The 54,273-nt window shown below is 66.5% G+C and carries 61 protein-coding genes, 1 tRNA gene and 1 riboswitch (2 of these 63 running past the window's edge); of the genes, 45 read left to right on the top strand and 17 right to left on the bottom strand.

Annotated features, from left to right (window positions below; all coding sequences use genetic code 11):
• Positions 1–330, bottom strand: the beginning of a protein-coding gene (locus EZ304_RS17000; RefSeq protein ID WP_142807677.1) for a LysR family transcriptional regulator. 588 nt of this gene lie to the left of the window's left edge; only the first 330 of its 918 coding nucleotides appear in the window; the start codon lies at positions 328–330; its stop codon lies beyond the left edge, outside the window.
• A 103-nt stretch (positions 331–433) separates the two neighbouring features.
• Between EZ304_RS17000 and EZ304_RS17005 the strand changes: the two genes are divergently transcribed.
• Together EZ304_RS17005 and EZ304_RS17010 are read left to right on the top strand one after the other, a co-directional pair.
• A complete protein-coding gene (locus EZ304_RS17005) occupies positions 434–1,453 on the top strand; it encodes an aldo/keto reductase (RefSeq protein ID WP_142807678.1) in 1,020 nt (339 codons plus the stop codon).
• Positions 1,454–1,472: 19 nt separating this feature from the next.
• Positions 1,473–1,883, top strand: coding sequence for an SRPBCC family protein (locus EZ304_RS17010; protein WP_142807679.1), 411 nt, complete (start codon positions 1,473–1,475; stop codon positions 1,881–1,883).
• A 58-nt stretch (positions 1,884–1,941) separates the two neighbouring features.
• On the opposite strand, the gene EZ304_RS17015 is transcribed toward EZ304_RS17010, so the two are convergent.
• A complete protein-coding gene (locus EZ304_RS17015; protein WP_142807680.1) occupies positions 1,942–2,436 on the bottom strand; it encodes a DUF6265 family protein in 495 nt (164 codons plus the stop codon).
• 134 nt (positions 2,437–2,570) lie between these two features.
• On the opposite strand from EZ304_RS17015, the gene EZ304_RS17020 reads away from it, so the two are divergent.
• A complete protein-coding gene (locus EZ304_RS17020) occupies positions 2,571–3,404 on the top strand; it encodes an AraC family transcriptional regulator (protein WP_099552651.1) in 834 nt (277 codons plus the stop codon).
• A gap of 3 nt (positions 3,405–3,407) precedes the next feature.
• Here the strand turns inward: EZ304_RS17020 and crcB are convergent, their stop codons facing one another.
• The gene (gene crcB / locus EZ304_RS17025) at positions 3,408–3,800 is read right to left on the bottom strand and encodes a fluoride efflux transporter CrcB (protein WP_049430634.1); all 393 of its coding nucleotides are present in this window, start codon (positions 3,798–3,800) and stop codon (positions 3,408–3,410) included.
• Between the two features lie 74 nt (positions 3,801–3,874).
• A riboswitch (Fluoride riboswitch) is annotated at positions 3,875–3,938 on the bottom strand.
• A gap of 22 nt (positions 3,939–3,960) precedes the next feature.
• On the bottom strand, positions 3,961–4,362 hold the full coding sequence (locus tag EZ304_RS17030; RefSeq protein WP_005408921.1) for a transcriptional regulator: 402 nt from the start codon (positions 4,360–4,362) through the stop codon (positions 3,961–3,963).
• A gap of 111 nt (positions 4,363–4,473) precedes the next feature.
• On the opposite strand from EZ304_RS17030, the gene EZ304_RS17035 reads away from it, so the two are divergent.
• Both EZ304_RS17035 and EZ304_RS17040 read left to right on the top strand, forming a co-directional pair.
• Positions 4,474–4,683 (top strand): hypothetical protein, encoded by a 210-nt coding sequence (locus EZ304_RS17035; protein ID WP_142807681.1) that lies wholly within the window; start codon positions 4,474–4,476, stop codon positions 4,681–4,683.
• A 353-nt stretch (positions 4,684–5,036) separates the two neighbouring features.
• A complete protein-coding gene (locus EZ304_RS17040; RefSeq protein WP_005408923.1) occupies positions 5,037–5,273 on the top strand; it encodes a hypothetical protein in 237 nt (78 codons plus the stop codon).
• 1 nt (position 5,274) lies between these two features.
• Here the strand turns inward: EZ304_RS17040 and EZ304_RS17045 are convergent, their stop codons facing one another.
• Both EZ304_RS17045 and EZ304_RS17050 read right to left on the bottom strand, forming a co-directional pair.
• A complete protein-coding gene (locus tag EZ304_RS17045) occupies positions 5,275–6,324 on the bottom strand; it encodes a 4Fe-4S dicluster domain-containing protein (protein WP_142807682.1) in 1,050 nt (349 codons plus the stop codon).
• Positions 6,321–6,608, bottom strand: coding sequence for a hypothetical protein (locus EZ304_RS17050; RefSeq protein WP_099552649.1), 288 nt, complete (start codon positions 6,606–6,608; stop codon positions 6,321–6,323). The genes EZ304_RS17045 and EZ304_RS17050 overlap by 4 nt, the downstream gene beginning before the upstream one ends.
• 179 nt (positions 6,609–6,787) lie before the next feature.
• Between EZ304_RS17050 and EZ304_RS17055 the strand changes: the two genes are divergently transcribed.
• Complete coding sequence (locus EZ304_RS17055; protein ID WP_142807683.1) at positions 6,788–7,228, top strand: group III truncated hemoglobin; 441 nt, start codon at positions 6,788–6,790, stop codon at positions 7,226–7,228.
• Positions 7,229–7,272: 44 nt separating this feature from the next.
• Positions 7,273–8,682 (top strand): oxygen-independent coproporphyrinogen III oxidase, encoded by a 1,410-nt coding sequence (gene hemN, locus EZ304_RS17060; RefSeq protein WP_099552716.1) that lies wholly within the window; start codon positions 7,273–7,275, stop codon positions 8,680–8,682.
• A gap of 25 nt (positions 8,683–8,707) precedes the next feature.
• Here the strand turns inward: hemN and EZ304_RS17065 are convergent.
• Positions 8,708–8,794 (bottom strand) — tRNA-Leu (locus tag EZ304_RS17065).
• 130 nt (positions 8,795–8,924) lie between these two features.
• Between EZ304_RS17065 and EZ304_RS17070 the strand changes: the two genes are divergently transcribed.
• From EZ304_RS17070 to EZ304_RS17085, 4 genes are all read left to right on the top strand, one after another.
• Entirely contained in the window at positions 8,925–9,359 is a 435-nt protein-coding gene (locus EZ304_RS17070; RefSeq protein WP_099552647.1) for a BLUF domain-containing protein, read from the top strand.
• A gap of 142 nt (positions 9,360–9,501) precedes the next feature.
• Complete coding sequence (locus EZ304_RS17075; protein WP_142807684.1) at positions 9,502–10,788, top strand: nucleotide sugar dehydrogenase; 1,287 nt, start codon at positions 9,502–9,504, stop codon at positions 10,786–10,788.
• Between the two features lie 55 nt (positions 10,789–10,843).
• Entirely contained in the window at positions 10,844–12,466 is a 1,623-nt protein-coding gene (locus tag EZ304_RS17080) for an FMN-binding glutamate synthase family protein (protein WP_100449783.1), read from the top strand.
• Positions 12,467–12,566: 100 nt separating this feature from the next.
• Positions 12,567–13,028 (top strand): GNAT family N-acetyltransferase, encoded by a 462-nt coding sequence (locus tag EZ304_RS17085; protein WP_099552644.1) that lies wholly within the window; start codon positions 12,567–12,569, stop codon positions 13,026–13,028.
• A gap of 77 nt (positions 13,029–13,105) precedes the next feature.
• Here the strand turns inward: EZ304_RS17085 and EZ304_RS17090 are convergent, their stop codons facing one another.
• Positions 13,106–14,353 (bottom strand): TIGR03862 family flavoprotein, encoded by a 1,248-nt coding sequence (locus tag EZ304_RS17090; protein ID WP_142807685.1) that lies wholly within the window; start codon positions 14,351–14,353, stop codon positions 13,106–13,108.
• Positions 14,340–14,774, bottom strand: a complete 435-nt coding sequence (locus tag EZ304_RS17095) for an FKBP-type peptidyl-prolyl cis-trans isomerase (RefSeq protein ID WP_142807686.1) — start codon at positions 14,772–14,774, stop codon at positions 14,340–14,342. Before EZ304_RS17095 ends, EZ304_RS17090 begins: the two co-directional genes overlap by 14 nt.
• A gap of 70 nt (positions 14,775–14,844) precedes the next feature.
• On the opposite strand from EZ304_RS17095, the gene EZ304_RS17100 reads away from it, so the two are divergent.
• The 4 genes from EZ304_RS17100 to EZ304_RS17115 all read left to right on the top strand — a co-directional run bounded on the left by EZ304_RS17100 (position 14,845) and on the right by EZ304_RS17115 (position 18,101).
• Positions 14,845–15,210: a DUF6164 family protein gene (locus EZ304_RS17100; RefSeq protein WP_099552642.1), complete on the top strand. Its 366-nt coding sequence runs from the start codon at positions 14,845–14,847 to the stop codon at positions 15,208–15,210.
• Positions 15,211–15,580: 370 nt separating this feature from the next.
• Positions 15,581–16,348 (top strand): sulfurtransferase, encoded by a 768-nt coding sequence (locus tag EZ304_RS17105; RefSeq protein ID WP_099552641.1) that lies wholly within the window; start codon positions 15,581–15,583, stop codon positions 16,346–16,348.
• Between the two features lie 191 nt (positions 16,349–16,539).
• Entirely contained in the window at positions 16,540–17,535 is a 996-nt protein-coding gene (locus EZ304_RS17110) for an LLM class flavin-dependent oxidoreductase (RefSeq protein ID WP_099552640.1), read from the top strand.
• A 68-nt stretch (positions 17,536–17,603) separates the two neighbouring features.
• A complete protein-coding gene (locus EZ304_RS17115) occupies positions 17,604–18,101 on the top strand; it encodes a pyridoxamine 5'-phosphate oxidase family protein (RefSeq protein WP_142807687.1) in 498 nt (165 codons plus the stop codon).
• A 92-nt stretch (positions 18,102–18,193) separates the two neighbouring features.
• On the opposite strand, the gene EZ304_RS17120 is transcribed toward EZ304_RS17115, so the two are convergent.
• On the bottom strand, positions 18,194–18,853 hold the full coding sequence (locus EZ304_RS17120) for an exopolysaccharide biosynthesis protein (protein WP_099552638.1): 660 nt from the start codon (positions 18,851–18,853) through the stop codon (positions 18,194–18,196).
• A complete protein-coding gene (locus tag EZ304_RS17125; protein WP_099552637.1) occupies positions 18,837–20,141 on the bottom strand; it encodes a hemolysin family protein in 1,305 nt (434 codons plus the stop codon). Before EZ304_RS17125 ends, EZ304_RS17120 begins: the two co-directional genes overlap by 17 nt.
• A 292-nt stretch (positions 20,142–20,433) precedes the next feature.
• Here EZ304_RS17125 and EZ304_RS17130 point away from each other — a divergent pair, with 292 nt between their 5' ends.
• On the top strand, positions 20,434–21,060 hold the full coding sequence (locus EZ304_RS17130) for a DUF47 domain-containing protein (RefSeq protein WP_004152833.1): 627 nt from the start codon (positions 20,434–20,436) through the stop codon (positions 21,058–21,060).
• Positions 21,061–21,073: 13 nt separating this feature from the next.
• The gene (locus EZ304_RS17135) at positions 21,074–22,195 is read left to right on the top strand and encodes an inorganic phosphate transporter (RefSeq protein WP_099552636.1); all 1,122 of its coding nucleotides are present in this window, start codon (positions 21,074–21,076) and stop codon (positions 22,193–22,195) included.
• Positions 22,196–22,570: 375 nt separating this feature from the next.
• On the opposite strand, the gene EZ304_RS17140 is transcribed toward EZ304_RS17135, so the two are convergent.
• From EZ304_RS17140 to parE, 3 genes are all read right to left on the bottom strand, one after another.
• Entirely contained in the window at positions 22,571–24,067 is a 1,497-nt protein-coding gene (locus tag EZ304_RS17140; RefSeq protein ID WP_142807688.1) for a S10 family peptidase, read from the bottom strand.
• Positions 24,068–24,177: 110 nt separating this feature from the next.
• Positions 24,178–24,756, bottom strand: a complete 579-nt coding sequence (locus EZ304_RS17145) for a GNAT family N-acetyltransferase (RefSeq protein WP_099551460.1) — start codon at positions 24,754–24,756, stop codon at positions 24,178–24,180.
• Between the two features lie 126 nt (positions 24,757–24,882).
• A complete protein-coding gene (parE, locus tag EZ304_RS17150) occupies positions 24,883–26,772 on the bottom strand; it encodes a DNA topoisomerase IV subunit B (protein ID WP_049429545.1) in 1,890 nt (629 codons plus the stop codon).
• Positions 26,773–26,944: 172 nt separating this feature from the next.
• Between parE and EZ304_RS17155 the strand changes: the two genes are divergently transcribed.
• The 10 genes from EZ304_RS17155 to truD all read left to right on the top strand — a co-directional run bounded on the left by EZ304_RS17155 (position 26,945) and on the right by truD (position 34,838).
• Positions 26,945–27,178: a hypothetical protein gene (locus EZ304_RS17155; RefSeq protein WP_049429546.1), complete on the top strand. Its 234-nt coding sequence runs from the start codon at positions 26,945–26,947 to the stop codon at positions 27,176–27,178.
• 400 nt (positions 27,179–27,578) lie between these two features.
• The gene (locus EZ304_RS17160; RefSeq protein WP_099551456.1) at positions 27,579–29,243 is read left to right on the top strand and encodes a CTP synthase; all 1,665 of its coding nucleotides are present in this window, start codon (positions 27,579–27,581) and stop codon (positions 29,241–29,243) included.
• Positions 29,244–29,332: 89 nt separating this feature from the next.
• Entirely contained in the window at positions 29,333–30,163 is an 831-nt protein-coding gene (kdsA, locus tag EZ304_RS17165) for a 3-deoxy-8-phosphooctulonate synthase (protein ID WP_019338187.1), read from the top strand.
• Positions 30,160–30,507, top strand: coding sequence for a hypothetical protein (locus tag EZ304_RS17170; RefSeq protein WP_142807689.1), 348 nt, complete (start codon positions 30,160–30,162; stop codon positions 30,505–30,507). Before kdsA ends, EZ304_RS17170 begins: the two co-directional genes overlap by 4 nt.
• The gene (locus EZ304_RS17175; RefSeq protein WP_142807690.1) at positions 30,507–30,836 is read left to right on the top strand and encodes a hypothetical protein; all 330 of its coding nucleotides are present in this window, start codon (positions 30,507–30,509) and stop codon (positions 30,834–30,836) included. The genes EZ304_RS17170 and EZ304_RS17175 overlap by 1 nt, the downstream gene beginning before the upstream one ends.
• Before the next feature lie 96 nt (positions 30,837–30,932).
• Positions 30,933–32,225, top strand: a complete 1,293-nt coding sequence (gene eno / locus EZ304_RS17180; protein ID WP_099551453.1) for a phosphopyruvate hydratase — start codon at positions 30,933–30,935, stop codon at positions 32,223–32,225.
• Between the two features lie 4 nt (positions 32,226–32,229).
• Positions 32,230–32,583 carry a cell division protein FtsB gene (ftsB, locus tag EZ304_RS17185; protein ID WP_134528797.1) on the top strand — a complete coding sequence of 118 codons (354 nt, stop codon included), beginning with the start codon at positions 32,230–32,232 and terminating at the stop codon, positions 32,581–32,583.
• Positions 32,580–33,278 carry a 2-C-methyl-D-erythritol 4-phosphate cytidylyltransferase gene (gene ispD / locus EZ304_RS17190; RefSeq protein ID WP_099551451.1) on the top strand — a complete coding sequence of 233 codons (699 nt, stop codon included), beginning with the start codon at positions 32,580–32,582 and terminating at the stop codon, positions 33,276–33,278. Before ftsB ends, ispD begins: the two co-directional genes overlap by 4 nt.
• Positions 33,279–33,312: 34 nt before the next feature.
• A complete protein-coding gene (ispF, locus tag EZ304_RS17195; RefSeq protein WP_005409005.1) occupies positions 33,313–33,810 on the top strand; it encodes a 2-C-methyl-D-erythritol 2,4-cyclodiphosphate synthase in 498 nt (165 codons plus the stop codon).
• Positions 33,807–34,838 (top strand): tRNA pseudouridine(13) synthase TruD, encoded by a 1,032-nt coding sequence (truD, locus tag EZ304_RS17200; protein ID WP_142807691.1) that lies wholly within the window; start codon positions 33,807–33,809, stop codon positions 34,836–34,838. The genes ispF and truD overlap by 4 nt, the downstream gene beginning before the upstream one ends.
• Positions 34,839–34,907: 69 nt before the next feature.
• Here the strand turns inward: truD and EZ304_RS17205 are convergent, their stop codons facing one another.
• Entirely contained in the window at positions 34,908–35,447 is a 540-nt protein-coding gene (locus EZ304_RS17205) for a Smr/MutS family protein (protein WP_049462714.1), read from the bottom strand.
• Positions 35,448–35,655: 208 nt separating this feature from the next.
• Here EZ304_RS17205 and surE point away from each other — a divergent pair, with 208 nt between their 5' ends.
• From surE to EZ304_RS17230, 5 genes are all read left to right on the top strand, one after another.
• On the top strand, positions 35,656–36,435 hold the full coding sequence (gene surE, locus EZ304_RS17210) for a 5'/3'-nucleotidase SurE (protein ID WP_010485979.1): 780 nt from the start codon (positions 35,656–35,658) through the stop codon (positions 36,433–36,435).
• The gene (locus tag EZ304_RS17215; protein ID WP_049429575.1) at positions 36,432–37,109 is read left to right on the top strand and encodes a protein-L-isoaspartate(D-aspartate) O-methyltransferase; all 678 of its coding nucleotides are present in this window, start codon (positions 36,432–36,434) and stop codon (positions 37,107–37,109) included. Before surE ends, EZ304_RS17215 begins: the two co-directional genes overlap by 4 nt.
• 18 nt (positions 37,110–37,127) lie before the next feature.
• On the top strand, positions 37,128–37,742 hold the full coding sequence (locus EZ304_RS17220) for a YqaA family protein (RefSeq protein ID WP_014036746.1): 615 nt from the start codon (positions 37,128–37,130) through the stop codon (positions 37,740–37,742).
• Entirely contained in the window at positions 37,739–38,521 is a 783-nt protein-coding gene (locus EZ304_RS17225; RefSeq protein WP_142807692.1) for a peptidoglycan DD-metalloendopeptidase family protein, read from the top strand. Before EZ304_RS17220 ends, EZ304_RS17225 begins: the two co-directional genes overlap by 4 nt.
• 180 nt (positions 38,522–38,701) lie before the next feature.
• Positions 38,702–39,190, top strand: coding sequence for a hypothetical protein (locus tag EZ304_RS17230; protein ID WP_142807693.1), 489 nt, complete (start codon positions 38,702–38,704; stop codon positions 39,188–39,190).
• A 27-nt stretch (positions 39,191–39,217) separates the two neighbouring features.
• Here the strand turns inward: EZ304_RS17230 and EZ304_RS17235 are convergent, their stop codons facing one another.
• Positions 39,218–39,592: an Mth938-like domain-containing protein gene (locus tag EZ304_RS17235; RefSeq protein ID WP_099551446.1), complete on the bottom strand. Its 375-nt coding sequence runs from the start codon at positions 39,590–39,592 to the stop codon at positions 39,218–39,220.
• Between the two features lie 13 nt (positions 39,593–39,605).
• The gene (gene yhbY / locus EZ304_RS17240) at positions 39,606–39,911 is read right to left on the bottom strand and encodes a ribosome assembly RNA-binding protein YhbY (protein WP_004152868.1); all 306 of its coding nucleotides are present in this window, start codon (positions 39,909–39,911) and stop codon (positions 39,606–39,608) included.
• Positions 39,912–39,976: 65 nt separating this feature from the next.
• On the opposite strand from yhbY, the gene rlmE reads away from it, so the two are divergent.
• From rlmE to alaS, 13 genes are all read left to right on the top strand, one after another.
• Positions 39,977–40,609: a 23S rRNA (uridine(2552)-2'-O)-methyltransferase RlmE gene (gene rlmE / locus EZ304_RS17245; protein ID WP_005409014.1), complete on the top strand. Its 633-nt coding sequence runs from the start codon at positions 39,977–39,979 to the stop codon at positions 40,607–40,609.
• A 69-nt stretch (positions 40,610–40,678) separates the two neighbouring features.
• On the top strand, positions 40,679–42,613 hold the full coding sequence (gene ftsH, locus EZ304_RS17250) for an ATP-dependent zinc metalloprotease FtsH (protein ID WP_049427664.1): 1,935 nt from the start codon (positions 40,679–40,681) through the stop codon (positions 42,611–42,613).
• Between the two features lie 102 nt (positions 42,614–42,715).
• Positions 42,716–42,901: a hypothetical protein gene (locus EZ304_RS17255; RefSeq protein WP_043034328.1), complete on the top strand. Its 186-nt coding sequence runs from the start codon at positions 42,716–42,718 to the stop codon at positions 42,899–42,901.
• 466 nt (positions 42,902–43,367) lie between these two features.
• On the top strand, positions 43,368–44,264 hold the full coding sequence (gene folP, locus EZ304_RS17260) for a dihydropteroate synthase (RefSeq protein WP_142807694.1): 897 nt from the start codon (positions 43,368–43,370) through the stop codon (positions 44,262–44,264).
• Positions 44,264–45,217 (top strand): tRNA (adenosine(37)-N6)-dimethylallyltransferase MiaA, encoded by a 954-nt coding sequence (gene miaA / locus EZ304_RS17265; RefSeq protein ID WP_099551443.1) that lies wholly within the window; start codon positions 44,264–44,266, stop codon positions 45,215–45,217. Before folP ends, miaA begins: the two co-directional genes overlap by 1 nt.
• A 96-nt stretch (positions 45,218–45,313) precedes the next feature.
• Positions 45,314–45,589, top strand: coding sequence for an RNA chaperone Hfq (hfq, locus tag EZ304_RS17270; RefSeq protein WP_004152891.1), 276 nt, complete (start codon positions 45,314–45,316; stop codon positions 45,587–45,589).
• Between the two features lie 14 nt (positions 45,590–45,603).
• Positions 45,604–46,914 (top strand): ribosome rescue GTPase HflX, encoded by a 1,311-nt coding sequence (hflX, locus tag EZ304_RS17275; RefSeq protein ID WP_142807695.1) that lies wholly within the window; start codon positions 45,604–45,606, stop codon positions 46,912–46,914.
• Between the two features lie 122 nt (positions 46,915–47,036).
• Positions 47,037–47,531 carry a CinA family protein gene (locus EZ304_RS17280; protein ID WP_142807696.1) on the top strand — a complete coding sequence of 165 codons (495 nt, stop codon included), beginning with the start codon at positions 47,037–47,039 and terminating at the stop codon, positions 47,529–47,531.
• 34 nt (positions 47,532–47,565) lie between these two features.
• A complete protein-coding gene (ubiB, locus tag EZ304_RS17285) occupies positions 47,566–49,248 on the top strand; it encodes a 2-polyprenylphenol 6-hydroxylase (RefSeq protein WP_054171438.1) in 1,683 nt (560 codons plus the stop codon).
• Between the two features lie 193 nt (positions 49,249–49,441).
• Positions 49,442–50,077, top strand: coding sequence for a transcriptional repressor LexA (lexA, locus tag EZ304_RS17290; RefSeq protein WP_099551441.1), 636 nt, complete (start codon positions 49,442–49,444; stop codon positions 50,075–50,077).
• 204 nt (positions 50,078–50,281) lie between these two features.
• Positions 50,282–51,319 carry a recombinase RecA gene (gene recA / locus EZ304_RS17295; protein WP_049428133.1) on the top strand — a complete coding sequence of 346 codons (1,038 nt, stop codon included), beginning with the start codon at positions 50,282–50,284 and terminating at the stop codon, positions 51,317–51,319.
• A 110-nt stretch (positions 51,320–51,429) separates the two neighbouring features.
• Positions 51,430–51,921: a recombination regulator RecX gene (gene recX, locus EZ304_RS17300; RefSeq protein WP_005409024.1), complete on the top strand. Its 492-nt coding sequence runs from the start codon at positions 51,430–51,432 to the stop codon at positions 51,919–51,921.
• A 109-nt stretch (positions 51,922–52,030) separates the two neighbouring features.
• Positions 52,031–54,273, top strand: the 5' portion of a protein-coding gene (gene alaS / locus EZ304_RS17305; RefSeq protein ID WP_142807697.1) for an alanine--tRNA ligase. The gene runs 406 nt beyond the window's last position; only the first 2,243 of its 2,649 coding nucleotides appear in the window; the start codon lies at positions 52,031–52,033; its stop codon lies off the right edge, out of view.

Here is a 54,273-nt window from a genome sequence, read left to right on the forward strand (position 1 = left end):
GGTGGGCAATACGCCGGAGTGCATCGCGTATTCCAGATAGCCGATGCACAGGCCGCCTTCATCGCCGCGGCCGAGCCGGCGCGCCAGCGATTCCAGTCGGTTGGCGTGGGTCAACAGGGCGCGCGCCTCGGCGAGGAAGGTGCGGCCATCGGCGGTCAGCCGGATGCGCTGTTGCGAGCGTTCGAACAGTTGCAGCTCCAGCCGTTCCTCCAGCTGGGCGATCTGGCGGCTGAGCGGGGATTGGGAAATGTGAAGGCGCTCGGCGGCGCGGCCGACGTGTTCATCTTCGGCGACGGCCACGAAATAGCGCAGTTGGCGGAGATCGAGCATAAGACCATCAGGGACTCAAGATTGATAAATTATGTCTTGGACGGTCTTATTGGGCAAGCCTAGCCTATGCCTCAACCTCAACAACCTCCCCAAGGGGAACCCCATGAGCATCAACACTCTGCTGGCTGGCAAGACCCTCGGCTTCGGTACCGCGCCGCTGGGCAACATGTTCCGTGACATCCCGGAAGCCGAGGCCCAGGCCACGGTGGACGCGGCCTGGGAACAGGGCACCCGCTACTTCGATACCGCCCCGTTCTACGGCGCAGGCCTGGCCGAGATCCGGCTCGGCGACGCGCTGGCCAAGCGCAACCGCGACGACTTCGTGCTCAGCACCAAGGTCGGCCGCCTGATCCTGGACGAAGTGGAAGACACCAGCGCCCGCGACCTGGGCGAGAAGGGCGGCCTGTTCGTCGCCGGCCGCCCCAACAAGCTGGTCAACGACTACTCGGCCGATGCCACCCTGCGTTCGATCGACGACAGCCTCAAGCGCCTGAAGACCGATCGCCTGGATATCGTCTGGGTGCACGACATCGCCCAGGACTTCTACGGCGATGAGTGGCTGTCGTACTTCGAGACTGCTCGCCGCGGCGCTTTCAAGGTGCTGACCCGCCTGCGCGAGGAGGGCGTGATCAAGGCCTGGGGCCTGGGCGTCAACCGCGTCGAGCCGATCGAGCTGACCCTGGACCTGGACGAAGCCCGTCCGGACGGCTTCCTGCTGGCCGGCCGCTACTCGCTGCTCGACCATGAGCGTGCGCTGCAGCGGTTGATGCCGAAGGCGGCCGAGTGCAACACCGGCATCGTGGTCGGCGGTCCGTACAGCTCCGGCGTGCTGGCCGGTGGCAGCCACTTCGAGTACCAGAAGGCGTCGCCGGAGATCCTGGCCAAGGTCGAGCGCATCAAGGCCATTGCGGCCGCGTACGGCATCAGCATCAAGGCGGCTGCCCTGCAGTTCTCGCTGGCCAACCCGGCGGTGGCTGCGGTGATCCCTGGCGCAAGCCGTCCCGAACGCATCGCCGAGGACTACGCCGCACTGAAGGAAATCATCCCGGCCGGGTTCTGGCAGGAACTGCGCGCCCAAGGCCTGGTTGCGGCCAACGCCCCGTTGCCGATCGACAACATCTGAGTCCCAAGGAGACCTTCCCATGGCAACTGCATCTGTATCCATCACCGTGCCGACCCCGGCCGACCAGGTCTGGAACCTCATCGGCGGCTTCGATTCACTGCCCGACTGGCTTCCGTACATTCCCCGGAGCACGCTCAGCGAAGGCGGTCGCGTGCGCCATCTGGCCAATCCCGATGGCGATGCCATCGTCGAGCGCCTGGAAACCTTCGATCAGGCCGGTCGCAGCTACACCTACTCGATCCTGCAGGCCCCGTTCCCGGTCACCGGCTATCGCTCCACCCTGCGTGTGGTCGAGCAGGGCACTGGTTCGAGGATCGACTGGTCCGGTGAGTTCACTCCGGTGGGCGTCAGCAACGAAGAAGCGTCCGCGCTGTTCGAGGGCATCTATCGCGATGGCCTGAAGGCACTGGAAACCACGCTGGCCGGGTGAATGCCCGTGTGGTGTTGATCGCATGCAGACGCCCCGGCCGGTCCGGGGCGTTTGCGTGTCAGTGTGCGGGCGTCGGTCCACCGCAGGCGACGCGATGCATGGGAAAGTCCATTGCCTGCTTCGGGTTGTCCTGGGCGATCTCGATACGCGCATGCGCGCGCTGTTCATCGAGGCGTCGGTAGCGGATGCGCTGCGGGAAGTCGTTGGCCGGGTTCTCGAACACGGCCTCGTTGCCATCGACCCGGGTGGCGTTGAACTCGGTGGCGTTCTGGCCGGAGGGCAGGGCGGTCAGCACCAGGCGGCCGTCCTCATGCTGGCGCAGCTGCATGAACTCGAAACCTACGGTGCGGCCGTCACGCAGGCTGCGGCTGCTGCCGAACAGGGTATTGCCTGCCAGGGTGGACCACTGCTCGCCGGCACCGGCCGGCTGGCCATCAAGCTGCCAGCAACCGGCCAGCCAGGCCAGGTGCTCGATCTTCGAGGGCGGGGAGGCCTGTGCGTGGGCCACCGCAAGCAGCAGCGGCAGCAGGGCCAGGGCAATGCGGATCGACATCGGTGCCTCCATGCGCGGGAATCCGTGGCCTGTATAGCGCCCGAGGGACGAGGCAGCCAGTGCCGTCCTTTCCAGTGTTGATTCCGATACGATCTGTCGCACTGAGCCTGTCTCGCTTGACCCAACGTCCCGCCATGGTCGATCGCCTCGCCATTCTGCTTGAACGCTTCGCGGTCACCGCCTCGGTGTTCCATGCCGGTGCGCTGTGCGGCATCAACACACTGGACGGCGAGGATGAGGCCGGTCAACTGCACCTGGTGCGACGTGGCCCGCTGCAGGTCAGTCATGGCCAGCAGACCGTACAGGTCGATGTACCGAGCCTGCTGCTGTATCCGCGCCCGATGCCGCACCGCTTCAGTACCGACCCACGGCAGGGCGCCGACATGGCCTGCGCGAACCTGCATTTCGAAGGTGGCCGGCTCAATCCGATCAGTGCCGCGCTGCCTGATTTCATCTGCCTGCCGCTGGCCGAGCTGTATGGCGGCAATGCGGCGCTGGAGTTGTTGTTCGAAGAGGCGTTCGAGCAGCGTTGCGGGCGAGCAGCGATGGTCAACCGCCTGTTCGAGGTGGTGATGATCCAGGTGTTGCGCCAGCTGATGGAAGGTGGCGAAATGCGCGGCGGCCTGTTCGCCGGGCTTGGCCATCCGCGATTGCGGCTGGCGCTGGTGGCGATGCATGAAGCCCCGGCGCAGGGATGGACGCTGGAAGATCTGGCCGAGGTGGCCGGCATGTCACGCAGCGTGTTCGCCGCCAGCTTCCGCGAGGCGATGGGGACCACCCCGGGCCAGTACCTGCAGGGCTGGCGGGTAGGGCTGGCGCAGCAGGCGCTGCGCCAGGGCCGGCCACTGAAGCGGATTGCCGACGAGGTGGGTTATGGCAGCGAGGCGGCACTCTCGCGCGCGTTCAAGGCGCACACGGGGCAGTCGCCACGCGAATGGCGCGGACAGGCGCGCGCTGGCGCGACCTGAGTTTCAGCCCAGGACCAGCCGGGCCAGCTTCATGCCACCGAACAGGCCGGCCAGGCCCAGTGCCACCGAGCCACCGGCATACAGTGCCGCCAGTCCATGCTGGCCGCGCTGCAGCAGCAGGCCGATCTCCAGCGCATAGGTGGAGAACGTGGTATAGCCGCCGAGGATACCGGTGGCGAGCAACAGGCGCAGCTGCGGCGAGGCACCATTGCGCATCGCGAAGACCTCGACCACCACGCCCATCAGCAGCGCGCCGCTGATGTTGATCAGGAAGGTCGACCACGGCCAGGGGCTGCCGACGGCCACCCGCGCGCCGATCAGGTTGCAGGCGTGGCGAAGGCAGGCGCCAATGCCACCCCCGATGAAGACAAGGACATAGTTGTTCAGCGTTTGCATCGCGTGCCTCGAGTGCGGGTTCGATGGCGAACGCCGAGGGCAGGCACTGCCTGCCGTCGACGAACACCGGGTTCGTCCTGGCAGGAGCCATCAGCCTTCTCAGGCGGTTATCGGGGGAGCCCCATCCCCATCGCGGCCCATGCTACCAGCGGCGGTGCATTCACGTCATCGAGGTGGTCAGCACGCGGGCAACCTTGCTGCGGCTGAAGCCATCCATCAGCAGTTCGAATGCCAGCAGGTCCAGTGCCGCGTGGCGGCGGTGGTCGATTTCCAGGCCATTCTCGGCCACCAGGTGACTGACCAGCTCGTAGGCGTCCTGCCAGACGTCCAGGTGGGCCTGGCTGGGAATGTAGGCGTTACCTGGTTCACCAACGCCGCGCCCGTTCACTCCGTACAGCAGCTCGCGCGCGTCCAGCTTGGCCGCATCGGCGATACGGAACAGCTGTTCGGCCTTCACATGCGAAGCGCTCACATGGTCGTTGAGCCAGTTGCTGATGGTTGCCGTGGTGGATTTGGCGGCGCGGGCCAGATCGGCCGGACGGGGGTGCCCGGCTTTCTTCATGGCGGCGGCGAGTCGTTGGCCGAGAGTATTCATCTATGCAAGCCAGCTTAACGCGTGGAATGCGAAGAATCCTTGCCGCAAGAATAAGTCTGGTTAACAGAAGGGCAGGCCATGACCGATTTCTGGAACAAGCGGCAGGTGCGCACGCGGCTGGGATTCCAGACCGATGCGGAGCTGGCGCGCTTCTTCGGCATCAGCCGTTCCGCAGTATCGCAATGGCCTAAAGACTTCCCGATTCCGGCTCTGCGCCAGTACATCCTGCATCAGCGCTACCCGAACCTGTTCCCCGCAACTGCCGCCGCCGAAGTCGAATTCATCTGAGTTACGCCGTCTTTTGTCGCATTTAGCATGCCAAGTGCATTTTGCTAAGTACACTTAGCAAAATAGGGAAAACTGATCGTTCTTGCAGTACCAATCGTCGAAACCTACCGGCTGCCGCGCTAGGTGCCTGGGTCGTGTTGTCGGCTTTACCCCATCCGGGAGGGGCGGGGTCCCGTATGTGGTTTCGTGAACGATTAATAATTTCAATCGCGAAAGTCGCTCCATGTAATTGACCTGTCGTGAAATCTATGACTAATTTGGATCAACCGGACGTGAAGCCCGGGAGTCTTTCAGTAGCACGCAAGTGAGTCGGTAGACCGTCAACGATGCAGAACAAGTCCAACGGAGGTCGTATGGAATACGGCATGCATGGCTTGGCTGAACGGGTACGCCGCGAACTGGAAGCCAGCTATCACAAACACGGATGCGGTCCGGCGTTCTGGGATACCTACCAGCAGGTGCTGGACCGGCTCGTCCCGCAGGGGACCGAGCGTACCGAGTTCACCAATGAAATGGCGCTGATCATCGAGCAGCTGGGCATTGTCCGACGTGCGCAGCTGGTTCCGCCGCACGCTGACGGGCCGCGTTGATTCAGAGCAGGCGCCAGGCGCCGCAGGCAAGCAGCACCAGCAACAAGGACAGCAGGGCCAGGGTCCGGGGTCGCCACAGGCGCTTCGGTTGTCCGGCCATCGCCTGCGGACTGCAGTAACGCACCAGCCCCGGACCGAAACCGGCCCGGTGCTGCTGTTGTGCGCAGGCCTCCAGGCAGGCGCCGCAGGCCAGGCAATCGGCCTGCGGCCCCTGGCGGATGTCCAGTTGCATTGGGCAGGCGCTGACACAAGCAGCGCAGTCGGTGCAGTCACCGAGGCGATCGGCGCTGAAGGTCGGCATCGGTCCGGCCAGCAGCGGATGCGCGGCGCGGAATACGTAGTCCTGCGCAGTGGTCGGGTCGAGCAGGCCACGACCGCGGCCGAGCACGCCGCCCAGGCCGGATGGACGCGGTCCGCGTGGCTCGCCGCGGCGCGCGTCGTACAGCATGCGTGGTGTATGCGGATCGGTCAGCAATGGCTGCATGCGTGCGAACGGGCACAACGAGCGGCAGACCTGTTCGCGCAGGAAGCCGGCATTGCCCCAGGTGGCAGCGGCATAGAACAGCACCCAGAACGTTTCCCAGCCGCTCCAGCCAGCGTTTGGCGCAGCGGCCAGCAATCCGGTGATCGGGCTGAACAGGCCGACGAAGGTAATGCCGGTCCACACGGACAGCAGTCCCCAGGCCAGCTGGGTGGCCGAGCGTACAGCAGGTGCAGGCAGCATGCGGGCCGCGCTGCGGGCGATCCAGTCGAAGGCGCGCCGCCACAGCATCTGCGGGCAGGCGTGACCGCACCACACTCGGCCGGCGAGATGGGTAAGCAGCGCCAGGCCGACGGCCAGTACCACCAGCAGGCCGATCAGCACGCCGACGTCGCCGGGCCACAGGGTCCAGCCAAACAGGTCGAATCGCCGCGCGTTGATGTCCAGCAATAGCGCCTGGCGACCCTCCCAGCGCAGCCACGGCAGTGCGTAGAACAGCACCAGCAGGGCGGCGCTGAGCGTGCCGCGCCAGTGCCAGGGACGGGGAAGCCGAGTGCAGGACGTGCTCATCCCAGCGGCAGCTCGTCGTCGTCATCGCTCGGCATGGGCCGCTGCAGGTACCAGGTGACCGCGCTGGACAGTGCCGTCACCGACCAGAACATGAAGAATCCCGCCGTATAGCCCAGTTCTCGGCTGATGGCCGTGCCCGGGAAACTGATGGCCTGCAGGCGCAACGGATCGACGAAGGCGAAGAACACCACGCTGGCCACGCCGGCGGCGATGAAGCTGGGCCAGAGGATGGCGCCCCACTGCTGGATCAGCCGCTGGCGGCGGCTGGGAGAAGGTCTGTTCATGCTGTCCCGGATCGAAAAGTGGGCGGCGCGTATACTTCGCCAAGGCTGGCGCAGCATCCGCAGGGCATGCTTCCTGCAAGCGTGCCAGCCTAGGTGCAGCGGACTGCGCCGACATTGATCTGGATCAACGGCGCTGTCGCCTGGGTGCGGCACACTGCCGGCACGCTTTGGGTACCCCGATGAACGCAATACCGCCGCCTGTCCTTCCTGTCGCCTCGCCCGAGCTGTGCACCGAGCAGGAAGTGACCCGCCTGGTTCACGACTTCTACGCGCGCGTGCGCGAGGAGGAGCGATTGGGGCCGGTGTTCGAGGCCCACGTCCACGACTGGCCGGAGCATCTGGCCCAGCTGGTCGACTTCTGGTCGGCGATGCTGCGTGGCACCCGGCGCTTCAAAGGTTCGCCGATGTCCAAGCACATGGCCATCGAGCTGGACAAGGATCTGTTCGACCGCTGGCTGGTGCTGTTCCGGATCACCACCGCCGAATGCAACAACCCGCCGATGCAGGAGCTGGCCAACGACGTGGCCGCGCGCATCGGTGACACCTTCTGGAAGCGCTACCAGATGCTGCGCTGGCCGCAGGTCGGCCTGCCGGTGCTGGGGATGCCCGCCAAGGATTGATCTGGGTCAAGGCGGCGCCAGTCGACCGGCGCGATGCTGGCGCCATGGACACGTTCTCTCCCGCCGCCGGCGGCCTGGCCTGGACCTTCGACCCTGACCTGCTGCGCCGGCATGACCGGCCGGGGCCTCGCTACACCTCGTATCCGACCGCGCCGCACTTCCACGATGGCTTCGATGCACCGGCGCTGCGCCAGGCGATCGCCGACAGCAACCAGCTGGCCCGCGCGCTGTCGCTGTACGTGCATGTGCCGTTCTGCTCCAGCCCCTGCTTCTACTGCGGCTGCAACCGGGTGATCACCCGCGACCGCGGCCGTGGCCACAGCTACGTCTCGCGCGTGCTGGCCGAGGCCGACCTGCTGGCGCCGCAGTTCGATGACGGCCGCGAGGTCATCCAGCTGCACCTGGGCGGCGGTACGCCGAACTTCCTCGATGCCGAGGCGATGACCACGCTGGTGGAAGGGCTGCGCCGGCGCTTCGATTTCAGCGATTCGCCGCAGCGCGATTTCTCGATCGAACTCGATCCGCGCTTCATCGACACCCGCGACGTCGCCATGCTGGCGCGGCTGGGCTTCAACCGGGCCAGCCTGGGCGTGCAGGATTTCGACCCGCAGGTGCAGGAGTCGATCAACCGCATACAGGGCGTGCAGCAGACGCTGGACATCCTGCGCGCCTGCCGCGACAGCGGCATGCGTTCGGTCAACGTCGACCTGATCTATGGCCTGCCGGGGCAGAGCCTGGAAGGATTCGGCCGCACCCTCGAACTGGTGCTGGCGCTGCGCCCGGACCGACTGGCGGTGTATGGCTACGCGCATCTGCCGCATCTGTTCCGTGCGCAGAAGCAGATCGACGAAAGCCGTTTGCCTTCGCCGGAAGACAAGCTGGCATTGCTGGGCCTGGCGGTGGAGAAGCTCTCTGCCGCAGGCTACCAGTACATCGGCATGGATCACTTCGCACTGCCGGAAGAGGATCTGTCACGCGCGCAGCGTGCCGGCCAGCTGCATCGCAACTTCATGGGCTACACCACCCACGCCGATACCGATCTGCTCGGCCTGGGCGTGAGTGCGATCAGCCACATCGGTGCCACCTACAGCCAGAATCCACGTGACCTGCCGTCGTGGGAGGACGCGGTGGACCAGGGGCAGTTGCCGGTCTGGCGCGGTGTTGCGCTCAGTGCTGACGACCAGCTGCGCGCGGAGCTGATCCAGCAGCTGATGTGCCAGGGCGAGGTGGATGGCACGGTGCTGGGGCGGCGCCACGGCATCGATTTCGAGCAGTACTTTGCCGAAGACCTGCGTTCGGTGCAGCGGCTGCAACAGGACGGCCTGGCCGAATACCGGGAGGGGGTCGTGCGCGCCAGTGAACCCGGGCGGCCGCTGCTGCGGTTGCTGGCGATGTGCTTTGACCCCTACCTGCGCGCTGCACACGAGCAACCACGCTACTCGCGTGCGATCTGATCGGTCTGCTGCGCAACGCGCACGATGGTGCCCGGAGCCGGAATCGAACCGGCATGGGGTTGCCCCCGGCGGATTTTAAGTCCGATGCGTCTACCAGTTTCGCCATCCGGGCCTGCAGCGCGGCGCCGATTGTAGCCCACCCGAGGCACGACAGCCGGGTTGTGCACGGAGCGGCGTGCTTAACTGTTATCCCTGTTCATGTCATAGTCCCAGCCATCGTTCCCAGGGGGGGGAGCCACCCGATGTCGCTGCACGCGATTGCCTATGCCAGTGAGGCCCGCGCCGATCTGCGGACAACCGATCTTGATCGCCTGCTGGCCGATGCCACGGCCTTCAATCGTGTAGCCGGTGTCACCGGTGTGCTGATGTTTGATGGCAGCCGTTTCCTGCAGTATCTGGAAGGCCCCGAAGATGGCATCGATTCGGTGTTCCAGCGCATCGTCAATGCACGCAGCCATGCGCAGATGAAGGTGTTGTGCCGTGCGCCGGTGTTGCAGCGCGCATTTCCGCGCTGGTCGATGGGCACGCGGCGGATCGATGCGGACCTGCTGACCCAGATCGTTGACGCGGCGTGGCCGGGTTTCCTGCTGGGCAGTGGGGGTTTCGAGCGGCTGCTGCAGGCCTGGACCGGCGCCGACGGCGAGCTGGAACCCGCCGCGGTCGCGCTGGGCTCCTGAGCCCGCCTTGGCGGCGGGGTGCCGGGGCCGTTAGGCTGTAGCCTTCCTGGTGCGGGTTTTCCGGAGTGGTACAGCGAATGAGTGGGTCGGCCGAAGCCATGGCAGCGTATCTGCGATCGCATCCGTTGCACGGGATGTGCCGATGAGTGCGCCGGTTGCGGCGGCCAGCGCACCCCGGTTTGCGGTGATCGGCCTGGGCTACGTCGGCCTGCCGTTGGCGGTGGCGTTTGGCCGGCAGTGGCCGACCTTGGGCTTCGATATCGATGCCGGACGCATCGCCGAGCTGCGCAGCGGCCAGGACCACACGCTGGAGATGGAAGCCGACGAGCTGGCCAGTGCGCAGCTGCTGCAGTACGGCAGCGATCCGGCACTGCTCGATGCCTGCAATGTCTACATCGTCACTGTGCCGACCCCGATCGATGCATACGAGCAGCCCGACCTGGAGCCCCTGCGTTCGGCAACACGGCTGATTGCCAGCCATCTTCGCGCGGGTGACCTGGTGATCTACGAATCCACGGTGTATCCCGGCACCACCGAAGAGGTCTGCGTGCCGCTGCTGGAGCAGGTCTCCGGACTGCGCTTCAACGAAGACTTCTACTGTGGCTACAGCCCGGAGCGGGTCAGTCCCGGCGACCGCCAGCGGCGCCTGGCCGACATCCGCAAGATCACCTCGGGCTCGACGCGCGAGGTCGCGGCGGTGATTGATGGCCTGTACCAGCGCATCATCGCCGCCGGTACCTTCCCAGCGCCGTCGATGCGTGTGGCTGAAGCGGCCAAGGTGGTGGAGAACATCCAGCGTGACGTCAACATCGCGCTGGTCAATGAGCTGGCACTGATCTTCGACCGGCTCGGCATCGACACCCAGGATGTGCTCGACGCCGCCGGCAGCAAGTGGAACTTCCTGCCATTCCGGCCGGGCCTGGTCGGCGGCCACTGCATTGGCGTGGACCCGTACTACCTGCTGCACAAGTCCGAGAGCGTGGGCTACCACCCGGACCTGATCCACACCGCGCGGCAGGTCAACAACCGCGTCGGCGAGCATGTGGCGTCGCGGGTGCTGGCAATGCTGGCCGAACGCGGCTGCGTAGCTGCGCAGTCGCGCATCCTGGTGCTGGGCGTGACCTTCAAGGAGGATTGCCCGGACCTGCGCAACAGCCGCGCGCTGGAGCTGGCGCAGCGCCTGCGCGATGCCGGTGCACAGGTGGAGGTCAGCGACCCGTGGGTCGGCCCGGCGGCATTGGCCGATGCGGGCGTGCACTGGCTGGCCGAGCCACTGGCGGGGAGTTACGACGCCGTAGTTCTGGCAGTGGCCCATGCCCGATTCAAGGCCATGGATGACGCCGCGATCCGGGAGCTGCTGGCGCCCGGTGGCATCGTCTACGACGTGAAGTCGGCCTGGCCGCGCAACGTGGTTGACGATCGCTTGTAAGCCCGGGCAGCGAGCGGCGCGGTAGACTCGGGGGCAGTTGCAACCGAGGAAAGCCATGCACCGGTATATCGTCTACCTGCTCGCCATCCTGATGTTCCCGATATGCCTGTGGCTGGCCACGATCTGGCCGGCCTGGTATTGGGGCGTCGGCCTGACTGCCGCGATGGTGGCGCTGGGGACCTGGGACCTGCTGCAGAAGCGCAGCACGTTGCGCCGCAACTATCCGGTGATGGCGCATTTCCGCTATGGCCTGGAATCAATCGGCCCGGAGATCCGCCAGTACTTCGTGCAGAGCGACCTGGAGGACGTGCCGTTCTCGCGCCAGCAGCGTGCGCTGATCTACCAGCGCGCCAAGAACGAGATGGACACGGTGCCGTTCGGCACACTGCGCAGCACCTATGCGGTGGACTATGAGTGGATCAACCACTCGCTGGCGCCGACCGCCATTGCCAAGCACGATTTCCGCGTGTTGATCGGTGCGAACTGTGCAAAGCCCTATTCGGCCAGCGTGTTCAATATCTCGGCGATGAGTTTTGGCTCGCTGTCGGCCAACGCGATCCGCGCACTGAACGAGGGCGCGCGGCGCGGTGGCTTCTACCACGACACCGGCGAAGGTTCGATCTCGCCCTACCACCGCGAGATGGGCGGCGATCTGGTCTGGGAGATCGGCTCGGGCTACTTCGGTTGCCGCGACGAAAAGGGCGGTTTCAGCGAAGAGCGCTTTGTTGCCAATGCCACCCATGATCAGGTCAAGATGATCGAGATCAAGCTGTCGCAGGGCGCCAAGCCGGGCCACGGTGGTGTGCTGCCGGCGCCGAAGGTGACCGCCGAGATCTCGGTGACCCGTGGCGTGCCGATGGGCGTGGACTGCGTATCGCCGTCGCGTCACTCGGCATTCTCGACGCCGGTCGAGCTGTTGCAGTTCGTGGCCCGCCTGCGCGAGCTTTCCGGTGGCAAGCCGGTCGGTTTCAAGCTGGCGATCGGCCACCCGTGGGAGTGGTTCGGCATTGCCAAGGCGATGCAGGAAACCGGGTTGCTGCCGGATTTCATCGTGGTCGACGGCGCCGAGGGAGGCACCGGTGCGGCACCGGCCGAATTCGTCGACCATGTCGGCGTACCGATGCACGAAGCACTGCTGCTGGTGCACAACACCCTGGTCGGCCTGGACCTGCGCGAGCGCATCCGCATCGGTGCGGCGGGCAAGATCACCAGTGCGTTCGACATCGCGCGCACCATCGCGCTCGGCGCCGACTGGTGCAACGCCGGCCGTGGCTTCATGTTCGCGCTGGGCTGCATCCAGTCGCTGAGCTGCCACACCGACAAGTGCCCGACCGGCATCGCCACCCAGGACCCGGCGCGCTGGAAGCACCTGGATGCGCCGGACAAGGCCACCCGGGTGTACAGCTATCACGAGCACACGCTGCATGCCTTGAAGGAACTGTTGTGCGCCGCGGGCCTGAACGATCCGGCCGAACTGGGGCCGGAGCACATCCTGCGTCGTGTTTCGCCTGTCGAGATCCGCTCGCTGGCCTCCCTCTACCGCTACCTGGAACCGGGCGAGCTGCTGCACAAAGTGCCCGACCATGCGGTGTTCCATGCGTTCTGGGCCGATGCGCGCAGCGATTCCTTCCAGCCCCCGCCGAAGATCCAGGCGCTGCGCGCCAGCAAGTCGCGATAACGTGTTGCTGTAGAGCCGAGCCCATGCTCGGCTGCTTCTCTCATCGCGATGTTGGAACGAAGATCAGCCGAGCATGGGCTCGGCTCTACAAGGAGATGTCATGCGGTTCAGGAGCGGCACCATCGATGACGTCGCCACGCTGTGGGCGCTGCGCACGCGTTGTGTGCGTGAAACCTGCAGCAGTCACTACCCTCCCGAGGTCATTGCGCCGTGGTCTGCCTCGCCGCCGCCGTCGCAGTACGCACGGCTGCTGGGGCAGGGCGGCTGTGTAGTGGCCGAGGACGGGCAGGGTGGCCTGCTTGGCTTCGGTGTGTTCGATGCCGATGCCAATGAAGTCGATGCGTTGTTCGTTGATCCTGATCGTGGCGGCCAGGGCATCGGCCAGGCGTTGATGCAACGCCTGCTGGCGATGGCCGATCGTGACCGTGAGGTGGTGCTGTCGGCGTCGCTCAACGCCGTGCCGTTCTATCAACGACAGGGGTTCATCAGCGTGAGCGAAAAGGCCTACCCGCATCCCAGTGGCGTGGCGCTGGCGTCGGTGAGCATGCGCCGGCCGTGGTGACCAGCGCGTAGAGCCGAGCCCACGCTCGGCTGCCTTTGATTCAAGCCGAGCATGGGCTCGGCTTTACATAGTGCAGTTCACCGCCCGGCCAACCACGCGATAGCACCTTCCGCAGCACGCAGGCCGCTGGCGTAGCACGCGGTCAACAGATAGCCACCCGTCGGTGCCTCCCAGTCCAGCATTTCGCCGGCGCAGAACACGCCGGGCAGTGCCCGCAGCATCAGGCCATCATCCAGCGCATCCAGGCGCACGCCACCGGCGGTGCTGATCACCTCGGCAATCGGCCGGGGACGCTGCAGGCGCAGCGGCAGGCGCTTGAGCGTAGCCGCCACGGCAGGCAGGTCGTTGCCGGCTTCTTTACCCAGAATCTCGAACACCAGTGCGGCTTTCACTGCATCCAGGCCGGCCTGGCGACGCAGGTGCTCGCCGAAGCTGCGGCCCTTGCGCGGGCGCGACAGGTCGGCCAGCAGGCGCGCCTCGTCGCGGCCCGGCACCAGGTCCAGCCACAGCATCGCGTGGCCATCGTGGTTGATGGTTTCGCGCAGGTCGGCGGCCAACGCGTAGATCAGGCTGCCTTCAATGCCGTACTCACTGGCCACGCACTCGCCCTGCAGAGCCTGCGGTTGTCCAGCCAGGTCGATCCAGTGGGCAACCACCGGCTTCAACGGTGCACCGGCATTGCGCTGGGCGAAGAACGGGGTCCAGTCCACGTCGAAACCGCAGTTGGCTGACTGCAGTGGCGCGATGTCCACACCATGCGCCCGCAGTGGCTCAACCCAGGCGCCGTCGCTGCCCAGCTGCGGCCAACTGCCGCCGCCTACCGCCAGTACCGTGGCATCGGGGTGGACATCGATTTCCCCCGCTTCGGTGGCAAAGCGCAGGGCGCCGTCATCGCTCCAGCCGATCCAGCGGTGGTTGGCATGCAGGCGCACACCCTGTTCCTTCAATCGGCGTACCCAGCCGCGCAGCAGCGGCGCTGCCTTGCGGTCGACCGGGAACACCCGGCCAGAGCTGCCCACGTAGGTCTCAACGCCGAAGCCTGCGGACCAGTCACGCAGTGCCTGCGCGTCGAAGCCATCCAGCCAGCTGCCGACCACAGCGGCCTGCTCGCGATAGCGGCTGTCGAACAACGGCCGCGGATCGGAATGGGTGAGGTTGAGCCCGCCCTTGCCGGCGATCAGGAACTTGCGGCCGGGTGAACCCTTGGCCTCGTACAGGTCGACCTCCAGCCCAGCGGCGCGCAGGCGCTCGGCGGCGAACAGGCCGGCCGGGCCGCCGCCGATGACGGCGACCCGCTGGGGCAGTGCGGTATTACGGTTTGACATCGAGCAGCTCGACGTCGAACACCAGCGACGAGCCGGCCGGGATCGGGCCGACGCGGCGGTCGCCGTAGCCGTAGTCCGGCGGGATCATCAGGGTGCGCTTGCCGCCGACCTTCATGCCGGCCACGCCCTCATCCCAGCCGCGGATGACCTGGCCGGCGCCCAGCGCGAAGGTGAACGGTTCGCCACGGCTGACCGAGCTGTCAAAGGTCTTGCCGTGCTTGGTTTCGGTGCGGTTGTCGTAGATCCAGCCGATGTAGTGCACGGTCACCTTGCTGCCGGAGACGGCTTCGGCGCCGGTGCCGGGCACGGTATCGATGCGCTCGAAGGTGGTCAGGGTGCCGCCCGGCGGTGGGCCCGAGGGCTCGGTGGAACAGCCAACGGCGGCGAGGGACAGCAGCAGGGGAAGCAGCAGGCGGCGCATCGGGCGTCTCCGGAAGGGCGTAGGGCGAGGGCGGCAAGGGTAGCGCATCGGCGCCGGGTATCATGGGGGCATGGCAAAACTCCTACTCAATCTGCGCAATGTCGGCGACGACGAATATGCCGATGTCTGCACGCTGCTCGACCAGCACGGCATCGCCTGGTACCGCACCGAACCCAGCCCGTGGGGCATTTCCAATGGCGGCCTGTGGCTGCGCGAGGATGGCGATCATTCGCGTGCGAAGGCGCTGATGGCCGAGTACCAGGCCGAGCGCGGTCCTCGCATCCGCGCTGAGCGTGAGCAGGCATTGCGTGATGGCACCGCCGAGACCTTCGGCAGCCTGTTCCGGCGGCGGCCGGTGTACGTGGTTCTGGTGCTGCTGGCGATGGCCGGTGCGGCGGCGCTGGTGCTGCTGCCGTTCGTGCTGTTGCGGGGGTAGAGCGTTCGGCCGGGTTGCACCCGGCACCCGCGGTAGTGCCGGCCGCTGGCCGGCAACAGCAACAGCAACAGCAACAGCAGGCGATCTGTGGTGGGCAGGGCGGTGTGGGCAGGCGGGACACGCCGTAAACCCCGCTCCGCGGTCCGGCCCAGCCGCTGGCGACTGTGCGTTCGGGCGCTTGCGAAGCAGTGCTTCGCCAGCAAAGCGCCCTCACCCTTGGGGGCTCGATGGCGCCATCCATGGCGCCAACGGTCCCGCCTGCCCACACCGCCCTGCCTCTGACAGTTCCCGTGATCTGTCGCAGATCCACGCCACGGGTGGATGAACGTGAAAATCTGACCCTGGGGCGGTCTGGCGCTAAAATGGCGCAATGATCGCCAATACCGCTGCCTACCATTTCGCCGTCATCGACGCTCCCCAGGCCCTGTGCGACCAGTTGCTGGCGCGCGCCGAGGCGGCGCAGCTGCGGGGCACGATCCTGGTGGCGGGCGAGGGACTGAACCTGTTCCTGGCGGGTGCGCCGGAAGCGGTCGAGGGCTTCTATGCGGCGCTGCGTGCCGATTCGCGCTTTTTCGACATGCGGGTCAAGACCAGCCTCAGCGAGCACCAGCCGTTCGCGCGGCTGAAGGCCAAGGTGAAGGACGAGATCATCAGCTTCCGCCGTGACGACGGTCAGCCGCTGGACTATCCGCGCGCGCCGGCGGTCGATCCGGCCACGGTGCAGCGCTGGTTGCGGCAGGGGCATGACGACGCGGGCAAGCCGGTGGTGATGCTCGATACGCGCAACCTGCAGGAAGTGGAGTACGGCACCTTCAAGGATGCGCTGGTGTTGCCCATCCACAAGTTCACCGACCTGCCCGAGGCGCTGGCGCCGCACCGCGAAGCGCTGAAGGACAGCACCGTGGTCAGTTTCTGCACCGGCGGCATCCGCTGCGAGAAGGCCGCGCTGTGGATGGTCAACGACGGCATGGACAACGTGCTGCAGCTCGAGGGCGGCATCCTCGGCTACTTCGAGGAAGTGGGCGGCGAGGGCTACGAGGGCCGTTGTTTCGTGTTCGACGAGCGCGTGGCGCTGGATGCCGAGTTGAAGCCGATGGTTGACCAGCCGCTGGCCGAGCCGCGCCCCAGCGCGTTCTGATGCTTCCCCGGTAGAGCCGGCCGCTGGCCGGCTGCCAGGGCACGTTGCCTGCCGGCCAGCGGCCGGCACTACCGGATCAAGCGCAGCCAGCCCTGAACCCGCCCCACGGGAATCAGCATCCCGCCACCGTCACTGGCCGCGGCGCCTGGCCGACCCCATGCATGGGGGATCCTGTGACGGAAAAACGCCTGATGATCCCGTTGTCGATCCTTGACCTGGCCCCGGTCTGCGAGGGCAGTGACACCACCGCTGCCTTCGCCAACATGCTGGAACTGGCCCAGCACGCCGATGCGCTGGGCTACCGCCGCTATTGGCTGGCCGAACACCACAACATGCCAGGCATCGCCAGCGCGGCCACCGCCGTGCTGATCGGCCACGTCGCCGGTGGCACAACGCGCATCCGCGTCGGTGCCGGCGGCATCATGCTGCCCAACCATGCGCCGCTGCAGGTGGCCGAGCAGTTCGGCACGCTGGCCTCGCTGTATCCGGACCGCATCGACCTCGGCCTGGGCCGTGCGCCGGGCACCGATCAGCCGACCGCGCGTGCATTGCGCCGCTATTTCGACAGCGCCGACCAGTTCCCGCAGGACGTGCGCGAGCTGCTGCACTACTTCGAGCCGGTGCAGCCCGGGCAGGCGGTGCAGGCGGTTCCAGGTGGTGGCCTGCGAGTGCCGACCTGGATCCTCGGGTCCAGCCTGTTCGGTGCGCGCATGGCCGCCTCGATGGGCCTGCCGTATGCGTTCGCCTCGCACTTCGCGCCCGACGTGATGGACGAAGCGCTGGCGGTGTACCGCCGCGAGTTCCGCCCCTCGGCCACGCTGAAACAGCCGCACGCGATGCTGGCCTTGAACGTTGTCGCCAGCGACAGCGAAGCCGAGTCGCGCCGCCTGTTCACCAGCCAGCAGCAGAGTTTCGTCAATCTGCGTCGTGGACGCCCGGGCAAGATTCCGGCGCCGATCGATGACATCGAATCGTTCTGGGAACCGCATGAAAAGCTGGGCGTGGAGCGGGCACTGGCCTGCACCGTGCTGGGCGATCCGCAGCAGGTGGCGGATGGCATCGCCGCCTTCGTTGAACGGCACAAGCCGGACGAGCTGATGCTCACCGCCAACCTGTATGACCATCGTGCACGCCTGCGCTCGTTCGAACTGACCATGCAGGCCTGGCACGCCCGCCACGCGGGCTGAACAATTGCGTCACGGCCCATTGCGGCCGAACCGCGTCTGATGGGGGCTCAAACAGAAGGAGCCCCCACATGGCCGACACCCGCGCCGAACACATCGCCCAGCTGGCAGAACTGATCAAGGACGTGGAGGTGGCGATGTTCACCACCACCGGCGTCGACGGACGGCTCTACAGCCGGCCGCTGGCCACCCAGCAGGTCACCTTCGACGGTGACCTGTGGTTCGTCATCACTGCCGACAGCCCGAAGGTGGCCGAGATCGCGCTCGATCCGCGCGTCAACGTGGCCTATGCCTCGCCATCGAAGAACACCTACGTGTCTGTGGCGGGGTGCGCGCGGGTTGTCGATGATCGCGCGAAGATCGAGGCGCTGTGGTCACCGGCGATGAAGCTGTTCTTCCCGGGCGGCAAGGACGACCCCAACCTTCGCTTGATTCATGTGCGCGCCGACTCGGCCGAGTACTGGGACGGACCGGGCACGCTGCTGGGCACGGCGCTGAGTTTCGTGCTGTCGGCAGTGCAGGACGAACCGGCGGCGTTGGCCGACAACGGGTTCATCGATCTTCGGTGATGACCGATGTCCGGTATTGGTAGTGCCGGCCGCTGGCCGGCAAACCTGGAAACGTGGCAGCCGGCCAGCGGCCGGCTCTACCGGATTCCGGCTCAGAACCAGCGCTGGAACAGTTCCACCGTATAGCCCACCAGCTGCCCCGAACTGAAACCGAAGAAGGCGATTGCCGCCAGCGCCGCGATCCAGTTGAACAGCATCAGCGCGCCATCGCGCTCCAGCAGCGCCAGCGCGAACAGCAGCAACTGGAAGCCGAACAGGAAATTGGTGAACGGAATCGGCAGCGACAGCAGAACGCCCAGCAGCACCAGCAGCAGGCCGGTGAAGGCGTGGGCGGGCAGTGGTGTCAGCAGCCGCGGCAGGCGCGGCTTCAGCATCTTGTCCAGGCGCCGCAGCGGACGATCGATACGGTCGAGGAAGCGGTGCATGGTGCCGCGCTTCGGCCCGCGCCGGGCAATGAAGCCGGGCAGCCAGGGACGGCGCAGGCAGCACAGCATCTGCAGGCCGATCAGGATCACCAGCGGCCCGCTGACCGCACCGCCCATGCCCGGAATCGGAATGAACGACGGCAGGATCGCCACGAACAGGAACACGCCGAACGCGCTCTGCTGCAGGTTGCACAGGATCCGGCCAAGCGGCATGTGCTCGGCCGGATCACCGGAGGCAAACATCTCCAGCAGGGTGCGGATGCCCTCGTTGCGGTAGGTCGGGCGCTCGGCGTCCGGACCCTGGCCGGCCTCAGGCGGTGAGCTCATCGGCCTGCTCGTCGGACAACGTGCGCAGCAGCAGCTTGTCCACGCGCGCACCGTCGAGGTCGACCACTTCGAAGCGCCAGCCAGCCCAGTCGAAGTACTCGCCCGCGTGCGGAATGCGGCCGAAGTAATGGATGCACATGCCGGCCAGCGTGTAGTAGTCGCCGTCCTCGGCGTCGGGCAGGTCGTTGCTGCCGATCAGTTCGCGCACGTCTTCGATCGGCAGCGATCCGTCCACCAGCAGCGAGCCGTCTTCGCGGGTCACCACCAGCGCGTCCTCGTCGGCGTTCTCCACCGCCTGCAGGCGGCCAACCACTGCGCCCATCAGGTCGCTGATGGTCACCAGGCCCTGGATCTCGCCGTACTCGTCCACCACCAGTGCCATCGACTGCTGTTCCTCGCGGAAGATCTCCAGCAGCTTCATCGCGTGGGTCGATTCAGAAACGTACAGCGGCTCGCGCAGGGTCTGGAACAACGCGTTGTCACCGCGCGCCATGCGCGTGGCCAGCGATTTCAGTTCAAGCACGCCGACCACGTCCATGTCGTTGTCGCGGTACACCGGGTACCGGGAGAACTCGTGCTCGGCCATGATTTCCAGGTTGCGCTCCAGTCCGCCCTGGGTATCCAGCCAGGCGATGCGGTTGCGCGGGGTCATCAGGCTGTCGGCGGTGCGGTCACCCAGGCGCATGACGCGGTTCATCATGTCGCGCTCGTGGGCGTCGATCACGCCGGCCTCGTGGCTCTCGGCCACCAGCATGCGGATCTCTTCTTCAGTCACCGAGGCGACTTCATCCTTGCCCAGGCCGAACAGGCGCAGCACCAGCTGGGTGGTCTTGGACAGCAGCCAGACGAAGGGCAGGGCGAGCTTGGCCAGCCAGCTCATCGGCATTGCCACCAGGCCAGCGATGGCTTCCGAGCGGGTCAGTGCCAGGCGTTTGGGTACCAGTTCGCCGAAGATCAGCGTGATGAAGGTGATCAGGCTGACCGCCAGCGCGGTGCCGATGTTGCCGGCGTAAGCGAAGCCCGGCATCAGACCCTGGATCCAGCCGGCGAAGGCTTCGCCCAGCGCTTCACCACCGAGGTAGCCGGTCAGCACGCCGATCACGGTGATGCCGATCTGCACGGTGGACAGGAAGCTCTCCGGCTTCTCCGACAGTTCCAGCGCCTTGGCGGCGCGCTTGGAGGTGGCGGCCATCTGCTTCAGGCGGCTCTTGCGCGAGGTCATGACCGACATCTCGGACATGGCGAAGAAGCCGTTCAACAGAACAAGCGCGAAGACAATCAGGATCATTTCAAACACGGGCGTCGTCCCCGGTTGGTGGCAGGGAGCGCGGGTGCTTGCGATGGCGGCAGGCGCTCAGGAACGGGGTCCGGCGCGGCGCTGGGGGATAAGGGTCGTCGTCCATAGGGTGCGCCCGAAGGCGCGCTGGCATCTTAGCAAAGGGGCGTGGCAGGGTGGCAACCGCCTGTTCAGGTTGGGGGTCTCGATGCCCGGAAAGGGGGCGGGGATACCCGAGATGGTCATCTAGCCGTCATAATTCCGTCTGGTGCCGTCCTTCCCGCGACGGCTGACAGGTTTCTCAATGTTCTCTCTGCAGACCATTTTCGGTTCCGGCAAACAGTTCTACACCCTGCTCGATGAGGCTGCCGTCGCGGCCTCCGACGCCGCCAAGGCGCTGCATTCCATGCTGCGCGAGGCAGACCGCCAGCCCGCGCTGGACGCCTTCAAGCTGGCTCGCCTGCGCGAACGCGCGGCCTCGGACAAGATCAGCCAGGCGCTGGTGGACAGCTTCATGACCCCGATCGAGCGCGAAGACATCGAAGCGCTGGGCTCGGCCCTGTACAAGATTCCGAAGCAGATCGAGAAGTTCGCCGATCGCTATTCGCTGGCCACGACCCATCTGGAACACATCGACTTCGCGCCGCGCGCGGCGATGCTGGAACAGGCCGCCGGCGTGGTGGTGGAGATGGTGGCCGACCTGCGCCACATGAACCTGGACCGGATGACCGCGCTGAACGAGAAGCTGCGCTCGCTTGAGAACGAGGCCGACCGCCTGATGCTCGAGCTGTACCGCGACATCTATTCCGGCCGCCTGGACAACCTGCAGATGTTCCTGCTGAAGGAATTCTTCGAGATCCTGGAAAAGGCCATCGACCGCTGCCGCGAGGCCGGCGTGGTGGCGTACCAGATCGTGTTGAAGAACAGCTGACGGACGCCGCCGCATGTTGACCCTTGTCCTGGTGGTGATCCTGGCCGCGCTCGTCTTCGAGTTCATCAACGGCTTCCACGACACCGCCAACTCCATTGCCACCGTGGTGGCGACCAAGGTGCTCTCGCCCGGCTGGGCGGTGATGCTGGCCGCCTTCATGAACCTCATCGGCGCGCTGACCGGTACCGCGGTGGCGCTGACCATCGCGTCGGGCCTGCTCAACACCAACGTGGTCGACGTCACCCCGCAGGTGATCCTGTGCGCCCTGCTGGGCGGCATCATCTGGAACCTGATCACCTGGTGGAAGGGGCTGCCGTCGTCGTCCTCGCACGCCCTGATCGGTGGCCTCTGCGGCGCCGGCCTGGCCGCTGCGCACAACAACTGGGACGCGCTGATCTGGTCCGAGCGCCTGGGCAGCTGGGCGCAGAACAAGGGCCTGCTGTGGAAGGTGTTCGTGCCGATGATCACTTCGCCGATCGCCGGTTTCCTGCTCGGCATCGTGGTGATGGTGCTGCTGTGGGGCCTGATCGCCGGACTGGCCAAGATCGGTGGCGCCATCGGTCGCCTGGCCCGGCCGCGCATCGTCAATGCGTTCTTCGGCAAGGCCCAGATCGCCTCGGCGGCCTACATGGGCTTCGCCCACGGCCACAACGACGCGCAGAAGACCATGGGCATCATCGCCATGACACTGATCGGTGCCGAAGCGACCGGTGCGCTGGATGACCTGCCGTCCTGGCTGGCCTTCATGCACCCGGACGCGCACGCCGGTGACGGCATCGCGATGTGGATCGTGCTGACCTGTGCGGTAGTGATGGCTGCCGGTACCGCCTCGGGCGGCTGGAAGATCATCAAGACCCTGGGCCACAAGATGGTCAAGCTGCACCCGATCCACGGCTTCGCCGCGGAGACCAGCTCGGCCACCATCCTGACCCTGGCCGCCCACTTCGGCATGCCGGTCTCGACCACGCACAGCATCTCCACCGCGATCATGGGCGTCGGTTTCGCCAAGAACCCGCGCTCGCTGAAGTTCGGCGTGATCGAACGCATCGTCTGGGCCTGGATCCTGACCATCCCGGCAGCCGGCGGCTGTGCGTACCTGATCCTGAAGCTGTTCGAGCTGTTCGGCTGGACCTGATCGCCACGCCAGGGTTGCAAACGAAAAAGCCCGCCGATATCCGGCGGGCTTTTTCATGGGCAAAGAATTTCTCCGCACACATCGTGTCGACCAAGGTCGACACCTACCAGAGCAGAAACAGGGATCCGATCCCGTGCCGACCAACGGTCGGCACCCACCAACATCAGCAGGAACCTGTGAGCGGCGGGGTGGGGTGGGGTTGCAGGACCGTTGGCGCCATGGATGGCGCCATCGAGCCCCCAGGGATGGGTTTACGGCGTGTCCTGCAACCCCACCCCACCTCGCCAGCCCACGGAAACCCTGCTTTTGACGTTGCCGTTGCAGTTGCCGTTGATCCGGCGGGTGCCGGGCCGCAGGCCCGGCCACCACCATCAATCAGTTGCGCTGGAACAGCGCCTTCACGTCATTCCGGAACGACGCCTGGCTGTCCGCCCGGCTGTAGAACATGTGCCCACCCGGATAGCTTCTCACCTGCACGCGGTCCGGGTTGCTGCCCATCGTCGGCATCTGGTCCACCGTCAGGATCGACCCCATGAACGGGCACGACAGGTCATTCCAGCCGTGCACGATCAGCACCTGCAGGTGCGGGTCGATTGCCACCGCCTGGCGCAGCTGGGTCACCGCACCCTGGCGAAGGTCGCCGTTGCGGTCCCACAGCCGGTTCACGTCGTAGTTCAGCGCCTGGTAGCGCGCATCCACCTTCCAGCCGACCACGCGCGTCACGAAGTCGACCATCGCGGTGGTGGTCGGCGCGATGATGCTGTCCAGCAGCGGATCGTTGGCGCGCTGCTCCGGATCGTTCGGGAACGGATCGAACGCAGTCACATTGGAATCGTAACGGCTGCCCAGCGTGCCCTTGTCGCGGAATACCTCGCGCAGGTAGGCCTGGGTTTCCAGGCGGCCACCGGCACGGCGCACGAACTGCGGGTCAAGTCCGGTCAGCTCGGTTACCCGGCGCAGCATCGCCTCGGTCGCCCGCGGGTCGCTGCGGCCCTTCATCAACGCGGTGGCGTAGTCGCCGCGGGTGTACTCGACCACCTCCTGCATCGCCGCATCGGTCAGCTTGCCCTGGCGCTCCAGGTGCGCTGCAGCGATCGACGGCAGCGTCTGCATCCACGCCATCGGCGAGACATCGGCGTTGTCTTCCAGGGTCGGGCTCAGGTAGGGCGAGACCAGCACGAGGCCGTTCATCGCCACGCCCAGCCGGGTCTGCAGGAAGTGGGTGATGCGCGGGCCACGGTAGCCACCGTAGCTCTCGCCGGTCAGGTATTTGCGCGACGCCATGCGCTGGTTGCGCAGCAGCCAGTCGTAGATCGAGCGTGACAGGTATTCGATGTCGGCACTGGGGTTGTACAGCGCCTTCTTGGCTTCGTCGTCGCCGATCCGTGCGCGGCTGAAGCCGGTGCCGACCGGATCGATGAACACCAGGTCGGTGAAGTCCAGCCAGGTGCCCGGGTTGTCATGCAGGGTGGCCGGCGCCGATGCGCTGTCACCCTCGGAGCCGAAGGTCACCACCTTGGGCCCGATGGCACCCATGTTGAGGTATACCGACGATGCCCCGGGGCCGCCATTGAGGGCGAAGGTCACCGGCCGGTCCTTGCCCGGCATCGTGTAGGCGGTGAACACCACATCGGCGATCACCTTGCCCTTCTCGTCGCGCACCGGCAGGGTGCCCACGGTGGCGGTGTAGTCGAGGGTGCGGCCGGCCAGGCGCATGCTCTGGCGCGCCGACGCATCGGCGGGCAGTGCAGGGGCTTCGGTCCTGTCGTCTTTCGGATCGGGCTTGGCGTCGGCGTCAGGCGCGGCCAGCACGCTGGCTGGGGCGATGAGCAGGCCGACGCAGAGCGCGGCAGTGTGCAGCAGGGACTTCATGGCACCGGATCGGCAGCGGAAGGGGGTTCCGATGCTAGGCCGGTGACGGGCCATGCCGTATGTGTCCAAAGGCATGGCCGCGCGTCGAGGCCGCCACTGGCCAGATTGGGTCAAGCGGGCAGGGTCGCTGCCGCGTCGTCGTCGGCCAGCAGGCCATAGACGGCCGAGTCGGCCAGTTCTCCCTGGATGCGCCAGCGCTGGCGCAGCACCCCCTCGCGGTGGAAGCCCAGGCGTTCCAGCACGTGCGCGGACGGAGCGTTGCGCGGGTCGATCTCGGCTTCCACGCGATGCAGGTGCAGGGTCCGGAACAGATAGCCCAGCATCTGCTGCAGGGCCTCATGCATGTATCCCTGGCCCTGGCGGTCGGGTGCCAAGAGATAGCCGATCTCGGCGCGCATGGCCTCGCGATCAATGGCGAACGCAACGCAGATGCCCAGCAGTGGGCCGTTGGGTGATTCGCGCACGGCCAGCTTCAACTGGGTACCAATGGCGTGCGCAGCAAGATCGTCGTCGATCTGTTCGCGGGCTTCGGCCGGACGCGTCCAGGCCGGGTGGTTCCACCAGCGCATCACGTCCGGATTGGATTGCAGCGTGAACAACGCGGCCGCGTCGTCACGGCGGATCGGGCTCAGCACCAACCGCGCGCTGTGCAGCGGCAGGGCGGGGAACAGCAACGAGTGGCTGGCCAATACGATGGTCCACACGGGTGGACGCGCATTATGGCTCCGCCGGGTTTGCCGATGGCGGCGGGATGGCTCCGGAGCGGATGGGGTCGGATCCCTTTCCGCAGGAAAGGGATCCGACCCCGCTCAGGATCAGACTTCCAGGGAGGCGAGGTCGCCCTTCGACTCCAGCCAGCCCTTGCGGTCGGAGGCGCGCTTCTTGGCCAGCAGCATGTCCATCAGCGAACTTGTCTGTTCGCGATCATCCACGGTCAGCTGCACCAGGCGGCGCGTATCCGGGTGGATGGTGGATTCACGCAGCTGCGGCGGGTTCATCTCGCCCAGGCCCTTGAAGCGGGTCACGTTGATGGCGCCCTTGATCTTCTCGCGTTCGATCTTGTCCAGCATCGAGCGCTTTTCTTCCTCGTCCAGGGCATAGAACACCTGCTTGCCCACGTCGATGCGGAACAGCGGCGGCATCGCCACGAACACGTGGCCGGCATCGACCAGCGCCGGGAAGTGCTTCAGGAACAGCGCGGTCAGCAGCGTTGCGATGTGCAGGCCGTCGGAGTCCGCGTCGGCCAGGATGATGACCTTGCCGTAGCGCAGGCCGCTGATGTCATCCTTGCCCGGGTCGCAGCCGATGGCGATGGCCAGGTTGTGCACTTCTTCCGAGGCCAGCACGCTGTTGGACGAGACTTCCCAGGTGTTCAGGATCTTTCCGCGCAACGGCATGATGGCCTGGAAGTCCTTGTCGCGGGCCTGCTTGGCGCTGCCGCCAGCCGAATCACCTTCCACCAGGAACAGCTCGGTACGGGACAGGTCCTGGCTGATGCAGTCGGCCAGCTTGCCGGGCAGGGCCGGGCCCTGGGTGACCTTCTTGCGGACGACCAGCTTCTCGGTCTTCAGGCGCGCGCTGGCGCGCTCGATGGCGATCTGCGCGATCTTCTCGCCCAGCTCCACGTTCTGGTTCAACAGCAGGCTGAAGGCATCGTGGGCCGCGCCTTCAACGAAACCGGCCGCCTGGCGCGAGGACAGGCGTTCCTTGGTCTGGCCGCTGAACTGCGGGTCGGTCATCTTCAGCGACAGCACGAACGACACGCGGTCCCACACGTCTTCCGGGGCCAGCTTGACGCCACGCGGCAGCAGGTTACGGAAGTCGCAGAACTCGCGCAGCGCCTCGGTCAGGCCGGTACGCAGGCCGTTGACGTGGGTGCCGTGCTGCGCGGTGGGAATCAGGTTGACGTAGCTTTCCTGTACCAGCTCGCCTTCCGGCAGCCAGGCCACGGCCCAGTCCACCACCTCGGTGTCCTTCTTGAGGTTGCCGACGAACAGGTCGGCCGGCAGCGATTCGCGCTCGCCCAGTTCCAGCTTCAGGTAATCGCGCAGGCCGTCTTCGTAGTACCAGGTGTCGACTTCGCCGGTGGCCTCGTCGGTCAGCTTGACGGTCAGGCCCGGGCACAGCACGGCCTTGGCGCGCAGCAGGTGCTTGAGCGCGCGCACCGCGAACTTGGGCGTGTCGAAGTACTTCGGGTCCGGCCAGAAGCGCACGCGGGTACCGGTGTTCTTCTTGCCGACGGTGCCGACCACTTCCAGCGGGGTGGCGCGGTCGCCGTTGCGGAAGGTGATGCGGTGCTCGGCTCCTTCGCGCTTGATGTGCACTTCCACCAGGGTCGACAGCGCGTTGACCACGCTGACGCCGACGCCGTGCAGACCGCCGGAGAAGGTGTAGTTGTTGTTGCTGAACTTGCCGCCCGCATGCAGGCGGGTGAGGATCAGCTCGACACCCGGGATCTTCTCTTCCGGATGGATGTCCACCGGCATGCCGCGGCCGTCATCGCTGACCTCCACGCTGCCGTCCTTGTACAGGGTGATCTCGATCGAGCGGGCGTGGCCGGCGAGGGCCTCGTCCACCGAGTTGTCGATCACTTCCTGCGCCAGGTGGTTCGGGCGCGCGGTGTCGGTATACATGCCGGGACGGCGCTTGACCGGGTCAAGGCCGGACAGGACTTCAATATCGGCGGCGTTATAGCGGGCGTTCATCTATCTTCTAAAGCGCGGAGCGACGCGCAAGTGTGCGGTCTGTGCGGCGAATTTGCACGCCTGCGGTTCAGCCTCGGCGGCGGGGAGGGGGTAAAATGGCAGCCGCTGGAATCTGAACGCCGGCGACCCCCGTTGGGTCGAAACATCCAAGCCATACCGCGAGGAGGACCTCATGAAGAAGTTGCTGACCATTGCGATCCTGGCCGCTGCCGCCGTTGCAGTGCCGCTGGTGGTGGCGCAGAACGCCGGCCAGCCGGCCCCGCAGCAGGGTGACCAGGCCGACAAGGCCCAGGCCGAAGCCGATGCCAAGGCCAAGCGCCGCGCCCAGGCCAATGCCGAGATGAAGGCGCAGGGCCAACCGGCCCCGCAGCAGGAAGAGGAAGAAGAGGCGAGGAAGAAGAAGTAATCCTTCCACCCTCCGAAGCCCTTGCCGCAAGGGATTCGCCCCCCGACGCCCCGCCCAGCGGGGCGTTTCTTTTGTGTGATGGCCGCAACTGCCTCTTGGGTTGGCGGCCATCAATCTGTAAACTATGGCTTTCCGGGAGTAAGTGCGTGTCCACCCTTTGCGAATGGGCTGGCACGACCATGCGTGGTCGCCAGCAATGCGGGTCGCAGGTGACGGTCGATATGACCGGCACGGCCGCCCCGACCTCGCAGGGTGGTCCCCGTCCGGCGCCTGCCGCCGCACGGCCCAGCACCTCCCTCGCTGCCCCAGCGAACCGGAAAACCCCCTTCAAGCTCCATGCCCGCCCTCCGGGTGCGCGTGGTGCTGCCGTTTTCCATTTCCAGACAGGATGCTTGCAGCCATGACTCCCTTGATTTTCGTAACCGGCGGCGTGGTGTCCTCGCTCGGCAAAGGCATTGCCGCCGCGTCGCTGGCCGCCATTCTCGAAGCCCGTGGCCTGAAGGTCACGATGATGAAGCTCGACCCGTACATCAACGTCGACCCGGGCACCATGAGCCCGTTCCAGCACGGTGAGGTCTACGTCACCGACGACGGCGCCGAGACCGACCTCGACCTGGGCCACTACGAGCGCTTTGTGCGCACCCGGCTGAGCCGCAAGAACTCGGTCACTACCGGCCGCATCTACGAGAACGTGATCCGCAAGGAGCGCCGCGGCGACTACCTGGGCGCGACGGTGCAGGTCATTCCGCACATCACCGATGAAATCCGCCGTTGCATCGATGAAGCCACCGAAGGCTACGACGTGGCCCTGGTCGAGATCGGCGGTACCGTCGGCGACATCGAGTCGCTGCCGTTCCTGGAAGCGATCCGCCAGGTGCGCACCGAGCGTGGCCCGGAGAAGGCGCTGTTTATGCACCTCACCCTGGTGCCGTATATCGGTGCCGCCGGTGAGCTGAAGACCAAGCCGACCCAGCACTCGGTAAAGGAACTGCGCTCGATCGGCATCCAGCCGGACGTGCTGCTGTGCCGTTCCGAGCAGGCGGTGCCGGATTCTGAGCGCCGCAAGATTGCCCAGTTCACCAATGTCTCCGAGCGCGCGGTGATCAGCGTGCCGGACGTGGACGTGCTGTACCGCATCCCGTCGGGCCTGCATGCACAGGGCCTGGACGAGATCGTGGTCAACCAGCTGAAGCTGGCTGACAAGGTCGGTCCGGTCGACCTGTCGATGTGGGAGGACGCGGTCGACGCGACCCTGCACCCGCTGGACGAAGTGACCATCGCCGTGGTCGGCAAGTACGTCGATCACCAGGACGCCTACAAGTCGGTCGGCGAAGCCCTCAAGCACGGCGGCCTGCGCCAGCGCACCAAGGTCAATCTGAAGTGGCTGGAAGCACAGGACCTGGAAGGCACCGACATGGCTGCACTGGCCGATGTCGACGGCATCCTGGTGCCGGGTGGCTTCGGTGACCGTGGTTTCGAAGGCAAGGTGCTGACCTCGAAGTTCGCCCGCGAGCAGCAGGTGCCGTACTTCGGTATCTGCTACGGCATGCAGGCGGCCGTGGTCGACTACGCGCGCAACGTGGTGGGCCTGGAAGGTGCCAACAGCACCGAGAACGATCGCCAGTCGCCGAACCCGGTGATCGGCCTGATCACCGAATGGCGCACCGCCACCGGTGATGTCGAGAAGCGCGACGACAAGAGCGACCTCGGCGGTACCATGCGCCTGGGCCTGCAGGAACAGCGCCTGAAGCCGGGCACGCTGGCCCGCGAGCTGTACGGCAAGGACGTCGTCGCCGAGCGCCATCGCCACCGTTACGAGTTCAACAACCGTTACCGCACCCAGCTGGAAGATGCTGGCCTGGTGATCGCCGGCAAGTCGATGGACGACACCCTGGTGGAAGTGGTCGAACTGCCGCGCGACGCGCATCCGTGGTTCCTGGCCTGCCAGGCGCATCCGGAATTCCTGTCCACGCCGCGTGATGGCCACCCGCTGTTCATCGGTTTCATCCGCGCCGCGCGCGAGCGCAAGGCCGGTGGCAAGCTGCTCTCCGCAGCGCGCGCCTGACTTGTGAATGGGGGCTTCGGCCCCCATCCTGCATGCTTCAACCCCCAGCGCACCGGCCCGGCCGGTGATGCGGACAACAAGGAAACGCCATGAAACTGTGTGGATTCGAGGTCGGGCTGGACCAGCCCCTGTTCCTGATCGCCGGCCCCTGCGTGATCGAGTCGATGCAGCTGCAGCTCGATACCGCCGGCAAGCTGAAGGAGATCACCGACAAGCTCGGCGTCAACTTCATCTTCAAGTCCAGCTTCGACAAGGCCAACCGCACCTCGGGCACCGCGTTCCGCGGCCCGGGCATGGAAGAGGGCCTGAAGGTCCTCGCCGAGGTCAAGAAGCAGATCGGCGTGCCGGTGCTGACCGACGTCCACGAATACACCCCGATGGATGAAGTGGCTTCGGTGGTGGACGTGCTGCAGACCCCGGCGTTCCTGGTCCGCCAGACCGACTTCATCCGCAAGGTGTGCTCGGCCGGCAAGCCGGTCAACATCAAGAAGGGCCAGTTCCTGGCGCCGTGGGACATGAAGCCGGTCGTGGAGAAGGCCAAGGCCACCGGCAACGAGCAGATCATGGTCTGCGAGCGTGGTGCCAGCTTCGGCTACAACAACCTGGTCAGCGACATGCGTTCGTTGGCGGTGATGCGCGATACCGGTTGCCCGGTGGTGTTCGACGCCACCCATTCGGTGCAGCTGCCGGGCGGGCAGGGCACCAGTTCCGGCGGCCAGCGTGAGCACGTGCCGGTGCTGGCCCGTGCCGCCGTGGCGGTGGGCATCTCCGGCCTGTTCGCCGAGACCCATCCGGACCCGTCCAAGGCCCTGTCCGATGGCCCCAATGCATGGCCGCTGGACCAGATGGAAGCACTGCTCGAGACCCTGATGGAACTCGATGCGGTGACCAAGAAGCACGGCTTCTCGCGCTTCGCGTGAGTCGTGACCCGTGGGTGGCGCTGGAGGCCCAGCGTCATCGCCGGCACTGGAAACAGTGGTCCTGGGGCCTGATTGCACTGGGCCTGGCCGTGCTGTTCACCGTGGGCATGTTCGGCGTGGTGCTGATCGGCGCCGCGTCCGTGCGGCCACCCGGTGATGGCAGCAGTGCACTCGATCTGCGGGCGTACTTCATCGCGCTGATGGTCGCGGAGTTGGTAGTGGCCGTAGGCTGCGTCGCCGCGGCCGTACTGGCCTGGCGCCTGAACCGTGGCAAGGTGGCCGCCGGCCTGGCGATCATCCTGCTGTCGCTGTGGTCCGGCGCCCTGTTCTACGGATTGCTTTGATGAATACGACCACATCGGCGCGTGGCTGGCCCTGGGGCCTGATCGCCCTGGGGCTGTCCGTGTTGACCTGGATCGCTCTGGTGGTGGGCGTGCTGGCCTTCACGTCCGGTTTCCGGCCGCCAGGGGAGGGAAACAGCGGCGTGGAGGCCACGCAGTGGTGGATGCTGGGCGCGCTGGTCACGATGGTGCTGTCCTTCCTGGGCTGCCCGGTGGCGATGGTGCTGGCCTGGCGCCGGCAGCGTGGCCCCATCCTGGCGGCGATTGCCGGTGCATTGCTGGTGATGCTGGTATCGATGGTCCTGATCGTGATCGGGTCCAGCTGGGGCTGAAGCCGCCTGCGCCATTTGGCAAGTGGCGGGCAGCCGGGGATAATCACGCGGCATTCGTTTTGTCGCCCCCTCTCCATACAGGTAACCGGCCCGACCATGAGTACGATCCGCAGCATCCACGCCCGTGAAATCCTCGACAGCCGTGGCAACCCCACGCTGGAAGCCGAAGTCATCCTGGAGGACGGTTCGTTCGGTCGTGCCGCGGTTCCCTCTGGCGCCTCGACCGGCACCAAGGAAGCGGTCGAGCTGCGTGACGGCGACAAGACCCGTTACCTGGGCAAGGGCGTGCGCAAGGCCGTCGACAACGTCAACACCACCATTGCCAATGCGCTGAAGGGCTTCGAGGCCACCGACCAGGACGGCCTCGACCGTCGCCTGATCGACCTCGATGGCACCGAGAACAAGGGCCGCCTGGGCGCCAACGCGCTGCTGGGTGTTTCGATGGCCGCCGCGCACGCCGCCGCCGCCTCGAGCAAGCAGGCACTGTGGCAGTACCTGGCCGCCAGGACCGGCGTGACCCCGTCGCTGCCGGTGCCGATGATGAACATCATCAACGGCGGCGCGCACGCCGACAACAACGTCGACTTCCAGGAATTCATGGTGCTGCCGGTGGGCTTCACCTCGTTCTCCGAAGCGCTGCGCGCCGGTACCGAGATCTTCCATTCGCTGAAGTCGGTGCTGAAGGGCCACGGCCTGAGCACGGCGGTGGGCGACGAAGGCGGCTTCGCGCCGGACTTCCGCAGCAACGTCGAAGCGCTCGACACCATCCTCGAAGCGATCGGCAAGGCGGGCTACACCGCCGGTGAAGACGTGCTGCTGGGCCTGGACGTGGCCTCCAGCGAATTCTTCGAGAACGGCAAGTACAACCTGGTCGGCGAGAACAAGCGCCTGACCTCCGAGCAGTTCGTCGACTTCCTCGCCGACTGGGCCGCGCAGTACCCGATCATCACCATTGAAGATGGCCTGGCCGAGAATGACTGGGCGGGCTGGAAGCTGCTGACCGACCGCATCGGCAAGAAGGTGCAGCTGGTCGGCGACGACCTGTTCGTGACCAACCCGAAGATCTTCCAGGAAGGCATCGACTCGGGCACCGCCAATGCGATCCTGATCAAGGTCAACCAGATCGGCACCCTGAGCGAAACCCTGGAAGCGATCGCCATGGCCGATCGCGCCGGCTATGCCGCCGTGGTCTCGCACCGTTCGGGCGAAACCGAAGACACCACCATCGCCGACATCGCCGTGGCCACCACCGCCACGCAGATCAAGACCGGCTCGCTGTGCCGCAGCGATCGCGTGGCCAAGTACAACCAGCTGCTGCGCATCGAGGAAGCCCTCGGTGCCGGCGCGCGTTACGCCGGTCGTGACGCGTTCGTTTCGCTGAAGCGCTGAGCCGATGCGCGACTGGCGCTGGATGCTGCTGGTGCTGGCCCTGCTGCTGGGCTGGCTGCAGTACCGCTTCTGGTTCGGTCCGGGAAATTCGGGTGAAGTGATGATGCTCGAAGCCCAGGTCGCCAACCAGGAGCGGGACAATGAGGGCCTGCAGCAGCGCAATGATGCGCTCGCTGCGGAAGTGAAGGACCTCAAGGAAGGCCAGTCCGCCATCGAGGAGCGCGCGCGCAGCGAGCTGGGCATGATCAAGCCTGGCGAAAAGTTCTACCGCGTGGTCGAGGATGCGCCGGTCCACCTGGCGCAGCCTGCGGCAGGTGTCAGTGCGGAGGTCGGCGACCACCCGGCGGACGTGCCATGAGTGCGGCGATCTGGGTCGTGGTTCCGGCTGCTGGCCGTGGCACCCGCTTCGGCGCGCCGTTGCCCAAACAGTACCTGCAGGCAGGTGGGCAGATCCTGCTTGCCCATACCCTGGACGCCCTGCTGGCGCACCCGGCCGTGGCCGGGGCGATGGTGGTGATCGGCCAGGACGACGCCGACTGGCCCGGCTGGAACGAGTGGGCGGGCAAGCCGGTGCTGACCTGCATCGGTGGCGCGACCCGTGCCGCTTCGGTGCTGGCTGGCCTGCAGGCGCTGCCGGAGACGGTGCGCGCTGATGAGTTCGTACTGGTCCACGATGCCGCGCGGCCGAACCTGTCGCCGGCCGATCTCGGCCGCCTGCTTGAAGTCGGTCGTACCGATCCGGTCGGGGCGATCCTGGCTGCCCCGGTGCGCGACACGCTCAAGCGTGCGGGCGACGACGGTGGCATCGATGGCACCGAGCCGCGTGAGCGCCTGTGGCGCGCGCTGACACCACAGCTGTTCCGCCGCCACCAGCTCAGCCGCGCGTTGTCCGAAGCCGCGGCCGCCGGTGTCGAAGTCACCGACGAGGCCATGGCCATGGAGCGCCAGGGGCAGCGCCCGCTGCTGGTGGAAGGCAGTGAGGACAACTTCAAGGTCACCACCCCGGCCGATCTGGACCGGTTCGAATTCGTACTTTCCCGCCGCGCCGGCTGACCGTCCGCGCGGCCCTGCTGCAAGGGTTGCATCCATGAGCACCGCACCGTTCCCGCCCGTCCGTATCGGCCAGGGTTACGACGTCCATGCCTTCGGTGAAGGCGATCACATCATGCTCGGCGGCGTGAACGTGCCGCACAGCTGCGGCGTGCTCGCGCACAGCGATGGCGACGTGATCCTGCACGCCCTGTGCGATGCGATGCTCGGCGCGCTGGCGCTGGGCGACATCGGCCAGCATTTCCCGCCGAGTGACGACCGCTGGAAGGGCGCCGACAGCAGCGATTTCGTGCGCCACTGCGACAGCCTGCTGCGCGAGCGCGGCTGGCGCGTCGGCAACACTGACATCACCGTGATCTGCGAGCGGCCGAAGGTTGGCCCGCATGCGCTGGCGATGCGTGAGCGCATCGGTGGCCTGCTGCAGCTGCCGCTGGATGCGGTCAGCGTCAAGGCCACCACCTCGGAAAAGCTGGGTTTCACCGGCCGCGGTGAAGGCATCGCCGCACAGGCGGTCGTGTTGCTGGTGGCGGCATGATTCCGCTGCCGTTGGCGTTTGGCGCGCCGCTGTTGACGGCGCGCATCCGTACCACGCCAGACGATTTCCAGGTCGACGAGCTGCCTGCCTTCGAGGCCACCGGCGAAGGCGAGCACCTGCTGCTGCACATCCGCAAGCGCGGTGCCAATACCGTGCATGTGGCCAAGGTGCTGGCCAAGTGGGCGGGCCTGCCGGAAATGGCGGTGAGCTACGCTGGGATGAAGGATCGCCATGCGGTCACCACCCAACGTTTCAGCGTGCACCTGCCCAAGCGCGTCGCGCCGGACCTGGCCGAGCTGGCCAGTGACGAGATCGAAGTGCTCGAAGCGACCTGGCACAACCGCAAGCTGCAGCGTGGCGCACTGGCCGGCAACCGTTTCAAGCTGGTGCTGCGTGAAGTGCAGGGCGATGCCGCAGCGATCAGCGAACGCCTGCAGCAGATTGCCGGGCGTGGCCTGCCGAACTGGTTCGGCGAGCAGCGCTTTGGCCGCGATGGCGGCAATGTGCCGGCGGCACTGGCGATGTTCGGTGGCCGCCGCATGCGCAAGGATCAGCGTTCGCTGCTGCTGTCAGCGGCTCGTTCGGCGCTGTTCAACCGCGTGCTGGCCGCGCGTGTGGAGCAGGGCAACTGGGATCAGCCGCTGGAGGGTGAAGTGTGGATGCTCGATGGCAGCCGCAGCGTGTTCGGACCCGAGCCGTACACCGACGTGCTGGCCGAGCGCCTGGCACGCTTCGACATCCATCCCAGCGCGCCGCTGTGGGGCGAAGGCGAGCTGCGCAGCAGCGATGCGGCACGCGAGCTGGAGCTGGCCGCGCTGGACGACGACGAGTCGAAGGCGCTGCGGGCCGGCCTGGAAGACGCGCGCCTGAAGCAGGAGCGCCGCGCGCTGCGCCTGCGCCCGGCGCTGCTGCAGCACCAGTGGCTGGCCGATGACGTGCTGGAACTGTCGTTCGCACTTCCGCCGGGCTGCTACGCCACGGCCGTGCTGCACGAGCTCGGCCCGGTCGAGGACGCCTCACAGGCCTGACAGAAAAAGGGGACGGAGGGAATTAAGTCGTTTGTGGCACAAACGACTTAATTCCCTCCGTCCCCTTTTTCATCTGCGTGCCAGCAGCACCAGCATCGCGCCGGTGCCGCCTTGCCCGGTCGGCGCCGAATGGAACGCCAGCACGTCGTTGCGCAGCCGCAGCAGTCGATCGACCAGGTTCTTCAGTACCGGTGCACCGCCATCGGACTGCAAACCCTTGCCATGGATGATGCGCACGCAGCCATAGTCGTGTGCATGCGCTTCCAGCAGGAACTGGCGCAGCAGCGTCTCCGCCTGCGCGGCGGTGGCACCATGCAGGTCCAGCTCGTCCTGCACCGAATACTGGCCACGCTTCAGGCGCTGGAACAGGCGTGGTGGCAGGTTGTCGCGGCGATAGCTGGCCACGTCGCCGGCTTCCAGCGGCGTGCTGTCGCGCAGCAGCCGGGCGAACTCGCCGGCCGCTTCGGCCTCGTCACGTTCGGCCATGCGCGCGCGCGGCTTCGGCCGGGGCGCAGCCGGTGCCGGCTCGGCATCCTTGCGCAGCGGCGTCACTTCGCCGATGGCCGCACGGAACAATGCGGCCGGATCTTCGTCTTCAGGGTGCGACATGCGCACAGGTTAAACCGCCGGCGCAGGTCTGCCTATGACGGTTCGATGTCGGTCGTGACCGCCGGCAGGGTAGGACCGGCGGCTCGCATGCGGCACAATAGATGATGCCCTTGCAGGGTCGACGGCTTCCGCAGGGAGCACGACGGTCCCGCCCACACTGCACGGTGACGGAATCGAATTCTTGGAAAATCAAGCGGTTAAATCGAAGATGCGAATCCTGGTGAGTAACGACGACGGTGTCGACGCCGCAGGCATCCGGATGCTGGCCTCGGTGCTGCGCGAGGCTGGACACGAAGTCACGGTGGTCGCACCCGACCGCGATCGCTCCGGCGCCAGCAACTCGCTGACCCTGGACCTGCCGATCCGCCTCAAGCGCATCGACCATTACACTGTCTCGGTGGCCGGTACGCCCACCGACTGCGTGCACCTGGCGCTGACCGGCCTGCTTGAATTCGAGCCCGACATTGTCGTGTCCGGTATCAACAACGCCGCCAACCTCGGCGATGATGTGATCTATTCCGGCACCGTTTCGGCGGCGATGGAAGGTCGTTTCCTCGGCCTGCCGGCGGTGGCGGTCTCGCTGGTCACCCGCAACCACGATCCGAAACACTTCGAGACCGCCGCGCGCGCTGCGGTGGAGATCGTCGCCCGGCTCAAGGCCGATCCGCTGCCGGCTGACACCATCCTCAACGTCAACGTGCCTGACCTGCCGTGGAGCGAGGTCAAGGGCTTCGAGGTCACCCGCCTCGGCAACCGCCATCGCGCCGAAGGCTGCATCGCGCAGAAGGACCCGCGCGGCAACGAGGTCTACTGGATCGGCCCGGCCGGCCGTGAGCAGGACTCCGGCCCCGGCACCGATTTCCACGCGGTACGCACTGGCCACATCTCGATCACTCCGATCCAGGTCGACCTGACCCGCTACCAGGCCTTGGAAAAGGTGGCCAGCTGGGTCGGCGGCCTCAGTGCCGCGCTGGACCAGCCGGCATGAGCCCACGCCTGCGCCTGCAACCGGAAGCCGTTGGTATCGGCATGACCTCGCAGCGCGTGCGTGACCGGCTGGTCGACCGCCTGCGCGAGGCCGGCATCGTCGACGAGTCGACCTTGAATGCGATCCGGGTGGTGCCACGTCATCTGTTCATCGATGAAGCGCTGGCGTCACGTGCCTACGAAGACACCGCCCTGCCGATCGGCCACGGCCAGACCATCTCACAGCCGTGGGTGGTGGCGCGCATGACCGAGGCCGTGCTGCAGGTCTCGCCGAAGAAGGTGCTGGAAGTCGGTACCGGCTCCGGCTACCAGGCCGCCGTGCTCGGCGCGCTGGGCCTGGAAATCTACACCGTCGAGCGCATCGGCGACCTGCTGCGACAGGCGCGCAAGCGCTTCCGCGCGCTGGGCATGAACATCCGTACCAAGCATGACGACGGCCGCGCCGGCTGGGCCGAGCATGGCCCGTTCGATGCCATCGTGGTCACCGCCGCGGCGCCCGCACTGGTCGATGAACTGGTCGGGCAGCTGGCCGAGGGCGGCCGCCTGGTGGCGCCGGTCGGCGGGCCGGGCGGGCAGTCGCTGGTGCAGCTGGACCGCAAGGCTGACGGCAGCATCGAACAACGCGTGCTGGCGCCGGTCACCTTCGTGCCGCTGCTGTCCGGCATGCTTGACTAATCCACGGAGCAGGGTTGCATGAAGATTTTCGGGCCGCTGTACGAGCGGGCGATGAAGTGGGCGGCGCACGAACGCGCGCCGACCTACCTGACGGTGCTGAGCTTCTTCGAGGCGATCATCTTCCCGGTGATGCCGGAAGTGATGCTGGCGCCGATGTGCGTGGCCCAGCCGAAACGCGGCTGGTGGTTCGCCACCCTCAGCCTGGCCGGCTCGATGGTCGGCGCGCTGGTCGGCTATGCGCTGGGTCATTACGCCTTCGAGGCGATCAAGCCGCTGTTCGAAGCGCTGGGCATGCTGCCGGCGATCGAGCAGGGCATCACCACCGTGCAGGCGAAGATGGCCGAGTCGCCGTGGGCGGTGTTCACCTTCCTGGTGCTGGGCGGCTTCATGCCCATCCCGATGAAGGTCTTCACGTGGGCATCAGGTATCGTCGGTGTACCGATGCCGCAGTATCTGTTGAGCATGCTGATCGGTCGTGGCAAGCGCGTGTTCGTGCTGGCCGCGGTCATCCGTATCGGTGGTGCGCGTGCTGAAGCGGCACTGCGTCGCTGGATTGAACCGCTGGGCTGGATCGCCACCGCGTTGGTGGTGGTGCTGATCGCCTGGCTTGTATGGAGGTCGAAGTTCGCATGAGTCCTGATCGTCTGAGCAAGGGAGTGCGCATCGGCGCGCTGGCGTTGCTGGTTTCCACCCTGGCCGCCTGCGGCACCGCAACCGTGGTCCGCCCGGGCGGCGGCAGCACCGGTGGCGTGACCACGCCGAAGACTTCGGTACCCAAGCCCGGGCAGACCGTGGTCGTGCGCAAGGGCGATACCATCTATGCGCTGGCCCGCATCCACGACATCACCCCGGCCGACCTGATTGCCTGGAACAGCCTGGACAACCCGTCGACCATTCATCCGGGCCAGGTGATCCGGCTGTATCCGGCCGGAGCCAGCGGCGGCCGTGCGCCCACCACGGTGGTCACCCCGCCGCGTCCGGGTAGCAGCAGTGGCGGCAGCACCGCGCCGGCCCCGGCGCCGGTCGGTCCGGTGAAGAGCAACATCGCCTGGCGCTGGCCGGCCGATGGCGCGATCGTTGGCCGCTACGTGGCCGGTGACGCCACCAAGCAGGGCGTTGATATCGCCGGCACCAGCGGCCAGGCGGTGAAAGCCACCGCCAATGGCGTGGTGGTGTACTCCGGTGCCGGCCTGGTCGGCTACGGCGAGCTGATCATCATCAAGCACAGCGACCAGTGGCTGTCGGCCTATGGCCACAACCGCAAGCGCCTGGTGAATGAAGGGCAGAGCGTGAAGGCCGGCGAGCAGATCGCCGAGATGGGCCGTACCGGTGCGAACCGCGACATGGTCCACTTCGAGATTCGCTACAACGGCAAGCCGGTCGACCCGCAGCAGTACCTTCCGGCGCGCTGATCGCCGTTGGAACGGGGAGCGCCGGGCCACGCCCGGCGATCCTGACCTGTAGCGTCGAGCCATGTTCGGCTCGGGTACCGCAGAGGCTCGGTCACTTGCGATCTTGTGTGTCGCAGGCTCACCTTCACGGCGGATGGAATACCCGGCATTCTTGAGCGATCCCATCCGCTCCGGTGCCGCATGTTCCGCTTTGCTTCCGCGCTCGCACTGCTCACCGTCGCGCCGCTGGCCGCAGCAGCCAGCGATCCGCGTGACGTGGTTACCCGTCTCTACGACGCGGTCCAGGCGCCGGCTTCGAACGAAACGGCCATTCCGTCACTGCTGGGCGATGCCCTGCGCTCAGCCGTCGACGCGCAGCGCGCTTACGAGCGGACCTGTGCCGCGTTGGCCGCGCACGACGAGAAGCCGCATATGCTCGACCAGAGTCCGTATCTGCTGGCGCCGGATCGACCGGAAACGATATCTGTAGGAATGCCCGGATCGAGCGGTGACGTCACCTGGATCCGCGTCGACATGGCCGTGGGCGACTATCGTTGGACCGACCGGGTCCTGCTGCAGCGGCAGGACCGGGACTGGAAGGTCATGGATATCCGCTGGGGGCAGGGCGGCAACCTGATTGGCCGGCTCAAGGCGTTCTCGGCCTTCCGCTGCACATCTTCGGGCAGCTAGCGCCGGGAGGCACCCGGCGACTCGACCTCAGCCTTCCAGAATGAAAGCAGCCGCGACCTTGCGGCCTTCGCCGGCCAGGATGTTGAAGGTGCGTGCGGCGGCCGGGTTGTTCATCACTTCCAGGCCGATCCCGCGCGACAGGCAGGCGGCCATCACCACCGCTGGCGGGAACACCTGGCGATCACCGGTACCGAGCACGATCAGCGCCGGGTTCAGCGCCAGGATCGGCTCCAGGTCCGCCAGCTGCAGCGCGGCGGCACTCGCCACCGGCCAGTGCGTGACCAGCTGGTCCGGGGTCAGGAAGAAACTGCTGCCCAGCACCTGGTCATTCACCTTGGCCGAGCGGCCATCGGCGGCGCGCAGGCTGTAGGCGTAATCCGGCGGTTCGTGGTTCAGCTGCATGGCAGTGGGGCGATCAGCCGCGCGGCAGCACGATCTGGCGCTGTTCCTTGCTCGGGCGGTACAGCACGGCGACGTGGCCGATGCGCTGCACCAGCGCGCTCTCGGTGGCTTCGACGATCTCGCCGATCATCACGTCACGGGCGTCGCGGTCTTCGGCAGCGACCTTCACCTTGACCAGCTCGTGGCGCTCCAGCACTTCGTTCAGCTCAGCGATGAAGGCCGGGGTCACGCCCTTGCCGCCGGTCTGCAGCAGGGCCTTCAGGTCGTGGGCTTGGCCGCGCAGGAAACGGGTCTGGGAGGCGGTCAGGGCGATGGACATGCAGGAAAACACGGTTGAATGGGGCGATCAGGGTATCATGAGGACCCCATCAGCCCCTATTTTCAATGGCTACCCGCAGCAAAAGCAGCCAGCGCTGGCTCAAGGAACACTTCTCCGACCCCTTCGTGAAGAAGGCCCAGGCCGAAGGCATGCGCTCGCGCGCCGCCTACAAGCTCGAAGAGCTGCTTGAACGTGACCGGTTGCTGAAGCCGCACATGGTGGTGGTCGACCTCGGTGCGGCCCCGGGCGGTTGGTCTCAGCAGGTGCGGAGACAGATCGGCGACACCGGTCGCGTGCTGGCCCTGGACATCCTCGACATGCCGCCGCTGGCCGGCGTGGAGTTCCTTCATGGTGACTTCAGGGAAGAAGCCGTCCTATCGCAGTTTGAAGCCATGCTCGGGGATCAGCCGGTAGACCTTGTGCTGTCGGACATGGCCCCCAATAAGAGTGGTGTGGGCGCGGTTGACCAGCCGCGGATGATGCACCTGGCAGAGCTGGCCCTGGATTTTGCCGACAACCACCTGAAGACCGGTGGGGCATTCCTGATCAAGCTGTTCCAGGGTGAAGGCTTTGACGACTACGTGCGCGACATGCGCCGCCGGTACGACAAGGTCTCCATCCGCAAGCCGGAAGCGTCGCGCAAGCGCTCTCCCGAGGTGTATGCCTTGGGTCAGGGAAAACGCGCCCACATGAAGTAAGCTCGCAACGTACGCAAGTTCGACCCCAACGCAACGCCAGCACTGAGAGGAACACCGGAGCCAATGAGGATGAACGACTTGACCAAGAACCTCCTGCTATGGGTGGTCGTCGCCGTCGTGCTGATGGTGGTCTTCCAGAGCTTCTCGCCGAAGTCCTCCGGGGCCGGCGCGCAGGGCGCGTCGTACTCGCAGTTCCTGGACCAGGTGGACAGCGGCAACGTGCAGAAGGTCGCCTTCGGCGGCGACATGCGCGGCGGCACCAGCCAGCTGACCTACACCACCCGCGGTGGGCAGTCGTCCACCATCACCGCGCCGTTCGATCGTGACCTGATCAACGTGCTGCGTACCAAGAACGTGGAAATCGTGCAGGAGGAGCCGTCCAGCGGCATTTCCCTCGGCGCGATCCTGATGAATTTCCTGCCGGTCATCCTGATCATCGGCTTCTGGTTGTTCATCATGCGCCAGATGCAGGGCGGTGGCGGCGGTGCCAAGGGCGCGATGTCCTTCGGCAAGTCGCGCGCCAAGCTGCAGGGCGAGGACCAGATCAAGGTCACCTTCGCCGACGTCGCCGGTTGTGACGAGGCCAAGGAAGAAGTGGGCGAACTGGTCGACTTCCTGCGCGACCCGTCCAAGTTCACCAAGCTGGGCGGCAAGATTCCGCGCGGCGTGCTGATGGTGGGCCCGCCGGGTACCGGCAAGACGCTGCTGGCCAAGGCCATCGCGGGCGAAGCCAAGGTGCCGTTCTTCTCGATCTCCGGTTCGGACTTCGTGGAAATGTTCGTCGGCGTCGGCGCCAGCCGCGTGCGTGACATGTTCGAGCAGGCCAAGAAGCACGCGCCGTGCATCATCTTCATCGACGAAATCGACGCCGTCGGCCGCCACCGTGGCGCCGGCCTGGGCGGCGGTCACGACGAGCGCGAGCAGACCCTGAACCAGCTGCTGGTCGAGATGGACGGTTTTGAAGGTGGCGAAGGCGTGATCGTGATCGCCGCGACCAACCGTCCGGACGTGCTGGACCCGGCGCTGCTGCGTCCGGGCCGTTTCGACCGCCAGGTCGTGGTCGGCCTGCCGGACGTGAAGGGCCGCGAGCACATCCTGAAGGTGCACATGCGCAAGCTGCCGTTGGCCGACGACGTCGAGCCGATGGTGATCGCGCGTGGTACCCCGGGCTTCTCTGGTGCCGACCTGGCCAACCTCTGCAACGAGGCTGCCCTGTTCGCTGCACGTGGCAACGAGAAGGAAGTCCGCATGGACCACTTCGACCGTGCCCGCGACAAGATCCTGATGGGTGCCGAGCGCCGCTCGATGGCCATGAGCGAGGAGGAGAAGACCCTCACCGCCTACCACGAAGCCGGCCACGCCATCGTTGGTCGTCTGGTGCCCGAGCATGATCCGGTCTACAAGGTCACCATCATCCCGCGCGGCCGTGCGCTGGGTGTGACCATGTACCTGCCGGAAGGCGACAAGTACTCGATGAACCGCGTGGCGATCAAGTCGCAGCTGTGCTCGCTGTACGGTGGTCGTGTGGCCGAGGAGCTGATCTTCGGTGCCGACAAGGTCACCACCGGTGCCTCCAACGACATCGAACGCGCTACCAAGATGGCCCGCAACATGGTCACCAAGTGGGGTCTGTCCGACCAGCTCGGCCCGATCGCCTATGGCGAAGAGGACGACGAGGTGTTCCTGGGCCGTTCGGTCACGCAGCACAAGAGCGTGTCCAACGACACCGCGCGCCGCATTGACGAGGAAGTTCGCAACATCCTCGACGAGGCCTATGCGCGTACCACCGAGCTGATGACCGCCAACCTGGACAAGCTGCACGCGATGTCCCAGCTGCTGCTGCAGTACGAGACCATCGATGCGCCGCAGATCGACGCCATCATGGAAGGTCGCGATCCGCCGCCGCCGGCCGGCTGGAACAAGTCGAACAAGGATGGTGGCGACGACAAGGGCGGCGACGCCCGTCCGCTGCCGCCGATCGCAGGCCCGGCCGAATCGCACTGACGGCCCGTTGTACGTGACACCAGACGAGGCCGGGGCAACCCGGCTTCGTCGTTTCCGGGCCACTGGCCCATTCCGAAGAACTGATCTGACGCTGGAGCCCGCATGTCCGCCCCGAAGCCCGAACCGATTTCCCACACCGTCGAAATGGTCATCGCCACCGTGGTCGGCGTGGGTGTAGGCCTGGGAGCCGACAACCTGCTGCTGGGCTGCGTGGTGGGTATCGGTGTCGGCATCGTGCTGAGCATCGCCAAGACCCTGTACGTGGACCGCAAGCGCCGCCGCCGTTGAGGGGTGGCGGCAGGGCTGCGCCCTGCACCCGTGGTAGTGCCGGCCGCTGGCCGGCAACCTCAGCAGCAACAGCAACAGCAACAGCGACACCGCCCCACCTCTGACAGATTTCTGCTGCTGTTGGTAGGTGTCGACCTTGGTCGACACGGCAGATCCACGCCATGCGTGGATGCATTTCGATTCCAATTCGAAATATTCGATTCCGATGGAGATTCATCCACGCATGGCGTGGATCTACTGCAGATCGCGGAGATCTGTCGAAGGCGGGGTGGGTCCGGTTGCGGGGGCGTGAGCCGCATGGATGCGGCGACCGAGCCTAAATGGACGTATTTACGGCGTCCCCCGCAACTGGACCTACCCCGCCATCCCACAGAAAACCCGCTGTTGCTGTTGCTCTGGCCTCTGCGGGTGCAGGGCGCCGCCCTGCCGAACTAAACTACCCGCCGTTGTCCCTGCAGGATTGCCCATGTTCGACACCTCGCCCCAGCTCGATTGCGCCGGCCGCATCCTGCGCCTCGACCGTGCCCGGGTCATGGGCATCGTCAACGTCACCCCGGACTCGTTCTCCGATGGCGGCGCGCACGACACCACCGATGCGGCCGTCGCTCACGGCCTGAAGCTGGTGGAGGAGGGCGCCGACCTGCTCGATATCGGCGGCGAATCCACCCGCCCGGGCGCCGCGCCGGTATCGGTGGAGGATGAGCTGCGCCGGGTGATTCCGGTGATCGAGCAACTGGCGGCCCGCACCCAGGTGCCGATCAGCATCGACACCTTCAAGCCGGAGGTGATGCGCGCGGCGGTGGACGCTGGCGCCGGCATGATCAACGACATCTTCGGCCTGCGTCAGGACGGGGCGTTGGACGCCGCCGCTGCAACCGGCGTGCCGGTGGTGCTGATGCACATGCAGGGCGAGCCGGGCCATATGCAGGTCGACCCGCACTACGACGACGTGGTTGCCGAGGTGCATGGCTTCCTGGTGCAGCGCCTGTTCGCCGCCGAGATGGCGGGCATCGCCAAGAAGAACCTGCTTGTCGATCTCGGCTTCGGCTTCGGCAAGACCACCGCGCACAACATGACCCTGCTGGCGCGCTCCGAGCGCTTCCTGGAATTGGGCGTGCCGGTGCTGGCCGGCCTGTCGCGCAAGCGCAGCCTGGGCGAACTGACCGGCCGCGACACGCCGTCCGAGCGGGTCGCGGCTTCGGTGGCCGCACACCTGATCGCGGTCCAGCGCGGTGCGCGCATCGTGCGCGTGCATGACGTGGCGGCCACCGTCGATGCGCTGAAGATCTGGCAGGCGGTGGAAGCCGTGCCGACGCCGCGTGCCGACGCCACGCCGACGATCCGCTGGCCGGACGAAGACTGATGGGCATCGACCGGCGGCCACTGGCGATCGCCGTGATGGGGCCGACCGCCAGTGGCAAGACTGCCACCGCGATCGCCCTGGCACAGCAGCTGGATGGCGAAATCGTCAGTGTCGATTCCGCGCTGGTCTACCGCCACCTGGATATCGGTTCGGCCAAGCCTGATGCGGCCGAGCGTGCGCAGGCGCCGCACCATCTGCTGGACCTGCGCGATCCCTGGCAGACCTACTCGGCGGCTGAGTTCGCCGCCGATGCCGGCCGGGTCGTGGCGGAGATCGTGGCGCGTGGCAAAACGCCGATCTTCGCAGGTGGCACGGGGCTGTACTTCCGGGCCCTGCTGCAGGGCCTGTCGCCGATGCCGGAGGCCGATCCGGTGATGCGCGAAGCGCTCAGCGCCGAAGCCGCCGAACGCGGTTGGGCAGCACTGCATGCGGAGCTGGCGGAGGTCGATCCGGCTGCCGCGGCGCGGATCCATGCCACCGACCCGCAGCGCATCCAACGGGCCCTGGAGGTCTATCGCCTCACCGGCACCCCCATCTCTGAATGGCAGCGCCGGCCGGGTGTGGCGCCGTTGCCGGTGCGCACCCTGAAGCTGATCCTGGCCCCACGTGACCGCGCGGTGCTGCACCAGCGTATCGAAGCGCGCTTCGACGCCATGCTGGCGCAGGGCTTTCTCGACGAGGTGCGGGCGTTGCGCGCGATGCCGGAAATGGCCGCCGTGACGGCGCCGCTGGACCTGCCGGCGGTGCGCGCGGTCGGCTACCGCCAGGCCTGGGAGTACCTGGACGGGGAGGGCGATGCCGCCCGTTTCCGTGACAAAGCGATCTTCGCCACCCGCCAGCTTGCCAAGCGCCAGCTGACCTGGCTGCGCGGCGAGCTTGATGCGCGCTGGTTCGACCCCCATGTCGATGGGGAGCGCCTGGCCAGCGCGGTGTCGACCTTCGTCGCACGCTGAACCCCCGCCAGCCGTGTAACATCATCGGTCGGCGGGCGGCTCGGGGGCCGTGGCAACCGCCGGCAACCCAATAAGAACAATAATCAGGAGTGTGCAATGTCCAAGGGGCAATCACTGCAGGATCCTTTCTTGAACGCACTGCGGCGCGAACGCGTGCCGGTTTCGGTGTACCTGGTGAACGGCATCAAGCTGCAGGGCACGATCGAATCGTTCGACCAGTTCGTGGTCCTGCTGCGCAACACGGTCAGTCAGATGGTCTACAAGCACGCCATTTCCACGGTCGTCCCGGCACGCAACGTGAAAGTCGGTCCGGGCGGTGGTTACGTGCAGTCGGGTGAAGGTGGTCAGGCAGGTGATGAAGCAGACGAGTAAGACCGGAGCGGTGAATGTTTGACCGCTCGAAAAAGGGCGAACACGCCCTGTTGATCCAGCCCCATTTCGGCAAGCTGGAAGACGATGTGCTGGAAGAATTCGGCGATCTGGCCCGCTCGGCTGGGGCCAGCATCGCCGCGACGATCACCGCGCGCCTGGACCGTCCGAATCCGTCGACCCTGATCGGCAGCGGCAAGCTGGACGAGATCAAGGCCGCGGCCGACGCCAGCGGTGCCGACCTGATCCTGGTCAACCATGCGTTGAGCCCGGGCCAGGAGCGCAACCTGGAACGCTTCCTCGAGCGCCGGGTGATCGACCGCACCGGCCTGATCCTGGACATCTTTGCCCAGCGTGCGCACAGCCACGAAGGCAAGCTGCAGGTCGAGCTGGCGCAGCTGCGTCATCTGGCCACGCGGCTGGTGCGCGGCTGGACCCATCTGGAGCGCCAGCGTGGCGGTTCGATCGGCCTGCGCGGCCCGGGTGAAACCCAGCTGGAAACCGACCGGCGCCTGCTGCAGAAGCGCGTGGAGCAGCTGCAGAAGCGTCTGGAAAAGGTCGAGGTGCAGCGTACCCAGATGCGCCGTGCGCGTGTGCGCAGCGAGCTGCCGCGCGTGGCCCTGGTGGGCTACACCAACGCCGGCAAGTCGACCCTGTTCAACGCCATGACCGGCGCCGAGGCCTATGCCGCCGACCAGCTGTTCGCAACGCTGGATCCGACCGTGCGCCGCATCGCGGTGCCGGGTGGCAACGTGGTGCTGGCCGATACCGTCGGCTTCGTCCGTGATCTGCCGCATGACCTGGTCGCCGCGTTCCGCTCGACCCTGTCAGAGGCGCGCGAGGCTGATTTCCTGCTGCACGTGGTCGACGCCGCTGACCCGCACCGCGAGGAGCGCATTGCCCAGGTGGACGAGGTACTGACCGCGGTCGGTGCCGGTGACCTGCCGCAGCTGCTGGTGTTCAACAAGATCGACCGCATCGACGGCGCCGAGGTCCGCCATGATGGCCAGGACGGTATCCCGGACGAGTCGCGTCGCGAGCGGGTGTGGATTTCCGCGCGTGACGGGCAGGGCCTGGAGCTGCTGCAGGCGGTGCTGGGCAAGCGCCTGGGCCTGCAGCATGTCACCGGCGAACTGCGCCTGCCGCCGGATGCCGGCCGCCTGTGTGCGCGCCTGCACCAGCTGGAAGTGATCCGCAGCGAGCAGGCCGACGAAGACGGCTGGCTGCTGCAGGTCGACCTGCCGATTGCCGAAGCCGAAAAGCTGGCCGCCAGTGCCGACGGCGCGCCGATCCGGGCGCTGCTGCCGGAAAAACTGCCGGAGTGGTGAGGTAGCGGCCGATGCCTGGTAGTGCCGGCCGCTGGCCGGCAACGCAACCGCGCCGGAGGGGCGCGACATCCGCCCTTCATCTGCGGTACAACGTGCAGGTTCTTCACCCCACCGTCATGCCGATGTCCACTCCCACCGACGCTGAACTCAATGCCCAGTCCGCCGCGCTCGGGCAGCGCCTGCAGCAGGCCTCGCTGCAGCTGGTGACCGCTGAAAGCTGCAGTGGCGGCTGGATTGCCAAATGCATGACCGACATCGCCGGTTCCTCGGCGTTCTTCGACTGCGGCATGGTGGTCTACAGCTACGAAGCCAAGCAGCGCCTGCTGGGCGTGCGCGCGCAGACGCTGGAGCAGTTCGGTGCGGTCAGCCGCGAAACCGTGCTGGAGATGGTGTCCGGTGCGCTGGTCAATTCCGGCGCCGGCATCGCCGTGGCGGTGACCGGCATCGCTGGCCCCGGTGGCGGCAGTCCGGACAAGCCGGTTGGCAGCGTCTGGATCGGCTGGAAGCGCCGTGGCGGCTACGCCCGCGCCCAGCTGTTCCAGTTCGATGGCGACCGCGAAGCCATCCGCCGGCAAACCGTGGCAGCGGCATTGCGCGGTATCGACGCCCAGCTGTGACATGCTGCTCCGGTAATCGTCCGGAGCACGCATGATGTGGGAAACGCTGGGCACGGTCCGTGACCTGGGCCGACTGCAGGAAATCGCCGTCGTCCTGATCCGCTATGGCTTCGGCGACGTGGTGCGGCGCATTGGCCTGGCCAGCACATTGGAGCGGGCAGGGCGCCTGCTGCACTGGAACGAGGAGCGGCAGGAATTGCTGCGGATGACCGCACCGGTGCGTGTGCGCAGCGCGATGCAGGATCTCGGCCCGACCTTCGTCAAGCTCGGCCAGGTGCTGGCGACGCGCGTCGACCTGCTGCCGCCGGAATGGATCGCCGAGCTCTCTGAGCTGCAGAATGCGGTGCCGGCGCTGCCATACGCGGATATCCGCGAGCAGCTCGAGGCCGATCTTGGTGCGTCTCCGCAGGACGTGTTCGCGTTCCTCGATGAAACCCCGATGGCCGCCGCCTCGCTGGCGCAGGCCCATCGCGCGCGCCTGCATGATGGTCGCGAGGTAGTGCTGAAGGTGCGCCGCCCCGGCATCCGCGATGTGGTCGAGGCCGACCTGCGGCTGCTGGCCCGCCTGGCCGAGATCGTCGAGGCCAGGCTGCCAGACCTGCGCCGCTATCGTCCGGCCGAGGTCGTGCAGCAGTTCACCGTATCGCTGCGCCGCGAGCTGGATTTCGCCGCCGAATGCCGCAATGCCGAGCGCATCGCGCGCAACTTCAACGGTCGCGACGACATCCTGATTCCCCGCGTGCACTGGCAGTGGACCTGCGAAAGCCTGAATGTGCAGGACTTCGTCGACGGCATTCCTGGCCGTGACCTGGCCGGCGTCGATGCGGCAGGACTGGATCGGCGCGAACTGGCACGGCGCGGTGCGGACATCGTGTTGAAGATGGTGCTGGAGGACGGCAGCTTCCACGCTGACCCGCATCCGGGCAACATCATCTACCTGCGCGACGGCCGTATCGGCGTGATCGATTTCGGCATGGTCGGCGCGCTGTCGGAAGTGCGCCGCTTCCAGGTCGCGCAACTGCTGCACGGGCTGGTCGAGCAGGACCCGCAGGGCGTGGCCGACGTGCTGCTGGACTGGGCCGGCGGTGTGGAAGTGGACGAGAACCGGCTGCAGCACGACATCAGCCAGTTCGTTGATCAGTATCGTGGCGTGCCGCTGAAGGACCTGCGCATCGGCCTGATGCTGGGCGATATCACCCAGCTGCTGCGCAGCTACAGCCTGACCCTGCCGGCCGACCTGGCGCTGATGATCAAGGCGTTCCTGACCCTGGAAGGCATGGGTCGGCAGCTCGACCCGGATTTCGACATGGCCAGTGCCGCGCGCCCGTTCCTGGAGCGGGTGGTGCTGCAGCGCTATGCGCCCAGGGCGCTGCTCAAGCGAGGCCGGCGCAGCCTGTTGGGCCTGGTCGACTTCGCTGGCGAGTTGCCGCGCGACCTGCGCAAGCTGGTCCAGGCGGCGCGCCGTGGGCGCCTGCAGCTGAAGGTGGAAACCAGCGCATTGCAGGGCTTCGGCGAGCAGGTCAACCGCGCCGCGAACCGGCTGGTGATGGGCATCGTCACCGCCGCGCTGATCATCGGCTCGTCGATCGTGATGCACAGCGTCGGCGGCGTCTCCAGTCGCTGGCTGCTGGCACTGGGCGTGTGCGGCTTCATCGGCGCCGGCTTCTGCGGCGTGTGGATCCTGTTCTCGATATGGAGAAGCGGTAAACACACGTGAGTGTGTTTACCGCAGCGGTTCCCAGCGGGAAGCGCGGAATCGCTCCGCGATTCCTGTAGAGCCGACCGCTGGTCGGCTGCCTTTGCTCCTGGTGCCGGGCCATGCCCGGCGACGCTTGCCGAGCACGGGCTCGGCACTACAGAACCCGCCCCGGCACTTGCAGTCCCGCATGTTAGTAGTAATACTACTAACCATGGACCTGACCGACACCCAGCAGGCGATCCTGCAGTTGATCGCCGAGCGTATCGAGAGCGAAGGCGCACCGCCGTCGCAGACTGAAATCGCACGTGCGTTCGGCTTCAAGGGCGTGCGCGCGGCCCAGTACCACCTGGAAGCCCTGGAGCAGGCCGGTGCGATCCGTCGCATCCCCGGCCAGGCCCGTGGCATCCGCCTGGTGCAGGCGCCGCCAGTGGAAACGCTGGCCGAGCCGGGCCTGCCCGACAGCGTGCTGCGCCTGCCGGTGCTCGGCCGGGTCGCGGCCGGCCTGCCGATCGGCGCCGACATCGGCTCGGACGATTTCGTGGTGCTGGACCGGGTGTTCTTCTCGCCGGCGCCGGACTACCTGCTGAAGGTGCAGGGCGATTCGATGATCGACGAGGGCATCTTCGACGGTGACCTGATCGGCGTGCACCGCACCCGCGACGCCCATTCCGGGCAGATCGTGGTGGCCCGCATCGATGACGAGATCACCGTCAAGCTGCTGAAGATCGCCAAGGATCGTATCCGCCTGCTGCCGCGCAATCCCGATTACAAGCCGATCGAGGTGCTGCCGGACCAGGACTTCGCGATCGAAGGCCTCTATTGCGGCCTGCTGCGGCCCAACCGTTGACCCGTTCCATAGCGCATTACCCCGCGGTCTTTTGTGGCGATTCTCTGGTTCCACTGAGGTTGGTACGGATGTCCGATAATTCTTTTCAGAGCGCCGGGCAGAATCTCAGCCTGTGCGATACGTCCGACTTAAAGTGAACCCATGGCAAAGAAGACCCCCAAAGACAGCACCTCCAACGACACGACCTCTGCAAGGACCAATCCGATGGACGAGAACAAGAAGCGCGCCCTCGCTGCAGCTCTGGGCCAGATCGAAAAGCAGTTCGGCAAGGGCTCGGTGATGCGCATGGGCGACCGCGTGGTCGAGCCCGTCGAAGCCATCCCGACCGGTTCGCTGATGCTCGACATCGCGCTGGGCATTGGTGGTCTGCCGAAGGGCCGTGTCGTTGAAATCTACGGGCCGGAATCCTCGGGCAAGACCACGCTGACCCTGCAGGCCATCGCCGAATGCCAGAAGCTGGGCGGCACCGCAGCCTTCATCGACGCCGAACACGCGCTGGACCCGATCTACGCCGCCAAGCTGGGCGTGAACGTGGACGACCTGCTGCTGTCGCAGCCGGATACCGGCGAGCAGGCGCTGGAAATCGCCGACATGCTGGTCCGTTCGGGTTCGGTCGACATCCTGGTGATCGACTCGGTCGCCGCGCTGACCCCGAAGGCCGAAATCGAAGGCGAGATGGGCGACCAGCTGCCGGGCCTGCAGGCCCGCCTGATGAGCCAGGCGCTGCGCAAGCTGACCGGCAACATCAAGCGCTCCAACACCCTGGTGATCTTCATCAACCAGCTGCGCATGAAGATCGGCGTGATGATGCCGGGCCAGAGCCCGGAAACCACCACCGGTGGCAACGCGCTGAAGTTCTACGCCTCGGTCCGCCTGGACATCCGCCGTATCGGCGCGATCAAGAAGGGTGACGAGATCATCGGTAACCAGACCAAGATCAAGGTCGTCAAGAACAAGCTGGCACCTCCGTTCAAGCAGGTCATCACCGAGATCCTGTATGGCGAAGGCATCAGCCGCGAAGGCGAACTGATCGACATGGGTGTTGATGCCAAGCTGGTCGAGAAGGCTGGCGCCTGGTACAGCTACGGTGAAGAACGCATTGGCCAGGGCAAGGACAACGCCCGCGGCTACCTGCGCGACAACCCGACCGTCGCCGCCAAGCTCGAGGCCGAGCTTCGCGAGAAATTCCAGCCGGCCGAAGCGGCCCGCGAGGAAGGCGACGACGAAGGCGACGACGAGTAAGGCTTGCTGTGGGGCAGGGCGGCGCCGTCAGTGACGTCGCCCTGTCCCGCAGGTTCGAATCGCCCAGGGATGGGCTGGGCGCCACGGATGGCGCCACCCTTGGAGTACCCATGTCCGACGCCGAAGACATTCCGACGGGCCGCAAACGCCGGCCGCGTGAGCAGACCCCCGTGCAACGCGCGCTGGGCCTGCTGGTCCGCCGCGAGCACTCGCGCAAGGAGCTCACCCGCAAGCTGACCGCCCGTGGCATCGAAGACGAAGCCGCGCAGGCCGCTGTCGCCAAGCTGACCGAGGCCGGTTGGCAGGACGACACCCGATTCGCCGAGAACCTGGTGCGGATGCGCGCCAATACCGGTTATGGGCCGATCCATGTCCGCGCCGAGCTGGGGACCCACGGCCTGGACAGTGCCGCGATTGCCGCCGCGATGGACAGCTACGAAGGCGACTGGCAGGAAAACGCCCGTGATCTGGTCCGCAGGCGCTTTGGCGAGGCCGGCCCGCAGGACCTGACCCAGCGGCGCAAGGCCGCCGATCTGCTGGCCCGACGCGGCTTCGACGGCGACAGCATCCGCCGTGCGACCCGCTACGACCCGGATGACTGAGACTGGCGGCGCCGGGCCTGATACCCTTTAGGTTTTCGGCGGTCCCTCGCGACCCTGGCCAATGCGGCCGGTGGTCCGGGCCCGCCGGCCCGCAGACTGCCAGCCCCCAATGAACGCATCCGCCAAATTCACGACTTCCCAGATCCGCAGCGACTTCCTTGAATTCTTCAAGGGCAAAGGCCACACCATCGTGCCGTCGGCGCCGCTGGTGCCGGGCAATGATCCGACCCTGCTGTTCACCAACTCCGGCATGGTGCAGTTCAAGGACGTGTTCCTTGGCGCGGAAAAGCGCAGCTACGTGCGCGCGGCCGACGTCCAGCGCTGCCTGCGCGCGGGCGGCAAGCACAACGACCTCGACCAGGTCGGCTACACCGCACGTCACCACACCTTCTTCGAAATGCTGGGCAACTGGTCGTTCGGCGACTACTTCAAGAAGGACGCGATCGCCTGGGCCTGGGAACTGCTGACCCAGGTCTGGAAGCTGCCGGCCGAGCGCCTGTTGGTCACCGTCTATCAGACCGATGACGAAGCGTACGCGCTGTGGCGGGACATGGTCGGCATCCCGGAAGAGCGCATCGTGCGCATCGGCGACAACAAGGGCGCACCGTTCGCCTCGGACAACTTCTGGCAGATGGCCGACACTGGCCCGTGTGGTCCGTGCACGGAAATCTTCTACGACCACGGTGACCATATCGCGGGCGGCCCCCCGGGCTCCCCGGATGAAGACGGCGACCGCTTCATCGAAATCTGGAACCTGGTGTTCATGCAGTTCGACCGCCAGCCCGACGGCACCCTGGTGCCGCTGCCGGCGCCGTGCGTGGACACCGGCATGGGCCTGGAGCGCCTGGCGGCGATCCTGCAGCACGTGCACACCAACTACGAGATCGACCTGTTCCAGGCACTGATCCGCAAGGCTTCCGAGCTGACCGGCACCGCCGACCTGGAAAACAAGTCGCTGCGCGTGATCGCTGATCACATCCGCGCCTGTTCGTTCCTGATCGTCGATGGCGTGCTGCCGTCCAACGAAGGCCGTGGCTACGTGCTGCGCCGTATCATCCGCCGCGCCCTGCGCCATGGCTGGATGCTGGGTGTGCGCCAGCCGTTCTTCAGCAAGCTGGTACCGACCCTGGTCGAGCAGATGGGCGAGGCCTATCCCGAACTGCCGGCAGCGGTGGACGCCGTCACCCGTGCGCTGCAGGCCGAGGAAGAGCGTTTCGCGGAAACCCTCGATGCCGGCATGAAGATCTTCGAGGACGTGGCCGGCAAGGCCAGCAACGGCGTGATCCCGGGTGTTGACGCCTTCCGCCTGTACGACACCTATGGTTTCCCGCTCGACCTGACCCAGGACATCGCCCGCGAGCGCGATCTGACGGTCGACATCGCCGGCTTCGATGCCGCGATGGAGCAGCAGCGTGAGACCGCCCGTGCGGCGGGCAAGTTCGGTGGTGGCGTGACCCTGCCGGCTGAGCTGGTGGCGACCCTGAGCCCGACCCGGTTCCTTGGCTACGACCGCCTGCAGGCCGACGGCCTGACCGTGCTGGCCCTGCTCAAGGACGGACGTCCGGTGCAATCGGCCGATGCCGGTGACGCAGTCATCGTCATCACCAACCAGACCCCGTTCTACGCCGAGTCCGGCGGCCAGGTCGGCGACACCGGTGTGCTCACCAGCAGCGGCGTGCGCCTGGTGGTGGACGACACCCAGAAGTTCGCCGGCCAGTTCCATGGCCACGTCGGCACCTTGTCCGAAGGCGGACTGAAGGTCGGTGATGTGCTGTCAGGCCAGGTCGATGGCGAGCGCCGTGGCGCCACCATCCTCAACCACTCTGCCACCCACCTGCTGCACGCCGCCCTGCGCGAAGTGCTGGGCACCCACGTGCAGCAGAAGGGCTCGCTTGTCGCTCCGGACCGCCTGCGTTTCGACTTCTCGCACTTCCAGCCGATCAGCGCGGAAGAACTGGCCGTGATCGAGCGCAAGGTCAATGAGCAGGTGCGCGCCAACAACGCCGCCGAAGTGCACAACATGGGCATGCAGGAAGCGCTGGACTTCGGCGCGATGGCCCTGTTCGGCGAGAAGTACGGCGAGCACGTGCGCGTGCTGAAGATGGGTGACTACTCCACCGAACTGTGCGGTGGTACCCACGTCAACCGTACCGGCGACATCGGCCTGTTCAAGATCACCTCCGAGGGCGGTGTCTCCGCTGGCGTGCGCCGTATCGAAGCGGTTACCGGCCAGGGCGCCCTGGACTACGTGGACGCCGAAGAGGCCCGCCTGGCCGAGGCCGCTGAACTGCTCGGCGGCAGCGCCGCCGACGTGGTCGAGAAGATCCGTGCACTAGGCCAGCGCCAGAAGCA

Origin of the sequence: Stenotrophomonas maltophilia, from assembly GCF_006974125.1 — a bacterium.
Taxonomy (GTDB): Bacteria; Pseudomonadota; Gammaproteobacteria; order Xanthomonadales; family Xanthomonadaceae; genus Stenotrophomonas; species Stenotrophomonas maltophilia_O.

Coding starts and splice junctions, on each gene's coding strand:
- EZ304_RS17040 (WP_005408923.1), top strand. CDS start 5,037: ATGGAATACGGCATGCATGGCTTGGCTGAACGGGTACGCCGCGAACTG.
- recX (WP_005409024.1), top strand. CDS start 51,430: ATGTCCGACGCCGAAGACATTCCGACGGGCCGCAAACGCCGGCCGCGT.
- EZ304_RS17235 (WP_099551446.1), bottom strand. CDS start 39,592: ATGCAGCTGAACCACGAACCGCCGGATTACGCCTACAGCCTGCGCGCC.
- EZ304_RS17160 (WP_099551456.1), top strand. CDS start 27,579: ATGACTCCCTTGATTTTCGTAACCGGCGGCGTGGTGTCCTCGCTCGGC.
- yhbY (WP_004152868.1), bottom strand. CDS start 39,911: ATGTCCATCGCCCTGACCGCCTCCCAGACCCGTTTCCTGCGCGGCCAA.
- ispD (WP_099551451.1), top strand. CDS start 32,580: ATGAGTGCGGCGATCTGGGTCGTGGTTCCGGCTGCTGGCCGTGGCACC.
- miaA (WP_099551443.1), top strand. CDS start 44,264: ATGGGCATCGACCGGCGGCCACTGGCGATCGCCGTGATGGGGCCGACC.
- ftsB (WP_134528797.1), top strand. CDS start 32,230: ATGCGCGACTGGCGCTGGATGCTGCTGGTGCTGGCCCTGCTGCTGGGC.
- EZ304_RS17230 (WP_142807693.1), top strand. CDS start 38,702: ATGTTCCGCTTTGCTTCCGCGCTCGCACTGCTCACCGTCGCGCCGCTG.
- folP (WP_142807694.1), top strand. CDS start 43,368: ATGTTCGACACCTCGCCCCAGCTCGATTGCGCCGGCCGCATCCTGCGC.
- EZ304_RS17085 (WP_099552644.1), top strand. CDS start 12,567: ATGCGGTTCAGGAGCGGCACCATCGATGACGTCGCCACGCTGTGGGCG.
- EZ304_RS17125 (WP_099552637.1), bottom strand. CDS start 20,141: ATGATCCTGATTGTCTTCGCGCTTGTTCTGTTGAACGGCTTCTTCGCC.
- EZ304_RS17155 (WP_049429546.1), top strand. CDS start 26,945: ATGAAGAAGTTGCTGACCATTGCGATCCTGGCCGCTGCCGCCGTTGCA.
- EZ304_RS17030 (WP_005408921.1), bottom strand. CDS start 4,362: ATGAAGAAAGCCGGGCACCCCCGTCCGGCCGATCTGGCCCGCGCCGCC.
- EZ304_RS17215 (WP_049429575.1), top strand. CDS start 36,432: ATGAGCCCACGCCTGCGCCTGCAACCGGAAGCCGTTGGTATCGGCATG.
- EZ304_RS17035 (WP_142807681.1), top strand. CDS start 4,474: ATGACCGATTTCTGGAACAAGCGGCAGGTGCGCACGCGGCTGGGATTC.
- EZ304_RS17010 (WP_142807679.1), top strand. CDS start 1,473: ATGGCAACTGCATCTGTATCCATCACCGTGCCGACCCCGGCCGACCAG.
- EZ304_RS17120 (WP_099552638.1), bottom strand. CDS start 18,853: ATGAGCTCACCGCCTGAGGCCGGCCAGGGTCCGGACGCCGAGCGCCCG.
- EZ304_RS17255 (WP_043034328.1), top strand. CDS start 42,716: ATGTCCGCCCCGAAGCCCGAACCGATTTCCCACACCGTCGAAATGGTC.
- truD (WP_142807691.1), top strand. CDS start 33,807: ATGATTCCGCTGCCGTTGGCGTTTGGCGCGCCGCTGTTGACGGCGCGC.
- eno (WP_099551453.1), top strand. CDS start 30,933: ATGAGTACGATCCGCAGCATCCACGCCCGTGAAATCCTCGACAGCCGT.
- EZ304_RS17280 (WP_142807696.1), top strand. CDS start 47,037: ATGTCCACTCCCACCGACGCTGAACTCAATGCCCAGTCCGCCGCGCTC.
- parE (WP_049429545.1), bottom strand. CDS start 26,772: ATGAACGCCCGCTATAACGCCGCCGATATTGAAGTCCTGTCCGGCCTT.
- EZ304_RS17070 (WP_099552647.1), top strand. CDS start 8,925: ATGTCGCTGCACGCGATTGCCTATGCCAGTGAGGCCCGCGCCGATCTG.
- EZ304_RS17015 (WP_142807680.1), bottom strand. CDS start 2,436: ATGTCGATCCGCATTGCCCTGGCCCTGCTGCCGCTGCTGCTTGCGGTG.
- EZ304_RS17100 (WP_099552642.1), top strand. CDS start 14,845: ATGGCAAAACTCCTACTCAATCTGCGCAATGTCGGCGACGACGAATAT.
- EZ304_RS17175 (WP_142807690.1), top strand. CDS start 30,507: ATGAATACGACCACATCGGCGCGTGGCTGGCCCTGGGGCCTGATCGCC.
- EZ304_RS17020 (WP_099552651.1), top strand. CDS start 2,571: ATGGTCGATCGCCTCGCCATTCTGCTTGAACGCTTCGCGGTCACCGCC.
- hflX (WP_142807695.1), top strand. CDS start 45,604: ATGTTTGACCGCTCGAAAAAGGGCGAACACGCCCTGTTGATCCAGCCC.
- EZ304_RS17105 (WP_099552641.1), top strand. CDS start 15,581: ATGATCGCCAATACCGCTGCCTACCATTTCGCCGTCATCGACGCTCCC.
- EZ304_RS17090 (WP_142807685.1), bottom strand. CDS start 14,353: ATGTCAAACCGTAATACCGCACTGCCCCAGCGGGTCGCCGTCATCGGC.
- EZ304_RS17075 (WP_142807684.1), top strand. CDS start 9,502: ATGAGTGCGCCGGTTGCGGCGGCCAGCGCACCCCGGTTTGCGGTGATC.
- hemN (WP_099552716.1), top strand. CDS start 7,273: ATGGACACGTTCTCTCCCGCCGCCGGCGGCCTGGCCTGGACCTTCGAC.
- EZ304_RS17140 (WP_142807688.1), bottom strand. CDS start 24,067: ATGAAGTCCCTGCTGCACACTGCCGCGCTCTGCGTCGGCCTGCTCATC.
- EZ304_RS17055 (WP_142807683.1), top strand. CDS start 6,788: ATGAACGCAATACCGCCGCCTGTCCTTCCTGTCGCCTCGCCCGAGCTG.
- surE (WP_010485979.1), top strand. CDS start 35,656: ATGCGAATCCTGGTGAGTAACGACGACGGTGTCGACGCCGCAGGCATC.
- recA (WP_049428133.1), top strand. CDS start 50,282: ATGGACGAGAACAAGAAGCGCGCCCTCGCTGCAGCTCTGGGCCAGATC.
- EZ304_RS17050 (WP_099552649.1), bottom strand. CDS start 6,608: ATGAACAGACCTTCTCCCAGCCGCCGCCAGCGGCTGATCCAGCAGTGG.
- hfq (WP_004152891.1), top strand. CDS start 45,314: ATGTCCAAGGGGCAATCACTGCAGGATCCTTTCTTGAACGCACTGCGG.
- EZ304_RS17005 (WP_142807678.1), top strand. CDS start 434: ATGAGCATCAACACTCTGCTGGCTGGCAAGACCCTCGGCTTCGGTACC.
- EZ304_RS17130 (WP_004152833.1), top strand. CDS start 20,434: ATGTTCTCTCTGCAGACCATTTTCGGTTCCGGCAAACAGTTCTACACC.
- EZ304_RS17095 (WP_142807686.1), bottom strand. CDS start 14,774: ATGCGCCGCCTGCTGCTTCCCCTGCTGCTGTCCCTCGCCGCCGTTGGC.
- EZ304_RS17135 (WP_099552636.1), top strand. CDS start 21,074: ATGTTGACCCTTGTCCTGGTGGTGATCCTGGCCGCGCTCGTCTTCGAG.
- EZ304_RS17110 (WP_099552640.1), top strand. CDS start 16,540: ATGATCCCGTTGTCGATCCTTGACCTGGCCCCGGTCTGCGAGGGCAGT.
- kdsA (WP_019338187.1), top strand. CDS start 29,333: ATGAAACTGTGTGGATTCGAGGTCGGGCTGGACCAGCCCCTGTTCCTG.
- ftsH (WP_049427664.1), top strand. CDS start 40,679: ATGAACGACTTGACCAAGAACCTCCTGCTATGGGTGGTCGTCGCCGTC.
- lexA (WP_099551441.1), top strand. CDS start 49,442: ATGGACCTGACCGACACCCAGCAGGCGATCCTGCAGTTGATCGCCGAG.
- EZ304_RS17080 (WP_100449783.1), top strand. CDS start 10,844: ATGCACCGGTATATCGTCTACCTGCTCGCCATCCTGATGTTCCCGATA.
- EZ304_RS17225 (WP_142807692.1), top strand. CDS start 37,739: ATGAGTCCTGATCGTCTGAGCAAGGGAGTGCGCATCGGCGCGCTGGCG.
- EZ304_RS17115 (WP_142807687.1), top strand. CDS start 17,604: ATGGCCGACACCCGCGCCGAACACATCGCCCAGCTGGCAGAACTGATC.
- EZ304_RS17045 (WP_142807682.1), bottom strand. CDS start 6,324: ATGAGCACGTCCTGCACTCGGCTTCCCCGTCCCTGGCACTGGCGCGGC.
- crcB (WP_049430634.1), bottom strand. CDS start 3,800: ATGCAAACGCTGAACAACTATGTCCTTGTCTTCATCGGGGGTGGCATT.
- rlmE (WP_005409014.1), top strand. CDS start 39,977: ATGGCTACCCGCAGCAAAAGCAGCCAGCGCTGGCTCAAGGAACACTTC.
- ispF (WP_005409005.1), top strand. CDS start 33,313: ATGAGCACCGCACCGTTCCCGCCCGTCCGTATCGGCCAGGGTTACGAC.
- EZ304_RS17205 (WP_049462714.1), bottom strand. CDS start 35,447: ATGTCGCACCCTGAAGACGAAGATCCGGCCGCATTGTTCCGTGCGGCC.
- EZ304_RS17220 (WP_014036746.1), top strand. CDS start 37,128: ATGAAGATTTTCGGGCCGCTGTACGAGCGGGCGATGAAGTGGGCGGCG.
- ubiB (WP_054171438.1), top strand. CDS start 47,566: ATGTGGGAAACGCTGGGCACGGTCCGTGACCTGGGCCGACTGCAGGAA.